Here is a 55135-nt window from a genome sequence, read left to right as displayed (position 1 = left end):
TCGCCAATCCGCGCTTCCTCAAGCAGGCGCAGAAGAACCTCAAGCGCAAACAGCAGGCATTGTCACGCACGAAGAAGGGCAGCGCCCGCCGGGCCAAGGCACGGTTACTCGTCGCCAAGGCGTATGAGCGGGTCGCCAATGCCCGCAACGACTTCCAGCACAAGCTCTCTCGACAGATCGTTGACGATAATCAAGCGGTGATCGTCGAGACGCTGAAGGTCCGCAACATGATGAAAAACACCTGCCTCGCCAAGCACATCGGCGATGCGTCCTGGCATGCCTTGATGACCAAGCTGGACTACAAGGCCAGGGAGCAGGGCAAGCATCTGGTCAAGATTGACCCGTGGTTTGCCAGCTCCAAGACCTGCCATGTCTGCCAGCACAAGATGGACGCCATGCCGTTGAACGTCCGGTCGTGGGAGTGCCCCGCCTGCCACACACAGCACGACCGGGACATCAACGCGGCGCTGAACATCAAGCATCAAGGCATTATCGAGCTGAAGGCGGAAGGGCTGTCCGTCTCTGCCCATGGAGGCTTGCGTAAGTCCGGCACATCGTCGGCAGCTGCCTGAGAAGTGGGAAGCCTCGCCCGTGGCGCGTCAGCGCTTAGGGCGGGGAGCAGTCACCTCACTGTCCTCACTCGACCTAACTGGTTTTTCTGATGATTGAGTATACCCGTGGTAACCTCCTCGAGGCCGACGTCGAGGCTTTGGTCAACACAGTCAACACCGTCGGCGTTATGGGCAAAGGCATTGCTCTGATGTTCAAGGAGGCGTTTCCCGAGAATTTCGCCGCCTACGAGGCCGCCTGTAAGCGTCAAGAAGTGTTAACCGGCCGAATGTTCGTCACCGAAAGGGATGCTTTGCTGGGGCCGCGCTGGATCATTAATTTCCCAACCAAGCAACATTGGCGAGCCAGGACACGCATGGAATGGATCGAGTCCGGTCTGGTGAGTCTCAAGCAGGTTATACTCGAAAAAGGCATTCGCTCCATCGCGCTGCCACCGCTGGGCTGCGGCAACGGGGGACTCGATTGGAACAAGATCCGCCCGCGCATCGAAGCCGTTCTCGGCAATCTGGATGATATACGAGTGCTAATTTTCGAGCCCATTGCCGAATACCAAAATGTCGCCAAGCGCTCGGGCGTGGAGAAGCTTACGCCAGCGCGAGCATTGATCGCCGAGCTGGTGCGCCGCTACTGGGTACTGGGGATCGAGTGTTCGCTGCTAGAGGTACAGAAGCTCGCCTGGTTGATGGAGCGACGGATCGTCGCCCATGGCCTAGATAACCCCCTCAGGCTCGAGTTCCAGTCTCACCGTTATGGGCCCTACTCCGACCGATTGAGGCATTTACTTAATGGCCTGGACGGCAGCTATCTCCATAGCGAGAAGCGCATCAACGACGCCACACCAGAGGAAGTCGTATGGTTCGATGAGACGCGCCGTGATCGCCTCAACACTTACCTACGCCGCGCCGAGGCCATGCTATATGCCCAAGCACTCGAAGAAGTCGATGAGCTGATAGACGGCTTCCAGTCGCCGTTGGGTATGGAAGTGCTCACCACGTTGGATTGGCTGATCAGCCAAGAAAAGATCGAGCCAAACGTGGAAGCCATCAAGGAGGGCCTGCGACATTGGCCGAATGATATTGCTGGTCAGCGCAAGTTGCGGCTCTTCTCCGACCGACTGATCGCACTAGCCTTGGAACGCCTTACCGGTGAAGCCGCCCCCTCGACACTACTAGCCGCCGAAAGATAGAGGCATCTCTTCTACAAGTTATGATGCGGGAGAGGCCCTTGGTCGAGCAGCTGCACTCGAGGATGCCCTTACACAATCGCGGCCTAGACGACGTGCAGCCACGCCCCGAGGGCTCGAGCTCGTCAACGATGCCAAGCGGCCTGCTTATATCCACACGCTGGCCCATAACCACTAAAAGGATACCTCGGCGCTCGGCCGCGACATCGGCAACAAGGTGCGCAAGCTGATTGATGACTAAGTGATTTCGCTCGAATTCGACCTGCGCATCCCTCCGATGCGCCCCCCCCCGAGATGCCGGCTGGTGGCCAGCAGCAGTCTTTACATAACGGATCTGGACGAATCCAGCGCCCAGAAGCTGTGCGAGGACACCGGGGAGCTGGTGGGCTGATTCAGCAAGAGATCGCCACCCCCCGACTTCTGGCACCTCCTCACGCACGCCATGCCGGACTATGCGCAGCGCAAGAGCTGGCTTACCCAGCATGGAATAGAAGCAGAGGGAGTTTAATACTCTGACATGTGACCAAGCGTGTGACCCATAAGCGGCCAATGGTCATCGAGAAGCAAGCCAGATAAGAAGATAGTTTTAAAATTGTGGCCACGATTTGGTCACAGGATGGTCACAGGCAAAACAAAAGGGCCTACGCGTTAACGTAAGCCCTTGATATGTTTGGCGCGCCCGGTAGGAATTGAACCTACGACCTTCGGCTTCGGAGGCCGACACTCTATCCAACTGAGCTACGGGCGCTTTGGGTGCGTATCGTACCCGGGTGGGCGGGCTGTGTCTAGCGGCGGGGCGGTTTTAGGCCGCCTTGTGATTGACCGTTTTCCCTGCGGTGGTGCATGCTCTGGGGGCACTTTTGCACCTCTTACCCCCCCCTTGGTCATATTGGGAACATAATAAATGGAAACATTTGCACGTAGTACGCTGGCACTGGGCATCTCACTGGCGCTGGTTAGCGCCTCGAACGCCGCTGATTTTGCAGATATGGACCCCGTTACGTTACGTTGCGTTTAGCCCACGTGGTCAACGAGCAGGATGGCTTCCATATTGCCGCCACCAAGTTCGAAGAGCTGGTGGAAGAACGCACCGAAGGCAAGGTGAATATTGAGATCTTCCCCAACGCCTCGCTGGGCGATGAGCGCACGCTGCTGGAAGGCATGCAAATCGGCACCGTGGATATGGGCGTGATTACCAACGGGCCGGTGGCCAACTTTGTCGAAGAGATGGCGGTGTTTGAACTGCCGTTCCTGTTCCCCTCCCCGGAAGCCGCTTATAGCGTGTTGGATGGCCCCATCGGCCAGGAGCTTTTGGATAAGCTAGCAGACGTGAACCTGAAAGGCTTGGCTTACGCCGAACGCGGTTTCCGTAACCTGACCAACAGCGAGCGGGCGGTGAATTCCCCGGAAGATCTGGATGGCCTACGCATTCGCGTGATGGAAAACCCGGTGTACACCGATACCTTCCGCGAGCTGGGTGCCAACGCGATTCCCATGGCGTGGACCGAAGCGCTCACCGCCATGCAGCAGGGCACCATCGACGGCCAGGAAAACCCGGTGAACGTGATTCACTCGTTCAAGCTGGATGAAACCCAGAACTATATGACGCTCTCTCGCCACACCTATGCGCCGGCGATTTTTGTGATGGGTATGCCCGCCTGGAACCAGCTCCCCGAGGCTGCCCAAGCAGTATTGGAAGAAGCCGCCCAGGCAGCCGCCGAGCATGAGCGCCAAGTGAACGCGAATATGGAAGCCGAGCAGCTGGCAGCACTGCGCGAAGCAGGCATGGAAATTAATGATGCTCCGGATATGGAAGCCTTCCAAGCCGCCGTTGTGCCGGTATACGAGAAGTACGGCGAGCAGTTTGGTGATTACCTGCCGCGTATCCAGGAGGCGCTGCAACAGTGATGTCGTTTGCACAGCCTCTGTTGACGCTGCTGCAACGCATTGAACGCGGGCTGGATGCCATCATCCAGCCCGTGGTGTTTGCAGGCATGGCGGCGTTGATTGGCGTCATCACGCTACAGATCGTCTCACGGGTGCTGTTCAGCGCCGTGGGCTGGACCGAAGAGGTCGCGCGGTTTCTACTGGTGTGGATCACCTTTTTAGCGGGTACGCTGGCGTTTCAGCGCGGGCGGCATATTGCCGTCACCTTTGCAGTAGATGCCCTACCACTGCCGCTGCGTAAGCTAGCCAGGCTCGCGGCGCTGGCAATTATGGTGGCGTTTATGATCACGCTGATCGTGATTGGCTACCGCTATATGCAGGTGCAGAGCTTCCAGAAATCCGCCTCGCTGCGGCTCTCGATGACCTATGTGTATGCGGTGATGCCGCTCGCGGCGGGCATCATGGCATGGTACGCCCTGGTGGATATGATCGAGGTACTGGTGAACGGTGAGCCCACCGCCGCCGACCAGGAGGAGCCGCTATGACGCTGGTACTCTTTGGGCTGTTCTTCCTATTTATGCTGCTGGGCGTGCCGATTGCCTTCGCGATTGGAGCCAGCTCGCTCTACGCGCTGTACCAATCCGGCGTGCCGCTGATGGTAGTCACCCAGCAGATGTTCCAGGGCATTAACTCCTTTGCTCTGGTGGCTATTCCGATGTTTATCCTGGCCGGGGATTTAATGGCCCAGGGCAAGGTGAGCGAGCGTCTGGTGGGCTTTGCCGACTCGCTGGTGGGCTTTATGCGCGGCGGGCTCTCGGTGGTCTCGGTGATGGCGGGCATGTTCTTCGCGGCTATTTCCGGCTCGGGGGCGGCCACCACGGCGGCGGTGGGGTCTAGCCTGGTGCCGGAGCTGAAGCGCAAGGGCTACGACCCCGCCTCGGCGGCCAGCCTGATCGCCGCCAGCGGTACCATTGGCGTGGTGATTCCCCCGTCGGTGCCAATGATCATCTACGCGGTCATCGCCCAGCAGTCGGTTTCCGAACTGTTCTTGAACGGCTTTTTGCCGGGGCTGGCAATGGGCGTAGCGCTCATGGCCATCGCCATTACCCAGGCGTACAAACGCCAGTACCCGAAAGGAACCCCGCTGTCGCTGGCCACCATGTGGCACACGTTCAAGGCCGCAAGTTGGGGCTTGATGACGCCGGTGATCATTCTGGGGGGTATTTTCTCGGGGATTTTCACGCCGTCGGAAGCGGCGGTGGTGGCGGTGAACTACGCGCTGCTGGTGTCGCTGTTCGTGTATCGGGACTTGACCCTGCCCCAGGTGTACAAGCTGTTGATTCGCTCGGCGATGACCACGGCGGTGATCATGCTGGTGATTGCCATGTCGGCGGTGCTGAGCTGGACGCTCTCAAGCTGGCAGGTGCCCGGCGCGATTGCCCAGGCGGTGCTGTCGCTCTCCACCAACCCTTACGTGATTATGCTGCTGGTGGTGGCGGTGATCCTGCTAACCGGGGTGTTTATCGAAACCGCCAGCGCTTTGATCATTCTGACCCCGGTGCTGCTGCCGCTGGTGCTGCAGCTGGGCATCGACCCGATCCACTTCGGGCTGATCATCGTAGTGGGGCTATCGATTGGCATGATTACCCCACCCGTGGCGATCAACTTGTACGTGGCGTCGTCCGTCACCCAACTGCCGCTAGAGCGCATTACCCGCGCTATTATCCCTTACCTGCTAGGGCTGATTGGCGTGCTGCTGCTGGTGGTTTACGTGCCCATACTGCTGGGCTGGTCGGGCCACTGAACCGACACCTCGGCCTCTATCACCTCGCGGGCGGTGACCTTTCACCGCTCGCGGAGTGTGCGGCAGAGGCTTAGCCCTCTTCTGCCAGATTACGCCCTGGCGTGCCTGCTTCGAACGCCAGCACGTTCTCAAACGCATCGCCAAAGTAGAGCTCGTAGCTGTCTTTCTCCACATAACCCAGGTGCGGCGTGGCCAGGAAGTTGGGCAGCGCCAGCAGTGTATGCTCTACCACTGGTTCTTCATCAAACACGTCCACAGCGGCCGTGCCGGGGCGGCCCGCTTTCAACGCGGCTTCCAAAGCGCCCGCCTCCACTAACGGCGCGCGGCTGGTATTCACCAGCAGCGCCGTGGGCTTCATGCTGGCCAAATTCGCGGCCGTCACGATGCCGCGAGTTTCCGGGTTCAAGCGCAGGTGCAGGCTCAGCACGTCGCTACGCTGGAAGAAATCCTCTTGCGAGGCCGCGACCTCAAGCCCTGCCGCAGCGGCCCGCTGGCGAGTGCCTTCACGTCCCCATACCAGCACGTTCATTTCAAACGCTTGGCCGTAGCGGGCCACTAACTGGCCTATTTTTCCATAGCCAAATACGCCCAGCGTGCGCCCTTTCAGGCCGGTGCCCAGGGTGCGCTGCCAGCGGCCTGCCTTGAGGTTTTCCACCTCTTCAGGAATACGCCGCATGGCAGAGAGCACCAGCCCCCAGGTCAGCTCGGCCGCCGCATAGGGCGAGCCGGTACCGGCCAGTACCACCACGCCGTGCTCGCGGCAGGCCGTCATATCCACATGCGCCGCGCCGCCGCCGGTTTGGCTGATCAGCTTAAGCTTGGGCAGCCGCGCCAGCAGGGACTCGGTGATCGGCGTGCGCTCGCGAATCAACACCAGCGCATCGGCGTCTTTGAAGCGTTCAACCAACTCGTCTTCATCGCTCACGGTGTCGTTATAGATCGTGACGCGATGGCCTGACAGTTTAGCGAAGGCGTCTAAGTCACGAGCACAATCCTGATAATCATCGGGGATGACAATGTGCATTAAAGCGGCTCCTTGCTCGGTGAGCGCGCTAAAGGGCGGCCCCCTTTAGCAGCGTGGCTGAAAAACCGCTGCCAGGCGAAGACCCCTACGATCACGGCAATGCCCACCACGTCCGTAATGGCTTGGCCGTTAATCAGCATTAACGCGGCAAACAGCAGCAGGCCGCGCTCTACCCAGGAACAGGGGCGGGCAAAGTAGCCTATCGTAGAGGCTGCCAAGGCAATAATACCCAGCACGCCCGAGCCCACCGCCAGGGCAATCTCCAGCGCCGTGCCGTTGCCAAGCAGCGGCGGATGATAGACAAACATAAACGGAATCAGGAAGCCGCCCAAGGAAATTTTCGTCGCCGTCAGTGCGGTGCGGAACCAGTGGGAGCCCGCAATCGCGCCGCCAATATAGGCCGCCAGCGCCACGGGAGGCGTTACTCCCGAAAGGATCGCAAAGTAGAGAATAAACAGGTGGGCAGAAAGATTGGGCAAACCTGCCTCAACAAACGCCGCTGCCACCACCGATGCCGCCAGCATGTACGCCGCTACAGTAGGTAAGCCCATGCCCAGAATAATCGCCACCACCATCGCTAACAGCAGTGTGACCATTACATCACCACCGCTCACCATCAGAATCAGCGAGGATACTTTTAGGCCCAGCCCGGTGATGCTGATCACCGCTGCGATAATCGCCACGCTGCCGATAATCACCGCAATCATCGCAGCGGTCATTGCCCCTGCTTCAAGCGCTGCCGGTAGCGATTTCACCCGCTCCCAGAGCGTGCCTTGACTGCGCGGCGACACCAAGTACAGCACCATCGCGGTAAAGTACGCAGCCACCGCCGCAGTGGTCGGCGTGTAACGCAGAACCAGCATGGTAATCAGCACCACCAGCGGCAGCAGCAGGGTTTCGACATTGAAGAGCCCCTCGCGCAGCGTCGGGCGCTGGTCTTTCGGGATAGGGTTTAACCCCAGACGTTTGGCTTCAAAGTGAACGCTCATCCAAATGGCAAGGTAGAACAGCAGCGCAGGAATCAGCGCGGCGCTGATGATATCCAGGTAACTTGTGGAGATAACATCGGCCATGACAAATGCCGCGGCGCCCATGATCGGCGGCAGGATTTGCCCACCCGTCGAGGCAGAGGCCTCGGTGGCCGCAGCAAAGCGCGCGCTGTAGCCGTTTTTCTTCATCAACGGAATGGTAAAGACGCCCGTGGTAGCAACGTTGGCGGCGGTGCTGCCGCTAATGCTGCCAAACATGGCGCTACACAGCGTGGCCGCTTTGGCCGGGCCTCCCGCCATACCGCCCGTCGCGGCATTGGAGAGGCGCATAAAGGTGTCGCCACCGCCAGTGGTGACTAAAAGCGCGCCAAACATGATGAACACGACAATGACGGTGGATGAGGTGCGCATTAGGCTGCCGAAAATACCGGTCGGCCCTAAATAGAAGGTAGCGACGAGATCATCCCAACGGAAACCGCCGTGCCCCCAAACGCCGGGCAGGTGCTGCCCAAAGGCCGCATACGCCAGGGCAATCAGCACCAGAATAGGAAACGCTAAGCCAATCGCTCGGCGGCAGGCTTCCAGCAGCAGTAGAACCGCGCTAACGCCAAACACTAGGTCTAGCGTGGTGGGCATTAAGTAGCCCAACTGATAAATGATGCGGTCGAAGTGATAAACGTAATAGGCGCTGATTACCACGCTTAATAGAATCGGGATGACATCGAACCACGGAATGCGCTGGGTATCCCGCACTCGGCAATGGTAAGCAAGGAAAATCAATGGCAGGGCAAACAGCAGATGCACCGCATTTTGGGTATTCACTGGCCCAGTGACGGCGGTATAGAGGTGGAAAATGGCCATTGCCACCGCTGCCGTGCGGGCCACCATAAACCAGAAGCCGGTAAGCTGCCGCTTGCCTGCATCCTCCTGGTATTTTTCAACAACTGACTCTTTTGCGGTTTCCATGGGGGAACTCCCGCGCCGCCTATCAAGGGGAGGCTAGGCGGCGCGTCAGGCTAGTAGCAAACCACCCCGCCCGTAGAGGAGCGGGGTGCATGGGCGGGTTACTGCGCTTCAGGTGGAATGATGTCGGCGGGGATCTCCAGCCCTAATTCCTGGTAGTAGCGCAGCGCGCCAGCATGCAGCGGGAAGGTGGCCGTATCGACCACGGTTTGAGGATCGACGCTGCCCGCAGGTTTGAAGGAAGCAGCCACTTCGTCTTGATTTTCCCAGTAGGCTTTGGTGAGTTCATACACGGTGTCGGCATCGAGGTCGGTGGTGGCCGCAATGCCCATGTAAATGCCCAGCGACTGCGCTTCACTCATGCCGGTGTAGGTGTCGGCCGGCACGATGGCGGGCGACAGGAAGGGCAGCTCAGTGGTCACCGTCGATACTTGCTCATCGGTGAGTGACAGCAGCTGTAGGGGCCGCGAGGAGTGCACTTCGGTGAACAGCGGAATGGGCGGTACGCCGTTATAGCTAAAGCCCACTAAACGACCATCGGTGACCCCTTCCGCCGCATCGTTGACGCGCATGCGCTGGAAATCGGGCTCGATGCCTAGGATGCCGAACACCTGCTCGGTGATGTACTCGCCACCCCCGCCGATGCTGCTGGGGTTGAAGCGCTCACCGTTGAGGTCTTCAAAGGTCTCGAGGCCACTGTCCTGACGAACGGCCCAGTGCATGGTCGAAGGCGCAATCCAGTACACCAAGCGCACATCGGGGTTGGGCATATCGGCAAAACGACCTTCGCCATTGTACTGTTCGTAGCCCACTAACGCCTCGGTGAAGGCCAGATCCAGTTCACCGTTGGTGAGGCGAATGGCGTTTTCGCGGGTGCCGCCGGTTTCCCGCACGGTAATTTCGTAGGGCGTGTTGGCGCTGATCACCCGTGCGCCTTCAGAGATACCGAAAAACCAGCCCGTACCCGTAGGCACCGAGCCCATGTTCAATGCGGTTTGCGCCTGTGCAGTGGCGGCAGTGAGAGCGCTTACAGCTAGAATTGAAGCGGGAAGCAAGTGGCGTAGTGTTAATTTAGTCATTGTTTTTCCTCAACGCGTCGGGAAGCATGTTGTGATGTTGTGTGCTGTGGGAGGCCCTAACTGCACCTCTCCCGATAACCGAGTAAGCAAGGGGAGTCGCTTACGGTGTCTAAAGTGATAACGCCAAACCATAGCGCTGTATATTGGTCATTGATGAACCCGCCTTCTCCAATCGCGAAAGCAGCGTCGTTTACCCCAGGCTATCGCGCTGAAGAAGCGCCGCTGGCGGCCTGAATAAAATGCTCCACCAGCACCCTTGCCGCCATAGAAAGCCGGTCTAAATCTCTGACATAAATACTCAGTTTGCGCCGCGCCCAGTCGTCTTGTATCGACAGCACATTCACATTGAGCCCATCCACGTACTGACGAATCGCCCCACGGGGCAGCACCAGCACTAGATCATCCACGTGGTAGAAAGCTGCCGCGCCAAGTCGAGGAAGTCTTCTGCAACGAAATCAAAGCAGGGGTCGATACTTAAATCCGGCGTGGCATCTGGCCCAAACTCCAGCGGGCGCTTCACAAAGGCGGTGCGCATGCCTTCCCGGTGGGCAGCCTGTAAATCATCTTGATGAGCGGCCACCATCAGGATTTGCGACGGCTTCAGGCTCAGGAGATTGGCCGCCATGTGGTACACCTCCGGGTCGCGCTTGTAGTGCCCGGCAAGCTCTGAGGAGAGCACGCAGTCCCAGGGCAGCCCGGCGTGGCGCGCCATATTCACCAGCAGCGAGACGTTGCCATTGGAGAGTGTTGCTAATATAAAGCGCTTTTTTAGCTGCAATAGGCCTTCCACGCTGTCTGACCAGGGCGTTAAGCGGTGCCACACACGGTTAAGATGCATCTTTTCGGCTTCATCCAACCGATCCGAAATGCCAAAGGCGACCAGTAGCCGGTCGAGGGTCATCCGGTGCAGGTCATCCAGCTTGGTCCAGGGCAGTTCCCCCCGGCGCACACGGTTCATCGCAGGGGCATAGCCTGCCCGCCACTCGTCGGCAAACCTTGTCCAATCGACGTTCAGCCCTTTGGCCTGGTTCAGTTGTTCGCCTTCGCGAATAACGCTGCTGCGCCAGTCTACTACCGTGCCAAACACATCAAAGGTGAGCGCTTTTATTTCGTGGGCGATGCCTGTTGTCATGGAGTCTCTCCTGTGGAGTCGGTGAGGGTTAGCAAGTGGTCGACCAAGTGACGGGCCACCACGGGCAGGGCCGCGTAGTGGCGCATACCAATCACCAGTTCGCGGGTGGCCCACTCGTCAGCGAGCGGAATCATGCGCAGCTTGAGGTCGTTTAAGTCGCGATAGAGCGTGCGCTGCGGCAATACCCCGATGCCCATACCGCAATGAATCATGCGGCAAATGCCATCGAAGCTGCGCACTTGAATGCGCATACGTAGGGTTCGGCCCGCCTGGCTTGCCTGCTCGTGAAGCAGGGATTGCAGCGAGGCATCCTGCTGTAAACCGACAAAGTCGTACTCGGCTGCCTGATGCAGATAGAGTTTGTCATGCACCGCCAGCGGATGGTCGTGGGGAGTCACCAGCACCAGCTGGTCGCGCCGGTAGGGGCGTACTTCTAAATCATCGGCGGCAACGTGGCTGGCAAAGATGCCGATATCTGCCACGCCATCGCGCACGGCGGTGATCGCTTCGCTGCTGGTGCGCTCCTGCAAATCAATTTTGATTTGCGGGTACTCGACGGCAAAGGCGCTTAAATCCTGGGGCAAAAACGCAATAATGGCCGAGGTATTGGAGTGAATTCGCACATGCCCTCGAACCCCTTCGCCATACTCGCTGAGTTCCGCCTGTAGCCGCGCCACATCTTCCAGAATGCGCCGGGCATGGTGCAAAAAAGCGCGGCCCGCTGGGGTTAGCTCTACGCCGCGCGGCCGCCGATACAAAAGCTCGGTGCCCACCAGTGTTTCTAAATCGCTCACCCGTTTGCTCACCGCTGCTAGCGCTAAATGCTCACGCTCGGCAGCCGCGGTTAAACGCCCTTCATCGGCAATCGCCACAAACAGTTTCAGCGTTACAAAATCAAATCGCAGCATCACGTTTACCACGTTGTTATTAAATGGGCCGCATTGGTCGCCGGTTGTAGGGTTCGTCGCTGGCGAACGCCTGGTTCCTGATTGCCTAATTGTGATGCTCAGCAGGCTCACAGATGCTTAACCGACAACAAGACTCGCTACTTCAGCACGCGCTTGGCTGCTAAGCGTTACCAGGAGCTTTTATTATGACCACCCGCCAGCTTCCCCTCGATGGACTTAAAGTCGTAGAGCTTGGCCAACTGATTGCCGGCCCCTTTGCCACCAAACTGCTGGGTGAATTTGGTGCCGACGTGATTAAGGTGGAGCCACCCGGAGCCGGTGACCCGCTTCGCAAATGGCGTATTCTCGAAGAGGGCACCTCGCTTTGGTGGCATGTACAAAGTCGCACAAAACGCTCGGTGACGCTTGATCTTCGCAGCCAAGAGGGTCAAGACGTGGTGCGCCGCTTGGCCGCCGAAGCCGATGTGGTGGTCGAAAATTTCCGCCCTGGCACGCTGGAAAACTGGGGGCTGGGCTATGAGACGCTGGCGGCGATTAACCCCAAGCTGATCATGGTGCACGTTTCAGGCTTTGGCCAAACCGGCCCCTATCGCAACAAACCCGGCTTTGGGGTGATTGGTGAAGCCATGGGTGGGCTGCGCTATTTAACTGGCCACGCGGGCGAGCCTTCCGTACGCGTAGGGGTCAGCATTGGCGATTCGCTCTCGGCACTCTACGCGGTGATCGGCACGCTGCTGGCCCTGCAAGAGCGCCAGCGCAGCGGCTTAGGGCAAGAGATTGATGTCGCGTTATACGAATCCGTGTTCGCCATGATGGAGAGCCTGCTGCCGGAGTTTGATGCTACCGGCCACGTGCGCGAGCCCAGCGGCAGCGCCCTGCCGGGCATCACGCCCTCTAACGCTTACCGCACCCGAGAGGGCGAGTACGTGTTGATTGCCGGTAACGGCGACAGCATCTTCAAGCGCTTAATGGGCGTGATTGGCCGGGAGGATTTAGCCAACCACCCCGCCATGGCCCACAACGATGGCCGCAGCCAACACGCCAGTGAGATCGACGCTGCCATTGAGGCCTGGACCCAAACCCGCCACCGGGACGATATTCTTAACGCTTTAGATGATGCCCGCGTACCGGCAGGTTACCCCTACACCGCCGCCGATATTGCCAACGACCCCCACTACCTCGCCCGCGAGATGATTCAAACCGTTACCCGCGCCGATGGTCGCCCGCTCAAGGTGCCGGGCGTGCTGCCCAAACTGAGCGCCACCCCCGGCAGGCTGGGGCAAGGCGGGCCACAGCTGGGCGCGCACACCGATGACGTGCTCGAGGAGCTGGGCATTGATGCCGCCACGCGGGACAAGCTGCGACAGGCAGGCATTATTTAAGTGGAGAACCCCATGACGACGTTACAAATTAACGAAGTAGCACCACGCGATGGCTTTCAGAGCGAGGAGCGCTTTATCCCCACCGAGCAGAAAATCGCGCTGATTGATGCGTTAACGACCACTGGCATTGCCCGTATCGAAGCGACCTCGTTTGTCTCTCCCAAAGCCATTCCCAACCTGCGCGACGCCGCCGATGTGGTGAGTGCTATTCAGCGCCGCGAAGGTGTGGACGTCACGGTGCTAGTACCCAACCTAAAAGGTGCCGAGCGGGCGCTGGCCTGCGGCGTGGATGAGATCAATCTGGTAATGTCGGCCAGCAACGCCCACGGCCGCGCAAACCTGCGCATGACGCCGGAGGAGTCGCTGACACAGTTTGCCGCCATTATTCAGGCGGTGCGCGGTAGCGGTGTCTTCATCAATGCCTCACTCTCCACCGCCTTTGGCTGCCCGTTTGAAGGGCAGGTGCCGGAGGCGCGCGTGTTCACTCTTATTGAGCAGCAACTGGCGCTGGGGGTGGAAGGCATCACGCTGTGCGATACCACCGGCGTGGCGAACCCCGCCCAGGTAGCGGCACTGTGCCGCCAAGTGCTGGAACGCTTTCCCGGCGTGCCGTTTACGCTTCACTTCCACAATACCCGAGGCATGGGCTTGGCAAATGCCCTAGCGGCTTGGCAAGCGGGCATTACTCGGTTTGATGCTTCGCTAGGTGGCTTAGGCGGCTGCCCGTTTGCCCCCGGTGCCACGGGGAATGTATGCACCGAAGACTTAGTGCATATGTTCGAGCAGATGGGCGTTGCCACCGGCGTGAACTTGCCCGCTCTACTGGATATTTCCGCCACTCTGCCCGAGCTGATCGGCCATGAGACGCCGGGGCAAGTGGTGAAAGCGGGCAGTGCTGATCGCTGTTACCCCATTCCCTGACCGCGTTTCTTCCTTGCATCCCTGCATAATTGATAACAACGACAATTTGGTGAAAAACAATGTCCGACTCCTCCCCTGTTCAGCCGTTAAACCTTGCCCAGCAGTTGATTCAGCGCCATTTAATCAGCGGTGAGCTAACCCCCGGCAGTGAAATCGCCCTGCACATTAACCAAGCCCTGCTGCAAGATGTGTTAGGCACTCTCGTGATGCTAGAGCTAGAAGCCATGGGGCTTGACCGGGTACATACTGAGCCCAGCGTGCAGTACATCGACCACGGCCTGGTGCAGGCCGATAACCTAAATGCCGAAACCTACCTGTTTTTAAAGAGCGCCTGCGAGCGCTTTGGGGTGTGGTACTCCGGCCCCGGCAACGGCATTAGCCACCCGGTGCATATGGAAAATTTTGGCGTGCCCGGTGAATCCATTGTGGGTTGCGATAGCCACACCACGGCAGCAGGCGCGCTCGGCATGCTGGCGATTGGCGCAGGTGGTATTGAAGTGGCGATGGCGATGGCGGGCGAGCCGCTGTATATCACCATGCCGAAAATCTGGGGCATTAAGCTCGAAGGGCAACTGCCTGACTGGGTCTCAGCGAAAGATATTGTGCTGGAACTTTTGCGCCGCCACGGCGTGGCAGGCGGCAAAAACACCATGATTGAGTATTACGGGCCGGGGCTAAAGCACCTGTCCGCCATGGACCGCCATGTGCTCGCCAACATGGGCACCGAAATGGGGGCAACGGCCACGGTGTTCCCCAGTGATGACGAGACCCGGCGCTTTCTAGCCTCCCGAGGGCGAGAAAACGATTGGGTCGCGCTGGCCGCCGAACCCGGCTGCCACTACGACCTGAACGAAACGCTTGACCTTAGCAAGCTGGAGCCCATGATTGCGCTACCTTCCAGCCCCGATAACGTGGTCACCGTGCGGGAAGCAGCGGGCAAACCGCTGCATCAGGCTTACATCGGCTCGTCAGGCAACCCAGGCTTTCGTGACTTTGCCGTGGTGGCCGAGATAGTGCGGGGCAAGCAGGTGGCCGATGGGGTCTCACTGGACATCAACCCCTCTTCCCGCCAGGTACTGACCACGCTGATTGAGCAGGGCTATTTAGCCGACTTAGTCGCCAGCGGCGCCCGTCTGCACCAGGCAGGCTGCAATGGCTGTATTGGTATGGGCCAGGCCCCGGCGGTGGGGCTTAATAGCCTGCGCACCGTGCCGCGTAATTTCCCAGGGCGCTCCGGCACGCGGGAAGACAGCGTGTTTTTGTGCAGCCCAGAAACCGCGGCAGCTTCAGCGCTGGCGGGGGTGATTACCGACCCCCGCACTCTCGATATGCCCTACCCACGTCCCCAAGAGCCCACCAAAATCGAAGTAAACCGCGCGCTGTTTAATGCGCCGCTGCCACCCCATGAGGCAAAGCTTAAAGCACTGCAAAAAACCGAGAACACCCCGGCCCTGCCAGAGCTTAGCCCTCTGCCTAATCGTTTGGATGTACCCGTGCTGCTGGTGGCGGGCGACAACATCTCCACCGATGACATTATGCCTGCCGGGCAGCGGGTGCTGCCGTATTGGAGCAGCGTGTATGCTTCGGCACCGTTCACGTTTGAAGCGGTCGACCCAGATTATGCCGAGCGCGCAGAAAGCACCCGTACTCAGGGCGGGCACGTGATTATTGGGGGTGCCAACTATGGGCAAGGCTCCAGCCGAGAAAATGCCGCGCTGGTGCCGCGTTACTTAGGGCTACAGGTGGTGGTGGCGAAGAGTTTTGCGCGTATTCACTGGCAAAATTTGATCTGCTTTGGTGCGCTGCCGCTAACCTTTACCCGCGAGGAGGATGTCGCCCAGCTAGCGCAAGGTGACCGCTTAGTGATCGAGGATCTCTACGCGCAGTTGGAAAGTGGAGCGACGCTAACGGCGCATATCCCCGGTAAAGGTGAGATGACGCTGCATCATGGGCTCAGCCCCCGCCAGCGAGAACTGATTACCCAGGGGGGCGTCATCAACCACCTTCGCAAACGTAACGCTTAAAACTCTTCCCAGTCGTCTCCACCCGCTTTAGTGGGTGCAGGCTTAGAGGAGAGTGCCGGGCGTTTGAGCTCTTGGCTGGCCCCGGACCGGCTGGCAGGCAGCGCTTGGCGTGGCTGGCCTTTCAACTGGGGTGTTGTCTGGCTTTGTGAGTCGTCTTCCCCTAATACGAAGGAGTTGACTAGCTCATTAAGGTGCTCAGCGTGGCGGCGCATATCCGCAGCGGCCGTGGTGGACTCTTGCACCATGGCCGCGTTCTGCTGGGTCATGGTATCCATTTCGGCTACGGCGGTGTTGATCTGGCCAATACCACTGCTCTGCTCTTTGGCGCCGGCGCTGATTTCACCGATCACATCGGTAACTTTTGATACGCTCTCAACGATCTCGCGCATGGTGGCACCGGCATTACGCACCAGCTCGGCGCCAGTGTGGGTGTGCTGAACGGAGGTATCGATCAGCGCGCGGATCTCTTTAGAGGCATTACTGGAGCGGCTGGCCAGGGTGCGTACTTCTTGAGCAACCACCGCAAAGCCACGGCCATGCTCACCCGCACGGGCAGCTTCCACCGAGGCGTTTAGCGCCAGAATGTTGGTCTGGAAGGCAATCGCATCAATCATGGTGATGATTTCACTGATGCGCGTAGCCGAGTCGTTGATATCGCGCATCGTGTTTTCTACCTGCCCCATGGCCTCTTCACCCTGGTGGGCCACTTCCGCAGTGGACTGCACCAGCTTGTTGGCCTGTTGGGCATTGTCAGCACTGTGGTTCACGGTGGAGGTAATCTCCTCCATGGAGGCCGATGTCTCTTGAAGATTGGCCGCCGCCTGCTCGGTGCGAGTAGACAGCTCCTCGGAGCTACGCGAGATTTCGCCAGCAGAGTGATAAACGCTGACCGTGCTGCGGCGTACGTCGCGCAGGGTATCCTGCATGCGGCCAGCAAAGGCGTTGAACTGGACAGCGAGGTTCCCCACTTCATCGTTGCTCTCTATGGTAAGACGACGGGTTAGGTCACCACGACCTTGCGCAATATCCCCCATCGCATCAGCGGTGCGCTTTATCGGCCCGACGATACGACGCACAAAGCCAAAGGCCAGCAGAGCAATAGCTGCAAATAGTGCAGCGCCTAGCAGCGTCGCAGATATAATCGCATTTCGTAGGTCGGCAGCGGCAGCAGCCTCTAACTCGGCCATTGCTTCATCAACATCTGTTACATACACACCAGCGCCTACAATCCAGCCCCATTTTTCTAAACGATCAATGTAGGAGTGCTTGGGCTTAGACTCATTGGTGCCGGGGTATTCCCACGGGTATTCGTAAAAACCACCGCCATCTTGGCCAACTCGAATGAAATCCCGCACGATATAGGTGCCATCAGGTGCTTGCAGGTCTCTCAGGTTTTGACCTTCACGCTCCGGAGAGTGAGGCAGTACGATGTTAGTACCATCGTACTCATATACGAAAATATAGTTTTCGCCTTCAAAGCGCATGGAGCGCAGCATTTCAGCAGCGCGCTCCTTAGCTTCACGGTCATTGGCACCGGCGTTTTCATAAATCGGGGCGATAGCCGTTGTTGCCATCTGCACGATATCGCGCACTGCGGCACGACGCCCTTCAATCAACAACTCACGCTGTTCCGCTAATGCTTCGCGGGTGTCCTTGGCGTTGCTATAGGCTTCAAAGCAGACCAAGACAACGGTGACCAACAGTAAGGGGAGTAATACCAGCATCAGCACCTTGGTCTGCAAACCCAAGGCCCAACGACTTCTCTTCTCAGAAGTAGCCATCATGTTCGAGTTCTATCCTCATCAAGTGGGGGATATGCGTTGTAATCGGTGCTTTGTTATCGGCAAAAAGTGTGTCAGCTTTAGTCACTTCTCATGATTTTTTGCTTTATGAACAATAAATTCAAGCTACAAAACACCTTTACATAACATGAGTTAAGGATATCAACAGCCTATCAGTTCATTGTAGAAATGTGGTGGCCAGGGATGGCCCGTTTTGGCAGGATCTCACCTAAACAACTGCAACTGCCCAGCCTTTCATACCATCAAAGCTGGGCAGTTTTTTTATATCTGCTAATTATACCTATACCCACTTCCGTTTAATGTGTTACAGCGGCCCTTGGGCGACGCTCGTCCAGCATGCCTTTATCGAGAATGAAGCGGATGATCTCTTCAAGCCCCACGCCATCGTAGAGGTTGGTGAACACGAACGGGCGCTCGCCGCGCATTTTTTTCGAGTCGCGCTCCATCACTTCCAGTGAGGCGTGGACCTGCTCGGCAATATCGATTTTGTTGATAATCAGCAGGTCGGATTTGGTGATGCCGGGACCGCCTTTACGGGGAATTTTGTCGCCTGCCGACACGTCGATCACGTAGAGCGTCAGATCAGAAAGCTCGGGGCTGAAGGTGGCGGAGAGGTTATCGCCGCCGGATTCCACCAGCACCAGCTCTAGCTTTGGATGACGGGCGTGTAACTCATCGATGGCCGCCAAGTTCATGGAAGCATCTTCCCGAATCGCCGTGTGCGGGCAGCCGCCGGTTTCTACGCCGAGAATACGGTCGGCGGGCAGCGCATCGTGCTTGAGCAGGAAATCGGCGTCTTCGCGGGTATAGATATCGTTGGTGACAACGGCAATGTCATAGTGGTCTCGCAGCGCGGTGCAGAGCTGCTTGAGCAGGGCGGTTTTACCTGAACCGACCGGGCCACCCACGCCAACGCGTAAACAGTGAGTCATGGTTTTCTCCTAAATAACAACGCTCGTTAGCTTCTAAACAAACGGGAATATTGGGTTTCGTGTAGGGCGCTGGCCAGCGCCAAGCCGGGCAGCGCAGGGCCAAGCTCGTCATCGTCTAGCCGCTGGGCCTTCTCGACGGCATTCACCAGTTCGCCACGTAACTGCTCGATAATGCGCTGAGCAGCGGTGTGCCCCAGCGGCAGCGCTTTACAGGCCACCGCGAGTTGATTTTCCAGCCACGCCCAGCCAAAGCCGAGCTGCGCTTGACGCACAGGGATGCCGCGCTGGTAGGCCGCCCAGGCAAATAGGGTCACATAGCCTGCCTGGACCGGTAGCAAGGGCGTAAGTGAGTCTTCACTAGGCAGCCCTTCATTTTTGGGTAATAGGTCGAGGCTGCCCAGCAGCCGCTTCAGCGAGGCGCCCAGGCGGCTGTCTTCAGCAGCCAGTTCAGCGGTTTCACGGGTGGCAGCCAGCCAGTCGTCCCACTTTGACACCGCAGTGCCATCCTGCTGCTCGAAAGCGCGATATAGCCGCTCGATCAGCGGCAGCTCACAGCAGCTTATGCCATCTTCCAGCACGCCGGAGAGCCACTGAGACAGGCTTGGCTCATCACTCACCCAGCCTAGTTCAAAAGCGCTCTCTAGCCCTTGGGAAAAGGCGAAGGCCCCAATGGGCAGTGCGGGGCTGACGAGCTGCATCAGCCCTAGCAGGGCGAGGTCTGAGGGCTGCTCAGTGGGCATGGTGGTGCTCATGCGCGTGGTCGTGATCGTGGTCATGGGAATGACTATGCGAATGGCTGTGCGAATGCCCACCGCCCACTTGGTTGTAAGCGCCCGGTTCGGGGTCGAAGGTGGCGTTGTGGTGCTCGAGCGTCGCGCCCAGCAGCTCGGCCAGCTCCTCGAGAACGTGGTCGGGCGGGAAGCGTACCCAGCCACCTTTAGCATCTTCACCCAGCGCGAGCTGCACATGGCGGTTGCCGAGGTGGTAAGCAAGCCGTGCCAGGGGTAAGCCAGTACTCACTCGCGCGGTCACCACGGGCTCAATGGCGGCGCAAATGCGCACGATCTCGCCATTTTCGGCTTTCAGGCCTTCGCCATCGCGCAGCACGGGGCCGCGATCCAGAAACAGCCCCAGCGGCTGGCCGCTGTCGCTCTCAGCTTTTAAGCGGCCGCGAATGCGTAGTTCAAAGGGCAGTGTCAGCGTGTCGCTGGCGGTGCCCTCATCTATGGGGCCAAGGCGTTCAATCAGTTTCAACATTACTACCGTCCCGTTGAAAGAGTTGTTCGTCATATTCTATATCTCACTCTCCAGCTTGAAGCCATGGAGCCAGCAACCTCTGTGGGAGGCCGCTTCAGCGGGCGAAGGGTACCGAAGGCACGCCGGCTTGTTAGGCCTGAATGGTCGCGAGCTAAAGCTACCTCCCACTGTGCCACTCTCAGGCTGGCAGAAGTGGGTTCATATCGATGAACGAACTTTCGAAAAAGCTCCCTAGCGTCTATCGCTATGGGCAGTGTATTCCAATCAAAACAAGTGATACCGCTGCGCCAGCGGTAGCTCGGTCGCGGGTTCGCAGGTGAGCAGCTCGCCGTCACAGCGTACTTCGTAGGTTTGCGGGTCGACGGTGAGTTCTGGGCAGGCATCGTTGAGCTTCATGTCTTTTTTACGCACGCCGCGCACGTTTTTACAGGCAGAAAGCGTGCTTTGTAGTCCCAGGCGCTCTTTGATGCCCGCGTCAATCGCCGCTTGGCTGACAAAGTTGAGCCGTGTCTGGCTGGCGGCGCGGCCAAAGGTGCCGAACATGGGGCGGTAGTGCACCGGCTGCGGCGTGGGGATGGAGGCGTTGGGATCGCCCATGGGCGCACCGGCAATCATGCCGCCTTTCAAAACCAGCGCCGGTTTGACGCCGAAGAAGGCCGGCTTCCACAGCACCAAATCGGCCAGTTTGCCCACTTCAATGGAGCCTACTTCATGGGCGATGCCGTGGGTAATGGCGGGGTTGATGGTGTACTTGGCGATATAGCGTTTAGCACGCAGGTTATCGGCCCCCAGCGCTTCATCTTCCGGCAACAGGCCGCGCTGCACTTTCATCTTATGGGCGGTTTGCCAAGTGCGGCAGACCACTTCGCCCACGCGGCCCATGGCCTGGGAGTCAGAGGCGATCATCGAGATCACGCCCAGGTCGTGCAAAATATCCTCGGCGGCGATGGTTTCACGACGAATACGCGAATCGGCAAAGGCCACGTCTTCGGGAATATTGGGATCCAGGTGGTGGCAGACCATGAGCATGTCGAGATGCTCGTCGATGGTGTTCACCGTGTAGGGCCGCGTGGGGTTGGTGGAGGACGGCAGCACGTACTCTTTGGAGCAGGCGGTGAGGATATCCGGGGCGTGGCCGCCGCCTGCGCCTTCGGTGTGGTAGGTGTGAATGCCGCGCTCTTTAAACGCCGCCAGGGTGTCTTCCACGAAGCCGGATTCGTTGAGCGTGTCGGTGTGAATGGCGATCTGCACATCGTACTTTTCCGCCACGCTTAAGCAGGTATCAATCGAGGCGGGGGTGGTGCCCCAGTCCTCATGCAGTTTGAGACCCATCGCGCCCGCTTCCAGCTGTGCTTCGAGCCCTTCTGGCAGGCTGGCGTTGCCTTTGCCGAGCAGACCGATGTTCATGGGCAGGTCGTCCACCGCTTGAAGCATCTTGCCAATGTGCCACTCGCCGGGGGTGCAGGTGGTGGCGTTGGAGCCGGTAGCAGGGCCGGTGCCGCCGCCCAGCATGGTGGTAACACCGCTCATCAGCGCTTCTTCCACCTGCTGGGGGCAGATAAAGTGGATGTGGGCGTCGATGCCGCCTGCGGTGAGGATTTTGCCTTCGCCAGCAATCACTTCGGTGCCGGGGCCAATAACGATCTCCACATCCGGCTGGGTATCGGGGTTGCCTGCTTTACCAATGGCGGCGATGCGGCCGTTTTGCAGACCTACATCGGCTTTGACGATGCCCCACCAGTCGAGAATCAGCGCATTGGTGATCACGGTGTCCATCACCGTGGCATCTTGGCGCTGGCTTTGGCCCATGCCATCGCGGATAACTTTACCGCCGCCGAACTTCACTTCTTCACCGTAGTGGGTGGCGTCTTTTTCGACTTGAATCCACAGCTCGGTGTCGCCCAGGCGCACGCGGTCGCCTACGGTGGGGCCGTACATATCGGCGTAGGCGCGCCGACTGATCTTGTTTACCGGTTTCATGTATTGCCTCTCCTAAAAGATGAAGCTTGGCACTGGGGAGCCTAGTCGCCTTACGCCATTAGTTTTTTAGAGGACGATCCAGCGGCCCCATCACATCGCCACGGAAGCCGTAGATTTCCCGCTTGCCGACGAACGGAATCAGCGTGACCGCGCGGGTTTGGCCGGGTTCGAAGCGAATGGCGGTGCCGGCGGCGACGTCCAGCCGGTAGCCACGGGTTTTATCGCGGTCAAACACCAGCGCGGGGTTGGCTTCAGCAAAGTGGTAGTGGGAGCCAAGCTGAATGGGCCGGTCGCCGGTGTTGGCCACCTCCACGGTGATACGCTCGCGACCCGCGCACAGCTCGATATCACCCTCTTGTAACTGATACTGTCCTGGAATCATGGCGCTCTCCTAACGGTGGATGATTAGTTGATCGGCGTGTGAACGGTGACCAGCTTGGTGCCGTCGGGGAAGGTGGCTTCCACCTGTACTTCATCGACCATCTCCGCCACGCCTTCCATCACGTCGTCTCGGGTGAGGATTTCGCGGCCGTAGCTCATTAAATCCGCCACGCTGCGGCCATCTCGCGCGCCTTCCATAATCTCAAAGCTGATCAGCGCTACCGCTTCGGGGTAGTTCAGTTTTAAACCACGCGCTTTGCGGCGCTCGGCAAGCTGGGCGGCGGTAAACAGCATCAGCTTGTCTTTGTCTCGTGGGGTCAGTTCCATGGAGTGTCTCCAGCGTTATCAGCGTGTTGCCAATTAAGTTAGCCAAATGCGCGGCGTATGCGCTTCGCGCCCGATCCAGCGCGGCCGTAGTAGCTGCCAGGCGTGTTCACACAGGGCCCAGGCTTCGTTACGGGATGTGCCTAGATAGCGCATCAGCAGTACGCCGTGGCGCACGGTTACCGCCCAGCGGGGGTTATCCGGCAGCGCTTCGCGCAGTGCTTCAATAGCCACAGCGGCATCGTCAATACCCACCGCCCAGAGCGTGGCCTGCACCGTGGCGCCGCCCTGCCCCCAGCGGCCCGCAAAGCGTGGGTGTGCGGGGTCCAGCGGCTGGCGTTCAAGCCACAGCGGCTTGCCATCCAGGGTTAAGCGAAAGTGCTGTTCGATGCGCCCCGTGACATAGGGCAGATCGCTGGCCGGGCGTCCGAGCGCCATCACTTCCCAGCCTAGGCAGCGGGCATTACCCTGCAGCGCAATATGGGTGCCCTGAGTACCCTTTGAGCCGTTAAACGCGATGGTTTCCTGGGGTAGCCACTCTAAGGTGCCGCCCTCTTCTACCGTCAGCTCGGTGTGCTGTGTCCAGGCCACGCCTTGGCTGTCGGCTTTGTAGAGCTTATTGGCAGCGGGCGTAGTGAGCAGCGCATGGGCACCGCGCTCGATATGGGCGCGGATGGTCAGCGCATCACCGCTCACGAGCCGCCGGGCGGGTGCAATACGTAAACGTGGCACGCTTCCTGGCTGCCTTCCGGGTAGAAGGGGCGCTGTACCCGTAACGGCCCTTGGTGGCGCGCCTGAATTAGCCTTGTCACGTCGTCGCGGTTGGCAAAGCGCAAGGCCAGCGAGGCGGCCCAGCGGCGCTCGGCGTCAAAGCGGTGGCCGGAACCAGCAGCGGGTGGGGCAAGTTCGCTCAACATCATGGGGCGCTGTCGCTTCCTTGTGGATTCATCATTGCCTTATAAATGCAAAGAATGCGCCAAAATGGTGAAGGCGCTTTTTTACCGTCATAAAGATCTTTTTTTGAGCCTCAACCCTCTTGCCCAGCCCTCCAATGCACCAAATATGTGCATATAGCCATCACATTGCACCTAACCGGCGAACGGCTGGCCGTGTACGTCAATCCCTATACGGCTGAGGTGCTTGGTTCGCTGGATGACCGGGGAACGGTGATGTGGACCGTTCGCTACCTGCATAGCTTCAAGTTCTTCGGGCAAACCCCGCGCAAGCTGATTGAGATTGCCGCGGGCTGGTCGATTTTGTTAGTCGCCACCGGCATTTATCTCTGGTGGCCGCGCAACGGCAGGGGCGGCGTGGTGAGCCGCTGCTCGATATGAGCTACGCCGACTATGGCCCGCTAGGCCGCTGGCTGGAGTTTGGGATTAACGTTCACTTGGGGCAGGAGTTTGGGCTTACCAATCAGCTCTTCCTGCTGGCGGTATGCATCGCCATCATCGTGATGTGCGTGGCCGCAGGCGTGATATGGTGGAAGCGTCGCCCCGCTCGCCAAGGCTAACAGGACGGTAGGCCGACTTAGTGCGCCGCGTGCCCATGATCATGGGCACCTTTAGGGTGACCACCTTCATGGTGGCTCCCTTCCGGAGAGGCACCCACTGGCAGCACCTGAAGTTCGATCTCCATCGGCTCGGCGTGCTGGAACTCCAGCGTCACAGAGACGGGTGCACCCTCCACGATGGGTGAGCCCAGTTCCATCAACATCAAGTGTAAACCGCCCGGCGCTAGCGTCACGCTCTCGCCCGCCGGTAGCTCGATGCCACCGGGCAGGGGTACCATGCGCATCACATCGCCGTCCATCTCCATAATATGAATCTCGACACGCTCGGTGATCGGGCTGGTCGCCCCCAGCAGCATGTCATCGCCATCGCCGTGATTGGTGAGAGTAACAAAGCCACCGCCCGCTCCGGCCCCCGGCGGAGTGGCGCGTGCCCAGGGGTGGGCAACCTCAATAGAGGATGCCTGCCCGCCATACCTTCCTGGCGGGCACCACCATGATGGGCGGCCGATAGCGGTGCGCTTATTAACAGCATCGTTAGTAGCCACACAACCTTTGACGGCATTATGCGCTGCGGAAACATGATTCTCTCCCCAATCAATCCGTTACTAGCAGACAACCACTCGGTCGCGACCACTGCGTTTCGCCTGGTACAGCGCTTGGTCGGCGCGCTGCATCGAGCGTTGGTAGTCTGGGTGGCCATCATGAAGCGTAACCCCGACGCTCACCGTGACGTTCAATAGCGTATCGGCAGCGGCTAACATCGGCTCTTTGGCCACCGCGTGGCGCAGCCGTTCGGCAAACAGTCGGCTGCCGTCTTGATCCGTATCCACCAGCACAATCAGAAACTCTTCACCGCCCATACGAAACACGTAGTCGCCACCTCGGGTCGAGCGGTCAAGAATTCTGGCCACCTGCTGCAGTACGTTATCGCCAGCATCATGGCCATGGGTGTCATTAATTGATTTGAAGTGATCAATATCCACCATGAGCAGCGCAAAACACTTTTCCGAATGCCGGGCGATCTCTATTTCACGGCTCAGCACCACCGAGAGGAACTTGCGATTGAGCAGACGCGTCAGGCTATCGCGGCCTGCTTCGAGCCCCGAGGCGCGATCCAGAACGTCATCCAACAGCATCAAGATCGTGCGAGCCGCATCGCGAATGCTGCTCAACGCAGTCAGGCGACGCTGGCTGTCTGAGTCGCCTAGCTGGGCGAGCCACTCCTCGTCCACGCGACGAACATGCTGTGAAATGGTGGTAATTTCCGGCGCGCCCTCAAAGGCGTGGCACGCTTTATGGTGATACCAAAGCCCAAACTCGGAGCTGGCTAATCGGGGTAAAGCCGTCGTTGCCTGCTGCGCAGCCACGGCAAACATCAGTGCGTTCTCCCAATCGAGCAGTGCGGAGCGCTGTCGCTCGCGCTCATCGCCGATGCTCTGGGTTAAAGAGAACAGCTTATAGGCTTCTTCCATACGGGTATTACGATTATTCGCCACTGAATAGGCATGGCTCATTATTTCCATGGCCATATCAATATGATCAGACACGTAAACCGCTGCATCACCGGAAGAGAGTTCAGCGCTAAAGGTGCTGTTAATGTGCTCATAAAGCGCCTGCTTTAGCTGCCGTGCGCCATTAAGTACCAAGTTCACCGGGATATCGATACGCGCATGCACCTGGCCGACTTTTTCCTGCTGCTCGACCAGGGATTCGAAATCGGCGTGCTCGACGGCAAACATAGCGCTGAGCCAGCGCTGCATGGAGGGGTGAAGCCGGTTTTTCACCTGCTCATTGGAGAGAAACAGCGACGCGTGGAGGTCTTCCAGCATCACTTGATAGAAATGATCGGCAAAGATATCGCGGCGGGATTCCACCAGTGTCTCCACCGCTTGGCGTAGCGCCAAAGGCGTGCGCTCCAGGAGTGACTGCCACTCGGCAGCGAGCTGATGTTTGTCTTTATAACGCATATCCCACCCGATGGTTATTGTTGAAACCCGCCATATTACACATAAAACGCAGCGCCAAAACCTACTCAGCGCGGGTTTTAAGCAAAAAGCCCCCTCTTTTCTACATGAAACGAGAGGGCTATTAGAGTGTGCTCTGTAAAAAGAAAGGTTAAAGTGGTTGTGGATAACTCAAACCGTCAAATGCTGCTTAATCAGCTCGTTGGAGAGTTCGCTGATATCGCCTTTGGCCACTGGGCGGCCGCGGTCCATGATCACGAAGCGGTCGGCGTATTTGCGGGCGAAGGGCAGCTTTTGCTCGACCAGCAGCACCGTTAAACCATCCTCTTTGATCAGTTGGCGAATCACCTGGCCGATTTGGGCGACGATATTGGGCTGAATGCCCTCTCCTGGCTCATCGAGAATCAGCAGTTTCGGTTCGATCACCAGCGCGCGGCCGATGGCGAGCTGCTGCTGTTGCCCGCCGGATAAATCGCCGCCACGGCGGTGCTTCATCTCTTTGAGCACCGGAAACAGCTCGTAGATACGCTCGGGGATTTTTTTCAGCCCGTCGCCTCGCGCAGCAAGCCCGGTACGCAGGTTCTCCTCCACCGTCAGCAGCGGGAAGATCTGCCGCCCCTGGGGCACAAAACCGATGCCCAGTCGCGAACGCGCTTCCACGGCTTTTTTGGTGAGCTCGACCTCACTGCCATCGCCCTGGTAGCGCAACTGACCGCTTTTCACTGCGACTTCGCCCATGATGGCTTTCATCAGGGTGGTTTTACCCACCCCGTTGCGGCCCATCACGCAGGTGCACTGCCCGGCGGGCACGTCTAGGTCTAAGTCCCACAGCGTATGGCTCTCGCCGTAGAACTGGTTGAGCTTTTCAATCGCCAGCATCAGGCGCTCTCCTCTTCATCCGACCCTAGATACACCTCGACCACTTTGGGGTCGTTGGAGACCTGATCCATGCTGCCTTCGGCCAGCACGCTGCCCTGGTGCAGCACGGTTACTTTGCGCGCAATCGAGCGCACAAAGCCCATGTCGTGCTCCACCACCACCACCGACTGCTTGCCCGCCAAACCGGTGAGCAGCTCGGCGGTGCGCTCCATCTCCTGCTCGGTCATCCCGGCCACCGGCTCATCCACCAGCAGCAGGCGCGGGCGCTGCATCAGCAGCATGCCGATCTCCAGCCACTGCTTCTGGCCGTGGGAGAGAACCCCGGCGGGCTGGAAGCGCAGCGCGGTCAGGCCGATGGTATCCAGCACGTCGTCGATGCGGTCGCTGATCTCGCTGGTCATGCGGGCGGTCAGCGTGGGGAAGATGCGCTTGTCGGCGGCCATGGCGAGCTCCAAGTTGTCGAACACGCTGAGCGCTTCGAACACCGTGGGCTTCTGGAACTTGCGGCCAATGCCGAGGCTGGCGATTTCCGGCTCGTTCATCTGCAGCAGGTTATGGCGGCTGCCGAACCACACGCTGCCTTCGGTGGGGCGGGTTTTGCCGGTGATGATATCCATCATGGTGGTTTTACCGGCCCCGTTAGGGCCGATAATGCAGCGCAGCTCGCCGTCGTCGATGGTCAGGTTCAGGTTATTGATGGCTTTAAAACCGTCGAAGCTGACGGTGACATCTTCCATATACAGAATCGGGCCGTGGCGAACATCGACCGGCGAGGCCTCTGGCGCCATAAAATCAAACACCCGATCCCGCGCTTTTAGCGATTGTAATAGGCTCATGCAGCGGCCTCCTTGGATGGGTGGCTATCCTCTTTACGGCGCTTTAGGTGGCCTAACAGCCCCGCTACGCCTTTAGGCAGTAGCACCGTGACCAGTACGAACAGCGCACCCAGAGCGAACAACCAAGCATCGGGCATAATGCCGGTGAAGATGGTTTTGGCGTAGTTGACCAAAATCGCGCCAATTACCGCACCGTACAGCGTGGCCCGGCCACCCAGCGCCACCCAAAGCACGATTTCAATCGAGAGCAGCGGAGAGAATTCGCTGGGGTTGATAATACCCACTTGCGGCACATAAAGCGCCCCCGCCAGGCCCGCCAGCATGGCCGAGACCACAAACACAAACAGCTGGAAGCGCTCGACGCGGTAGCCAATAAAGCGCGTGCGCGCCTCGGCGTCCCGCGTGGCCACACATACCCGGCCCAGTTTGCTGGTCACGATTGCCCGGCAGAGGATATAGCCCAGCGCCAGCGCCACGCCGGTGGCGATAAACAGCCCCAAGCGCGTGGCATCGCTACGCAGGTTAAAGCCCAGCAGCTCGCGGAAGTCGGTCAGGCCGTTATTGCCACCAAAACCCATCTCGTTACGGAAGAAGGCCAGCATCAGGGCAAACGTGAGCGCCTGGGTAATGATCGAGAGATACACCCCCGTTACCCGTGAGCGGAAGGCCAAAAAGCCGAACACCAGCGCTAGCATCCCCGGTGCCAGTAGCACCATGGCAAAGGCGAACCAGGCCATATCGAAACCGTGCCAGTACCAGGGCAGGCTGTCCCAGTTCAGGAACACCATAAAGTCCGGCAGTATCGGGTGGCCGTAGGTGCCACGGTCACCGATTTGGCGCATCAGGTACATGCCCATGGCGTAGCCGCCAATGGCGAAAAACGCTCCGTGCCCCAGGCTCAAGATGCCCAGGTAACCCCATACTAAATCGACCGCAACGGCGAGCAGCGCGTAGCTTAGGTACTTGCCGAACAGGTTAACGGTGTAAGCGTTCACATGCAGCGGATGCCCCTGGGGCACCGCCAAATGCAGCACGGTGACCAGCAGCAGCGCGGCAAACAGCACGCCGAGGAAGGTCTGAGTGGCCCGCTCACCGAACGGGCGGGTGAGCCAAAACTGGCTGGATGTTGCTTGCGTCATCATGGGTTAGCCCTCCGCAGCCCGGCCCTTCTGCGGGAAGAGTCCACGCGGGCGTTTTTGAATAAACAGAATAATGAAGACCAGCACGATAATCTTGGCCAGCACCGCGCCCGCCCAGGGCTCCAGTACCTGGTTGATCACCCCCAGCGAGAGCCCCGCCACTAGCGTGCCCCACAGGTTACCCACGCCGCCGAACACCACCACCATGAACGAGTCGATGATGTAGTTCTGGCCCAGGTTGGGGCCGACGTTGGTGAGCTGGGAGAGCGCCACGCCCGCCAAGCCCGCCACGCCGGAGCCCAGCGCAAACGTCATGATATCCACGCGGGTGGCGCGGATGCCCATGGAGCGCGCCATGGCGCGGTTTTGGGTCACGGCACGCACTTCTAGCCCTAAGCGGGTGCGGCGCATAATCAGCATCAGCGCGGCAAACACCACCAGCGCAAAGCCAAGCACGTACATACGGTTGAGGGTCAGCGAGAGCGCGTCGTTGATCACCAGCGAGCCGCTCATCCACTCTGGCGTCACCACGGTGCGGTTGAGCGGTGAAATCACCGTGCGCACCAGCTGCTGCAGAATCAGGCTGATACCGAAGGTTGCCAGCAGGGTTTCCAGCGGGCGGCCTTTGAGGAACTGGATCACACCCCGCTCAATGGCAATGCCCACCAGGGCGGCCACCATAAAGCCTGCGGGGATAGACAGAATCAGCGCCAGCCCGGGCTGGCCCGGCAGCAGCTGCTGCATCATCCAGGTGGTGTAGGCGCCCAGCATCATCAGCTCGCCATGGGCCATGTTGATCACGCCCATCACGCCAAAGGTAATCGCCAGGCCAATCGCTGCCAGCACCAGCACCGAGCCCAAGCTCAAGCCGAAGTAGAGCGTTTCCAGGCCCCGGTTAATCTTGAGCTGCTGTTCAATACCGGCCAGCGCCGTGGCTGCTGCCTCGGCAACAACAGGGTCGTCGCTATTAGCCGCACGGCCTAACGCCACGCGAGCACGCGGGTGAAGGCTGCCGGTGAGCGCCTCGACACCCGCCATCTCGCCCTGCTCGGCGCGGTAAATCGCCACCGCCTGAGCTAAGCGCGTGCGAACGTACTCATCTTCCGCGTCAGCAATCACCGGTTCCAGCGTCTCGGCCAGCTCGCCGTCCACTTCACCCAACAGGCGCTCGGCGGAGGTACGGCGGCGTTCCACGTTGGGGGAGTAGAGGTCGACCACGGCGATGGCGCTGCGCAGTTGGTTGCGCAGCGCATTGTTGATGCCGATACGGTCCAGGTCGCGGCGGGACATCTCTCCCAGCGGCTCGTTAGTCAGCGCATCGGCCACCGACCAGTCACGGCCGCGATTATCCAGCACCAGCACGAAGCGGCCATCGTCAGTGCGCTGCAGGCGGCCATCCAGCAGTGCCTGCAGCCAGTCGCGGGCGCGCTCATCGTCGCTTTGTAGAATAGCGGTAATGGCTTCGCCTTTATCGCGGTAGGAGTCCACATCCAGCGCGGTCAACAGCGCGAGTGCGGCTTGGTCATCGGGAGTCGAGGAGCTGCTTTGTGCCTGCGCCGACACGGCGGTGCCGAGCAGCATCAGGCACAGTAGCCCCAAGGAAAGGAAACGCCTCATGGGGTTCTTCCTTTGGTGATCAAATGGGAGAGGTAGCGTGCTCCCCTACTGCGCCATTGCGCTGGCGCAGTAGGGGACGAAAGTTACTCGGCGAGTGCCGCTTCGGCTTCTTCTGCTGCGGTGCTGCCACCACAGGAACCGTTCACAACGTTAAAGTTGCCGCACTCCATGGGCTTGCGCCAATCAGAGATCAGGTCACGGGAGCCCGGCAGGTAATCCGACCACGCATCACCGGCCACGGTAGAGGGCGTTTGCCAGACGATATCGAACTGACCATTATCCTGAACTTCACCGATCAACACCGGCTTGGTGATGTGGTGGTTGGGCATCATGGCGGCATAGCCACCGGAAAGGTTAGGCACGGTCACGCCGATAATCGCGTCTTTCACCGTATCCACGTCGATGGTACCCGCTTTACGCACCGCTTCGGCCCACATGTTGAAGCCGATGTAGTGCGCTTCCATGGGGTCGTTGGTCACCGCCATCTCGTCACCGGTGTGCTCGATCCAAGCGTCGATGAAGTCGTAGTTGGCGTCGGTGTCCACGCTCATGAAGTAGTTCCAGGCGGCCAGGTGGCCCACTAGCGGCGCGGTGTCGATACCGGAAAGCTCCTGCTCACCCACCGAGAAGGCAATCACCGGAATGTCGGCGGCATCGATGCCTTGGTTAGCCAGCTCGCGGTAGAACGGCACGTTGGCATCGCCGTTAATGGTGGAGACCACCGCCGTGGGCTTGCCCTCTTCGCCAAAGCGGCGGATTTCGGAGACGATGTTCTGCCAGTCCGAGTGACCAAACGGCGTGTAGTTGACCATGATGTCTTCTTCGGCCACACCGTGCTCATCTTTCAGGAACGCTTCCAAGATGCGGTTGGTGGTGCGCGGGTAGACGTAGTCGGTGCCGATCAGCGCGAAGCGTTCGATACCGACTTCGTTGATCAAATACTCAACGGCAGGAATGGCCTGCTGGTTGGGGGCGGCACCGGTGTAGAAGACGTTTTCAGACGACTCTTCGCCTTCGTACTGCACCGGGTAGAAAAGCAGGCCATTCAGCTCTTCCACCACCGGCAGCACCGCTTTACGGGAGACGGAGGTCCAGTTGCCGAAGATCACATCCACTTCTTCCTGGGCCAGCAGCTCGCGGGCGCGCTCGGCAAACAGCGGCCAGTTAGACGCGGGGTCAACCACCACGGCTTCTAGCTGACGGCCAAGCAGGCCACCGGCTTCGTTCTGCTGCTCGATGAGCATTTCCACGGTGTCTTTCAGGGTCGATTCACTGATGGCCATGGTGCCGGAGAGCGAGTGCAGAATACCGACTTTGATGGGGTCGTCGTCTTGGGCAACCGCTTGCACGCTGGCGCCCATCACAGCGGCGGTGACCAGGGCAGTGGCGAAACGGCTAAGGGTACGTGGGTGTGTCTTGCGCTGCAGTGTGGTCACTTGAACCTCCTTGCGCCCCTTATGGTTAGGGCTCGTGTTTGGGGTACCGCGACCAAGCGTTGTCGTTATTGAGGCGACGGGGCACTTGGTGCGTCCACTCGTGGGTCGCGAGCCATGGCTCGTTATTCACACGTCGCTATTCATTCTGCAAGGGGTGCGCCAGATTAAAGCAAAGACTATTAATAAAAATAGAATCAAATACTTAGCAGTTTTCAAAAAACACTGTTTTATGCCGCGTGCACAAATATGACGCAATTAGTAAGCCGTCATGCACGCTTGTTATGCACCAATAGGATGCCTTGCACCACAAGAGGGTATTGTCACCGCCAATAAAAAAGCGCCCTAGGAGACCTAGAGCGCCAAGGAGTAAAGCGTTGGCGTTTACTTAGCCGCCGCAGCCGCCTTGCTACGCCGCTTTTTCAGCAGCGGCAGGCCCAGGGAGAGCACCGCGATGACCAGTAGCGCCAGCGAGATCGGCTTATCGATAAAGGTGGTCCAGTCGCCACCAGAGATCTGCAGCGCCCGGCGCATGGACTCTTCCATAATGTTACCCAGGATCAGCGCAAGGATCAGCGGCGCAGTGGGGAAGCCAAACAGGCGCATGCCCAAGCCCAACAGGCCAAAGCCCAACAGCAGCAGCAGGTCGAAGACGCTAAAGCTCATGCCGTAAACGCCGATCATGCAGAAGATCAGAATCATCGACAGCAGCAGCGGGCGCGGCAGGTCGAGGATTTTAGCGATCAGCGGGATCAGCGGCAGGTTCAGTACCAGCAGGAAGATGTTGCCGATGTACATACTGGCAATCACGCCCCAGAACACATCCGGACGTTGCTCCAGCATCATCGGGCCAGGGGTGACGCCCATTACCAGCAGCGCGCCCAGCAGTACCGCCGTAGTGCCGGAACCCGGTACACCCAGGGTTAACAGCGGCACGAAAGAGCCGGTACAGGCGGCGTTGTTCGCCGCTTCCGGAGCGGCCACGCCCTTAATGTTGCCCTGGCCAAAGGTGTCGCCATCTTTCGCCAGGCGCTTCTCCATGCTATAGCCCAGGAAAGAGCCAATGGTGGCGCCCGCCCCCGGCAATACGCCGGTAAAGAAGCCCAGTACGGAGCTGCGGCTGATGGGGCCAGCAATTTTCTTCACTTCACTACCGCTCAGCTTGAGCGAGCCGATGGCATTGCGCGGAGCTTCCTTGCCACCGCCCCCACGCAGCAGCATGTAGAACACTTCCGCCAGGGCGAAGATACCCAGCGCCACTACCAGAAAGTCGATACCGTCGAGCAGTTGAATCGAGTTGAAGGTAAAGCGCTCGGTACCGGTTTGCGTGTCGATCCCCACAATCGAGATCATCACACCCACTACCGCCGCAATCAGGCCTTTTACCAAGGATTTATCCGACAGTGACACCACCGCCGTTAAGCCCAGCACCATCAGTGCAAAGTACTCAGCAGGGCCAAAGCTCACCGCCACTTTGGAGAGCAGCGGTGCCACCAGCATCAAAAAGATCACCGATACCGTACCGCCGATAAAGGAGGCATACGCCGCAATGGCCAGTGCCTTACCCGCCATGCCCTGCTTGGCCATCGGGTAGCCGTCAAAGGAGGTTGCCACCGTGCCCGCCACGCCGGGGGCGTTGAGCAGAATGGATGAGGTCGAGCCGCCGAAAATAGCGCCGTAATAGACCCCTGCCATCAGAATCAAACCGGAGGAGGGCTCCATGGCAAAGGTAATCGGAATCATCAGCGCCAGCGCGCTGATCGGCCCCAGGCCTGGCAGCATACCGATAATGGTACCGGCAAACACACCGGCGAAAACGTAAGCGATATTGATTGGCTCAAGCGCGATGCCAAAGCCATACATCAGATTGTTTAAGGCATCCATGGGAGTGTCTCGCGTTAAAACCCGCTAAGCGTGCGTCAGCACGCCCTGCTTAGAACGGCAGTACGCCGGTGGGTAGGTAAACATCCATTACCCGTGTCATGGTCAGGTAAAGGGCCAGCACCACACCCAGCGATGCCGCCAGGTTGACGCCGTGGCGGCGATAGCCGTAGTAGGCGGTTAAACCAACGCTTAAGAGCGTGGAAGCCAAGACAAAGCCCAGCGGCACCAGCAAAAACGCATAGGCGGCGATGGCTAACGAGGTCACAATGACACGCGCCCAGGGGGTGAACAGCAGCGGGCCGTTGGTGGCCTCATGGTCGATCTCATCGGCCCCGGCAATAGCGCTCGGCTTTTCAAAAAACAGCAGCGCCGCCAGCAGCAGCAGAGACACGCCCAATACTTTGGGGAACAGGTCGGAATCCACCGGACGCGGTAAGGGGAACGTCGGGATTTGCCAAGCCATGGCTAAATAAGCAGCCGCCACCAGCGCCAGTACAAGCGCTAGCCACTGGTTAGTATTCAATCGGGTCATTGGGATTTCTCCGAAGGAGCCAACGCGGATGCGCTGGCCCTCGCGGTAACAGACAGAAGATCCCAGCGGCGTGGCGCCACCGGGGAATCTCTAACGGGCGCTGGCGCTTACTGGCGCAGCAGGCCCAGATCGGTCAGCACGCTGCTGAACTGCGCTTGCTGCTCATCCAGGAAGGCACCAAACGTTTCGCTATCCTGGTAGGCATCGATCCAGCCCAGCTGGTCGCTGGCTTCGCGCCATGCGTCGGTTTCGAGCATTTCAGCGAATAGCGTTTCGTAGTACTCCACCGCTTCTTCCGGCATTTCCGGCGCGCCCATCACGCCACGCCAGATATCGAAGGTGTAGTCGTAGCCCTGCTCTTGGTAGGTGGGCACTTCGGCCAAACCGCCGCCCAGACGCTCTTCAGAAGAGACGCCCAGCGCGCGCAGCTGGCTACCTTCGCCAAGCTGGCCCACGGCTTCACCAGCACCACCGATCACCGCTTCAATGTGGCCGCCCATCAGGTTGGTCATGGCATCGCCACCGCCGGAGAACGGAATGTAGTTCACTGCAGACGCTTCCATTCCCGCTGCCGAGGCCAAGCCCGCTATTGAAATGTGATCCATGGAGCCTGGCGCACTGCCGCCGCCCACACTCAGGCCGGGATTGGCTTTGAGCGCTTCGAACAGGTCTTCCAGGGTTTGGTATTCGGAATCCGCCGCGACCAGAATAATCGAGTAGTCGGTGTTGATACGCGCAATCGGCGTGAAGTCAGTGTGGTCGTAGCGGGAAGCGCCTGCCAGCGGCACCAGAATCATCGGCGGGCTGGTGGCAAACAGTTTGTGGGGGTTGCCGCTATCGCGGGCGACCTGGGCCCACGCCACGGCACCGCCGCCGCCAGGTACGTTGATGGCCGCGAAGCTTTCGTCTGCCAGAGACTCCTGCTGAATCACGCGGGACATGGTGCGTACCAGCGTATCCCAACCGCCGCCGGGGTTGGCGGGGGCGATGAATTCGATGGACTTGCTCGGCGTCCACTCCTGCGCTTGGGCAGATGTCGTCATGGCCAGGGCCGCCATCGGCAGGGCCAGCACGGCGATGCGCTTCAAGGAAAGCGTAGTCATTGGCGTTCTCCACGTTTTTGTTCAGGCGTTATTGTTCAAACGGTGTTTTGGTGGGCGCGGTTTGTTGTGTGCGCCGAACAAACCAAAAGCACGGCTAACCAGCAGCGCTTAGCACTCGATGATTAGCTTTGTGTGGTTACGCCGTGAACGTTAGAAGAGTGCTACCCCCGACGACAAGCTTATGACCATAAACGACAAACTGTTCTTTTTGTGCGTTTTGTTCATTTTGTTCACGCCGAGGCACTTAGAGACTGTCCAACCACCCCTTAGCGGCGCCTAGCAGCCGATAGCGCCGTTCGGGGCGGCCAACATCGCCATACCCTAGCTCGGCGCTCACCGCCTGTTCAGCGACTAAAAACTCCAAATAGCGCCGCGCGGTTGAGCGGCTGGCGCCCATAGTGCGTGCTACCTGCATCGCGGTGAGCGAGTCGGGCGCGGCAGCCAGCGCATCCACCACCCGGCGCAGCGTTAAGCGGTCGATGCCCTTGGGTAGCGCTCGGCTGTCGGAGCGTGTGGGTTCGCTCGGGGTAACCCGGGCCAACACGTGATCCAACTCGTCCTGGCTCATCTCGGCACGGTTCGCCAGCACTTCACGCTCGCGGCGGAAGCGAGTCAACATCTGGTTCATGCGGGCCGCTTCAATGGGTTTGATCAGATAATCGAATACGCCGCCGCGCAGCGCCTCGCTAATGGTCTCCACCTCCTTGGCGGCGGTCACCATCACAATATCCACATGCACATAGTCCCGGCGGATGGACCAGAGTAGCTCCAGCCCTTCAACATCCGGCAGGTAGGCATCCAGCAAAATCAGTTGAATTTCGGCGGCGTGCAGGGCCATCAGCGCCTTGGCTTCACTGCCGTTGCGCGCCATGCCGACCACATAAAAGCCCTCGCTCTGCTCAATAAAGGCGCGGTGGATATCGGCGATGCGAAAATCGTCTTCGACGACCAAAATGCCGTATTGCGTCGCAGACATGGTGTTTCCTCTTATTTATTAGCGTCGTCATTATTCGTGTCGTTATGAGGGCGCAGGCTCGGTGGCGGCCTCGGCGCATAGCGAGCGGTCCAGCACGGCAATAAAGCACGCGCCGCCCAGTTCGCTCTCTTCCAGCGTCACTGCGCCCCCGTGCTGGCGGCACAGCCGCGCCACCAGGGCCAGCCCTATGCCCCGATGCTTGCCGGTTTTGGTGGAAAATCCTTCGGCAAAAATCGACTCCGCATGCTCGGCGGGCACCCCGGCACCGTTATCTTCCACTTCAATAAGTAGCTGCTCGCCCAGGTCGGTGAAAAACAGCCGCACAGTGGGCTGGTCGCCGTGAGGGCCGTTGAGCGCGGCGTGGCAGGCGTTATCCAGTAAGTTACCCACCACGCTCATCATGACCTCTTGGCCGGTGGGCGTTAGCGGGCAGGAGAGCGAGCTCTGCTCGTCGATTTCTAACGTAACGCCCAGCTCGCGGGCGCGGGTGAGTTTGCCCAGCAGCGTGCCGCTCAATACCGCATCCGCCACGTGGCGCATTAAAAAGCTCATTTGCGCCTGGGCGCGCTCGGTTTCCTGATGAATCAGCGCCAGCGCTTCGTCGATACGCTGCAACTGCAACAGGCCGGAGATGGTGTAGAGCTTGTTGGAGAACTCGTGGGCCTGGGCGCGCAGCATATCCACATCGCGACTGGCTTGGGTGAGTGCTTGGGAGAGGTCGATAATTTCTCGGCGGCTACGAAAAGTGGCCACAGCCCCTTCTATTTCCCCTTCATGCAGAATCGGCACGCGGTTGACCACCACCGGGTGATCCCCCAGCCACATCTCCTGGTCAAACTCCTGCTCGCCATGCTTCAAGACTTCCAGCAGCCGCGAGTTGGGCACCACCTCGCGGATCGGCTGGCCGAGCAGCACATGCTCGTCGGGCAGCTCTAAAAAGCGCCGCGCCTGCTGGTTCACCAAGGTGATATGGCCATCCCGGTTCACCGCGAGAATGCCTTCGTGAATCGATTGCAGGATGGCCTCTTTCTCCATCGCCAAGCGGGCGATTTCGTAAGGCTCCAGCCCTAAAATGATCTTTTTCAAGTGCTGCGACAGCCAGTAAGCACCGGCGAACCCCAGCATAATCATCAGCGCCACCAGCGCCCAGCCGAGGCTGGTGTAGCGGGCCACATCCATATCGACGCGATCGAGCATAAAGCCCACCGAGACCACCCCGATGATATTGCCCTCCTCATCCCACACCGGCGTTTTGCCGCGCATGGCCGTACCCAGCGTGCCGGTGGCTTCGGAAACATACGACTGGCCATAGATAAGCGCCTGGTCGTTATCGCCGCCCACCATGGGCTGGCCGATACGCTCGGGCACAGGGTGGGAGTAGCGGATCGATTGGGCATTACCCACCACCACGTAGCGCGCGCCGGTCTCCTGACGCACTCGTTCGGCAAGGGGCTGAATAATGGCGGAGGGGTCAGGAGAGGAAAAAGCGTTTACAATCTGCGGCATCCCGGCCACGGTTTTGGCCACAGCCAGTGCCCGCTCGCCCATTTGGTGGGTGATGATCTCGGCTTTGCGGTGGTTCAAATAGGTGCCCTGGGCCAGCAACATACCCGCCAGCAGCAGCCCCACCAGCATCATGACTTGCAGGCGAAAACTGCGTTTGTACCAACGGCGCTTGGCGCGGGTACGGCGCCAGCGCTGTAATTCGGCCAGTGTTCTAGGGCGGGGGGCGGTCATAACGGAACTCATGGTGCGCGACCGCGTCATTATGGCACGCAGTGCCAAGCGGCGTTAGTCGTTGCGCTTTCACCTCACTTTGCTTATATAGCAGCCACTTACTGAACCCAGACTCAAGGAGGAGTGTCGTGCGACATTTGCTACGCTCACTGGTATTCACTAGCAGCGCACTTTGGGCGACCGGCGTTGCTGCCTCGCCGTTCTATGCGCCGCCGCCTCCGAAAGAGGACACCCCCGAATTTAGCGGCGATGCGGAGCTTGGTTTTACCCGTCTTTCTGGCAACACCGATAGCCAAACACTGATCGGCAAATCGCGTCTGACCTGGCTGACCGGTCAGTTGACCCATTCGCTGCGAGGGGAAGTGCGTAACGTCAGCAAGGATGGCGAAACCAGCGCGGAGCAATATCTGCTCGCAGGGCGTGAACGCTACGACTTTAGCGGGCCGCACTACCTGTTTGGCTTTGCCCGCTGGGAGAAGGACCGTTTTGCCGGGTACGACCAACAGCTTTCGGTAATTGGTGGCTATGGACGGCAGTTGTTAGAGAATAAGCAGCACACGCTCTCGCTGGAAGCAGGCCCGGGTTACCGCAATGATCGCCCGCGAAAAGAAGATAACCAGCAGTTGGCCGTGGCCTATACCGCGCTGGACTACCGCTACCGACTCTCTGATTACGCTGATATTGCCCAGGAGATGTCGGTAGAGTACACCGATGCAAACACCACCGGCCGTTCGCTAACGGCGCTTACCGCCCGTCTTAACGCTAGGCTGTCGCTGCGCCTCTCTTATGAAGTGAAGCACAACTCACAACCCCCGGAGGATGCCAGCGAGCGCACTGATACCACGACCAGCGCCTCGCTGCTGTATAGCTGGTAGCACCATCATGGTGCTACCCACGCCGATTAGAAGTGAAATTTAACCAGTGCACTCACCGCGCTTTCCGTATCCATAACGCTGTCGGAAAGGCCATATTTATTGTGCCAGTAGGAGTACTCAATCCCTGCGTAGAGCACCCCTGGACGGCCACGGTAGTGCCCTAAGTCTAATTTTAGCTGTGGGTTGAAATGAAACTCTGCGTCATGGTCCGATGCCGACGTTGAGTAGTCGATATAGCCATCAAACAGAAAACGCGATGCTCCCACCTCAAACGGCGCACCCCAGGTGAGCGTCATTTGCAGATCATCGGCGATTTCACTGTTATTGACGTAGTAGAACGTGCTGTTGAAGTACGTTGTGCCTGGCACGTCCCAGGCGAAGCTCACGCCTGTCAGAATGTTGGTAGCATTGGTGCCGCCGCCAAATTCATAGGTTCCTGCTAGCGACACATCTTTCAGCGCGCCCCGCTGCAAATCGACGCCACTTAGCCAGCCAAGGCTGAGCGTTGGGGAGAATTCGCCATACAGATCGTCGTCACCATCGGCTTTACCTCGCCCTTGGTTACGATCCACAAACAAAAAAAGTGCCGCCCCAGTCGTGTGCCGTCACGTTTTCAAAGGTGACATAGGTATCGGTGCGCTCATTACGCCCAAACGCTTGGTACTGATCGCTATATAGCAGCGAGATACTTGAGTCTGAAAATAGTTTTTCAGCCGAGGCAAGCGGTGATATCAACATGGCAGCGGCTAAACTAGCGATGGGTAAATATTTCATTGGGTCCCCTTATTGTTCAACACTGGCTATGCCAGCAAATTCAGTTAAACCGCAGCGGTACTTCGCCGCTACGGCGTTTCTTTTCTCAACTACGGTGTGCCCAGGCAGTCATACGCTTTTCTAATTGGGCAAACAGTTCGTACATCACCATGGCCATCGCGCTGATCACCAGCAGCCCGGCGAATACCAGCCCCATACGCATTTGCGAACCAGCGCTCATCATCAGGTAGCCGATGCCCTGGTTAGAGGCGACGGTTTCCGATACGACGGTGCCCACAAACGCTAGGGTGATGGCGATTTTCAACGAGGCAAAAAAGTACGGCAGCGAACGCGGCAGCCCTACTTTCAAAAGCACATCCATGCGCCGCGCACCCAGTACTCGCAGCACGTCTTCCATTTCTGGCTCCAGGGTTGCCAGCCCTGTGGCCACATTCACGACAATGGGAAAAAAGCAGATTAAAAAGGCAGTGAGAATCGCAGGTACCGAACCGATACCAAACCAGACCACCAGAATTGGCACAAAGGCCACTTTAGGAATGGCATTAAACCCCACCAGCAGCGGGTAGCAGGCGTTATACAAAAAGCGCGACGAGCCGATGATAAAGCCCAGCACTAACCCGACCGCCACTCCCAACCCAAAACCGATCAGCGTGGTCCAGAAGGTTTGCCAAGAGTGCTGACCAATGGGGCCTGCATAGGTAATCAACGCCTGCGCGGTTTCCAAGGCGCCGGGGAAGATAAAGCTCGGTACGTTAAATAGCCGCACCGTGACTTCCCAGATCATCACCAGCACCACCACCGCGATCCAGGGCGCCAGACGTTCAATCAGTTTGCTATTTACGGTCATAAAAAATGCCTTAATGGTGCCGACGCAGAGAGTCATCGATCAGGTGCTACGCACTTCGCCAATCTGGGCGCGTAGTTCCTGCACCAGATCAATAAAGGGTTTTTCGTAGGTGGTCTCCAACGCTCGGGGGCGAGGCAGCTCAATGGAGCGACGCTCAATCACGCGACCTGGGCGGCGGCTCATCACATACACCGTATCGGCTAAGAAGGCCGCTTCACGAAGGTCATGGGTCACCAGCACAACGGTAAATCGCTGGGCTTCCCATAAATCCCGCAGTACGCACCACAGCTCTTCGCGTGTAAACGCATCCAGCGCGCCAAACGGTTCATCCAACATCAGCAGACGCGGCTGGTGGATCAGCGCCCGGCAAATGGACGCCCGCTGCTGCATACCGCCTGATAGCTGCCAAGGGTATTTATTCTCATGCTCGGCGAGCCCGACGGTTTTCAGCAGTGAGCGCGCCCAGCCCACAAACTCCTCGCGGCGCTTACGAAACTGCCGACGGTAGGGCTCAACAATTTCCAGCGGCAGCAGCACGTTATCCAGCGTGGTACGCCAGGGCAGCAGGTTGGCATTCTGAAACGCCATACCGGAGATTTTCAGTGGTCCGGTGACCGGCGCGCCATCCACGCTGACACTCCCTTGGGTAGGTGCGTGCAGGCCCGTGCATAACTTCATAAAGGTGGATTTGCCACACCCTGACGGCCCCACGAAGGCGACGAACTCGCCTTCGTGGATCGACAGGTCGATATCTTCGATGGCGTTGCCCGCGCCGTCGTACGCCAGGCTGACGTCATCGAAGCGGACGAACGCTGCCGACATCACTCCGCCTCCGGCAGCAGCATGCGCTCTTCTACCGGCGGCAGGTAGCGGGAGTCAAAGACCTGATCGGGGGATGGCAACGTGGGCAGATCGTAAGCATCCGCCACCAGTTGAATCGCCTGGCTCAGCCGCTCGTCATCCACACCGCCCACACCATATTCACGGGCATCGGGGGTATCCACCACGCTCTCCAACGCCAGCTTCAGGCGACGCGTTTCCATCTCGACATCGATCAGGCCGTCGCGGTTACGCACGTACTCGATGGCTGCTTCGGGGTCTGCCAGGGTCTCTCCCAGCGCACGGTTGAAGGCGCGCAGGAAGCCCTTCACGGCCTCGGGGTTGGCATCGGCAAAGGCATCACTGACCAGAATCGCGTTGCCGTACAGCGGGACGCCGTAGTCGGGGAACGGCATGATGGTCAGCTCGTCTTCGCTCATGCCGCGCTCTTCCAGGTTGAGCAGGCTGGTGAAGTAGAAGCCGGTGATGGCATCGACATCGCCCCGGGTCAGCAGGGTTTCGCGTAGCGCAGGGTCGACGTTTTGCCACGCCACCGCGTCGGCCTCCAGCCCATTGGCAGCGGCAAAGATGCCCCAGGCGCGATAGCCGGTGTCGAAGGCCGGGGCGGCGATGGTCTTGCCTGCCAGGTCAGCGGGGCTCTCGATGCCGCTCTCCTTGCGCGCAAACACCGCCGCGGGCGTGCCGTCATAAACGATATAGACGCCCTTGATGCCGGGGCCTTCCGGGTTTTCCGCAAGGAATTCGACCAGCGCGTTGAGATCGCCAAAGCCCATCTCATAGGCGCCCGAGGCCACCCGGTTCACCGCCCCTGCAGAGCCGCTTCCCGAATCGATCTGAACCTGCAGACCTTCTTCGGCGAAGTAGCCTTTTTCGGCTGCCATCAGAAACGGCGCTGCCGGGCCTTCGAAGCGCCAGTCCAGCTGGAAGCGAATCGAGGTCGTCTCGGCAGCAGCGCCGAGCGGCATCATCAGCACCGCGCCAAATAGCGCTAGCGGAAACAAAGAGGAACGGGCAGTACGGGAGCGAGTCGGCATGGCAGTGAACACCTTGTATACAAAATTTGCAGAGGCTATGCAGAAACGCCGCCATCTTTTGCTTTTTACTTTTTATTCATGAGCTTAGGCCCGAAAATGGATCATTCACCGCCCTCGAAAGCGCCAAAATGGTGCGCCACGCATTGGCCGCGCACCATTAGAAAACATTTTTGATCAAGCCGTTAGACTTTGGTCTAGGTCGGCGGTATACTGTGCTCAGTTTCCTGTCCTCGCGCCATTCATTGAATGGCGCTTTTTTTTGCTTTGAAAACCTGGGGCCAGCGGCGTTAAGTCGGCTCCCTCTTGGGTTTATTAAGCTAAAGGTTCTGCTCCCGCTCTTTCCTGCAACCTCCCATTCCAAATAGGTGCTCTTCATGAACCAACCTGCCCAACGCGCCGAGGGGCCCTCGCGGTTTTCCCTCGGCGATCCTATCGTGCTGGTGCTTAGCATCGGCTTCATCGTGGCGTTTCTGGCGCTTTCGTTTTACGACATTGACCTAGTCGCCAATTCCATCAGCGCAGGCTTTGCCTGGACCGCGCTGGTGCTGGGCAGCTATTTCCAGCTGCTGCTTCTGCTGACGTTTTTTATCGCCATTGGCGTGGCGTTAACGCCTGCGGCAAAAGCTAAGATCGGCAATCTCGATGCACCAGAAATGAGCACCTTTAAGTGGCTCTCGATCATTCTATGTACGCTGTTAGCCGGTGGTGGGGTGTTTTTTGCCGCAGGCGAGCCGGTGTACCACTTTGTGGTTACCCCACCCGCCTTTGATACCGAAGCGGGCACCGCTGAAGCGGTATCCGGCGCGCTGGCGCAGTCGTTTATGCACTGGGGCTTTATGGCCTGGGCGGTGCTGGGCTCGCTCACTGCCGTGGTGCTGGCACATGCGCACTACGTGAAAGGCCAACCGCTGCAGCCGCGAACGCTGCTCTACCCTGTTTTGGGAGAGCGCTTGATGCGTGGCCCGCTGGGCGGCTTAGTGGATGCCTGCTGCGTGATTGCGCTGGTGGCGGGCACAGTCGGCCCCATCGGCTTTTTGGCCACTCAGGTAAGCTTTGGCCTGCATGAGCTGTTTGGCCTGCCGGAAGGCTACACCGGGCAGCTGATGATTCTGGCCGTACTGGGCACTGTTTATGTGCTCTCTTCGATGAGCGGGGTGCATAAAGGCATCCAACTGCTGAGCCGTTTCAACGTACTGCTGGCCTTAGCGATCGGTGCCGTGATTATCGTGTTCGGCCCCACGCTGTTTTTGGTGAACACCTACGTTTCCAGCATGGGCGCGTATGTCAGCGAGTTTTTCACCATGGCCACGATGACCGCTGAAACCGCCCCGGCGTGGTGGATGCAGTGGTGGACGGTGTTCTTCTTTGCTTGGTTTATCGGCTATGCACCGCTGATGGCGATTTTCGTGGCGCGCATTTCACGGGGCCGCAGCATTCGTGAAATGATTCTGGCGGTTGCCGTACTCGCCCCGATTGCCACCACCGTATGGTTTACGCTACTGGGCGGCTCCGGCATTTACTATCAGTTGACCGGGGTAATTGACCTGACCGAAGCGCTCAACAATTTCCAGTTTGACGTGGCGACTCTCACGGTGGCTCAAGCGCTGCCCGGCGGCACCTGGATGGCACTGGCGATTCTGCTGCTGACCACGATTTTTGTGGCCACCACCGGCGACTCCATGAGCTACGCGATTGCCGTTGTCGGTGCGGGACACGATGCCCCCAGCCCCTGCATGCGCGCTTTCTGGGGCATTGCGATGGCCCTGATGGCGGCCGTGCTGCTGTATATGGGTGCAGGTCAAATTGGCGCGCTGCAGCAGTTTATCGTGATTACCGCGATCCCGGTGTCGCTGATTCTGCTGCCCTCGCTGTGGAACGGCCCGCAGGCGGCTTACGCCATGGCGCGTGAACAGGGCATCATCGAGTGACGATGATCGGCCAATTCTAACTACAGCCCTTCCAACAGCCGCAGAATCATCTGCGGCTGTTGGTTCACCTGGGTCAGCATCGCGATACCCACCTGCTGAAGCAGTTGGGCGCGAATAAGGTTGGAGACTTCTTGCGCGTAGTCGGCGTCTTGAATACGCGACTGGGCAGCGGAGGTGTTAATGATGTTGGTGTTAAGCCCGTCAATGACGCTCTCGAAGCGGTTCTGCACCGCGCCTAAATAGCTGCGCTGGCGGTCGACCTGCTTCATGGCTTCATCCACGACATCCATCGGCTTGGGCGTGGCCGAACCATTATCTAATACGCTGAAGTTATCCAACCCCAGCGCCTGACGCCCCATCGCCGAAAAGCTCACGCCAATCACATCCCCGGCGTTGGCCCCTACCTGAATATTGAGCGTTTTATCGCGCTCGATCAGCTTAATGCCGTTAAAGTTGCTCTGCTCAGCGACGCGGTCAATCTCTTCCAGCCGTTGGTCGATCTCTAACTGAATAGACGCCCGATCTTCTGAGGAATTGGTGCCGTTGAGCGCCTGAACGCTGAGTTCGCGGATGCGCTGAAGGCTGTCGTTGATCAGGTCCAACGAGCCTTCTGCGGTTTGCACCATAGAGATACCGTCGTTGGTATTGCGGATCGCCTGGTTCATACCGCGAATTTGTGCGCCCATGCGATTGGCAATCGCCTGGCCTGCCGGATCATCCTTGGCGCTATTAATACGCAGCCCAGACGACAGACGCTCCATGGAGGTCTGCATTGCTTGCTGGCTACTGCGTAGATTATTCATCACCAGTAGCGACGTGATATTAGTCGCAAGGCTGATCACGGGCTTGACCTCGGAAGTGAACGCAAACAGTGCGGAAGTAGCGTGATTATCGGCCTATCTTTAGAAAACGTGAGCCCTGCCCCGTAAAACTTTCCCAGTCGCTACTATTTTTTTCAGTTCGGTTTTTTCAGTTCGGTCTCTTCAGTACGGCTAGCACTTCGTCCACCGGCCCCCGAACATAGTCGTGATGAAAGTAGCCATCGTCGACCACTTCGCCATCCCAGACCACAATGTCCAAGTCCATGGTCCGGGGGCCAGATTTGATCGGCCCGCGAACACGGCCTAAGCGATGCTCAACCTCTTTTAGGTAGGCTTTAAAGTCGCCCAGCTCAAGCGTAGTGCGCACCACCAGGGCGGCATTTAAGAAGTCTGGCTGCTGCTGAAAGCCTACCGGGGCAGTGCGCACCGCTTCGGAGCGGGCCAGCAGTTCGCACTCACTGCTCAAAATCTCAAGGGCTTTGGCAAAGTGATGCTCTGGCTCAATATTGGTTCCTAGCGAGATAACGCACTCGTGTTGAGCCGACGCGGGCGAGGGAGTTGACGTTACGGGTGACGACCTTAATGACATAACTATATCCCAATATAAGAGGCTGGATGACTAACGGCTGGTGAGCCGATGACCTAGCCCACACCGTTTTAGCGTATAGGCATCAATCGGCGCTCCAACAGAGTAGACGGTTAACCATCCCGTTCAAGCTCTGTACAAGTTATTGACAAACGCTGCGCTCACGCAGAGAGTCTTTTTGATTACCATGACAACGTTAGTTAACAAACACTACCTGCTGCGAGGGATAAAGCAATGGAGACACCTGCTGCACTTGTAACCGGCGGCGCCACGCGCCTGGGCCGCTATTTTGCTGAAGCGCTAGCCGATAAGGGCTTTGATATCGCGTTACACGTGAATAGCTCCCGGGGGGAAGCAGAGGAAGTGGCAGACGCAATTCGCGGCAAGGGTCGTGAGTGCGAGATTCTGCCCTGCAACTTTTTAGAGGATTCGCTAGAAGGATTAATCACCCAAGCTAAAACGCGTTTTCCTGGGTTGAACGTGCTGCTCAATAGCGCCTCAGCTTATGAACCAGCGCCGATTGCCCGTACCGATATGGCCATGCTGGAGACCCAGTTTCGGGTCAATATGTTCACCCCGCTGCTACTCACACGCCATTTTGCCGAGGCGGTAGAGCACGGTCAGGTGATCAACATCATCGACAACAAAGTGGCCTATCACCAATATCCGTATGCGGCGTACCTGCTCTCCAAGAAAAGCCTAGCTGAGATGACCCGTATGGCAGCGCTGGAGTTTGCTCCGCGCCTACGGATTAACGGTATCGCCCCTGGTGTCGTGCTGCCTGCCTCCCAGCGTACCAGCGACTATATCCAGTGGCGCATCGAAGGCATTCCGGTCAATCACCAAGGCAACCCAGCACACCTTGTACAAGCCTTGCACTATTTGCTGGATAATGCCTTTGTGGCCGGGCAAGTGCTATTTGTAGACGGCGGCGAATCGATCAACCTAGAGGGTCGCCACTCCGAAAACTACCCTGGCGAGCGGCGCGACTGACCCAACGCAATGAGGCCGCCCGAAGGCGGCCTCATTGGCTTACCTAAGCGTACGCTTAGGTTTCATCCACATCATCATGGTCCGGCTTATGGTGATCCGGTTCATGCTCAAGCGAGGCTTCGCTACGCTCTGCAAGCGGTACCGTCTCGGTGCGCTTTCTTTCCGCTTTCGCATCCAGAATGCGCACGTTGGCGGGCGGAGTCTTGCCGCCTTTGGTTTCGCCAAAGTAGAGCGTGGTATGCGGGAACGGAATCTCGATACCCGCCGCATCAAAGCGCAGTTTCACTAGGCGGTTGTAGGCACGGCCTACAGCCCACTGATCGCCTGGCGTGGTCTTGATCACGACACGGATATTGACCGAGCTGTCGGCCAGCGCGGTGACACCCGCCACGGTCATATCTGCCAATAGTTTATGACCATGCTCTTCGCTGGCTTTAAGATCTTCGAAGGCCAGCTGTAGCTGCTCGATCGCCTCGTCGATACTTTCGTTGTAACCAATACCGTACTCGCCCACATGGTTGCCGTACTCACGCATGTAGTTGGAGACGGTATCCACACTGGAGAACGGCACGATATGGTAGGTACCGGACAGGTCACGAATGCCCACCGAGCGGATACTCAAACGCTCGGCCGTGCCGGTCACGCCGCCCACGGTCACCACGTCGCCGGTGTTCATGGCGTTCTCTACCTGAATGAACACCCCGGTGATCACATCCTGCACCAGCTTCTGGGCACCAAAACCAATCGCCAGACCCAGCACACCGGCACCAGCAATTAGCGGTCCAATATTGATGCCGATTTCCGAGAGCACGATCATGCCGGTGATGGTCACCATGGCAATGGCCAGCGCATTACGGAACAGGCTCAGCAGCGTTTTGGCACGGGCAGAGGGTTCGCCGTGACCGGTTTCCGGGTTGAGCTTGTGCTCGATCAGGCTTGCCAAGCCCAGCCATATGCCCAGCGACACAATCAGGATCACTGCTACGCTGATCAGGTTACCCACCAGATTGGCACCGCGCTCGGAGGCGTACCAGGCGGCCAGGTCAAAGGCGCCCCAAGCATCCAGCACCACCATGATCACCGCAACGACGATCACCGTGCGCAGCACGCGCAGCGCGTTGGGCACGTAGCTGTTCAACCGGACTTCCAGCAGCGGCAGCTTACGGCGCAGGTCATCGGAGAGTTGAATACGACGACCAATGGTCTGTGTCAGGAACGCAGACAGCAGCAGGCCCACGACCACGGCGCCGAGCGTCTTCAACGTCGCAAAGAGGACAAAGGGCAGCGCATCACCCGGACGGGTAAGCGTCAGCACAAACACCATTAAGAAATAGATCAGCGCGAACAGGTGCCACGTGCGGGCAAACAGCTGCAGCGATACACGGCTCGCCGTCAGCGTCGAGCGCGCGCTCATTTGATTTAGATTATCGCGCAGCCGCACGCGGTTTTTGAGCACCACGCCCACCGCATAAATAAACGCCAGCAGCATAATCAGCGTGCCGACCGCTTGCCCCAGAGAGGCCGCGATATAGAAGTTGACCAGCGGCACGACGACCATCAAGCCATACCCCACCATACCAATCAGGCGTGCCAGCCAGCGGTTCCAGTAGGAGGCTTCTTGGGCCGAGATCGGCAGCAGGCGCAGGCCTTCATAGCGCGAAGAGAACAGCATCCGCACGCTAGCTTTCAATAGCTCAATGACCAGGAAAGCATTTAAAAACAGCGATGCGCGGGTGGATAGCTCACCGGTCTCTCCCACCGCAAAGGTCGCAATCAGGTTACCGCCGACGTACGCCAGCGCCACCAGCAGCACATCCAGCACCGCGGCAATCGCCACGCAGAGCACTAAACGCAGCACCGGCGTTAAGCCACTGCCCTGCTGCGACCAGCTGCTAATCTTGGTAAACAGCGACTTCGCCAAGCGGCGGAACACCATAAAGAGCGCAAAGGTGGCCACAATCACGATACCAAGATTAATGGCAGCACTGATAAACGCTGCCATATCAAAGCTACTGCCTGTGCCCTGGCCAGTGAACATGTTGCCGACAATCGCCGCTGCCTGCTCGATCTGACCGCCCACATCACCTACTACACGGCTGGTCAACTCTGCCAACTGGCGGGGTAGTGAGACGTCCTCGGGCGCTACGTTGCCCCCCGCGGCAGCGGCTTCCGGCGACAGCTCGGCCGCAACGCCAGCAGGCAACTCAGACGCTTGATTACGCAGCAGTTCAATCAGCTCCTGGCGGGCCTGCTCGTCTTCCAGCAGGTCGGCCAGCGCCGCATAAGAGGGCTGCTCTTCAGCGACGGACGCATCGCTCTCGGCGCCTAACGTGGTTTGCGCCATGGCTGGCCCGGCCAGCATGGCGAACAGCGCCAGCATCCAGACGCTGAGCCAGGGGAGTAAACGTAGTGACGTCACACCATAACCTCCTTTTGGGTGAGTATTTGCCATCCTGCCCTCGTTAAAATTCAACCTAAGAATGTTAAACACAGGATAGTGCATCCAATGGAAATGCAAGCTTTGTATAACGCTCGATCCAAAGTGACTAGCGTAACATGACTCGATGTAAGAGACGTTAACGCGGCTGTTTTTGGTACACCAATGAAACCGAGTGAAGGTAATTGCCGTTTATTGGCAGTAAGGCGCCAACCATTGATGGGCCAGCGCAATCAGCAGCCCATAGCGGGCACCTTTTGCTAGCACAATCCAGAGCAGCGCCCGCCACCAGGCAAGGCGCATCACCCCAGCCAGCACGGTGAGCGGGTCGCCAATCACAGGTAACCAGGAGAGTAATAGGCTCGCCTCGCCAAAGCGGTGATACCAGCGCTCGGCACGGGCAAGTCCTTGGGGAGATGCAGGAAACCAGCGGCGATGTTGAAATTGGCGAGCGTAGCGACCAAGAGCCACGTTGATCAAACTGCCCAGCGTGTTGCCAGCCGTCGCCACAACCCACAGCACCAGCGCTGGCTCACCAACACACCATAGCCGCGCCAGCCACACTTCCGAGCCACCAGGCAGCAGGGTGGCGCTGGCTAGCGCCACCCAAAACAGGCTGAACACGATACGCGCCCTCTAACGTTTAACGGGGCAACTGGCCACCGAGCTGCTGGGTAATTTCGTCGGCTATTTGACGCACCAGCGCCCCCAGTACCAGCAGGCGCTCTTCGGGAATACGCGCCATGGGGCCCGAGACGGAAATAGCCGCCAACGGCGTGGCGTGCTCATCGAAAATGCAGGCCGCCACGCAGTGCAGGCCAATCGCATGCTCTTCCCGGTCGCAGGCAAAGCCTTGGGCGCGAATGGCGGCCATTTCCGCCTGCAGTGAATCCGTTTGATACAGGGTATTTTCAGTCACACGGGCCAGCTCGTAGCCGCCTTCTAACAGCGCGCTGCGCTCCTCCTCACTCATCCACGCCAGCAGCGCCTTGCCCACGCCGGAGGCGTGAAGCGGTGCACGGGACCCCAGCCGCGTGATCATGCGCATCATCTGCGGGGATTCGTTTTGAGCCAGGAAGACCGCCGTGGCACCATCACGGATACCCAGGTTCGCCGTTTCGCCGGTTTCTGCGGTTAAGCGGCGCAAAAACGGGCGGCTTTTGGCCACCACGTCGCGTGCTTCTAAAAAGCTGTTACCAATTCGGAAGGTTTTGACGTCGATGCGCCACAGGCCCTGCTCGCTCTCTTGGGTGACAAAGCCCTGGCTTTGCAGCGCCTGAAGCAGGCGATGAGTGGTGGAAGGGGCAAGGTCAGCCATTTCCGCCAGCTCTGAAAGCGCAAGGCCCAGCGGGCTAGCGGATAGATATTCGAGCAGCGTGAGGCCACGCACCAACGATTGGCTATGCCCTCCGCTCGCTTTCGTGGCTCCCGCCGGACGTCCGACTGATCTGCGCTTGGCTTCACTCACCTGACTACTCTCCTGACGGCGCTCAATACGTAAAAAGCCAGCAGGATAACGCGCCGCAGGGGGCGCTGTCGCGTTTACGGAAACAAATTCCACCAATGGCTAGCAGCGTGTACTAGCGATGCTGCCAGCGAGGCGCGCTTTTCGATAAACGCATCGATGCCTTCTGCCACATCGTCGACCAGGATGATTACGCTTTCTCGCGAGTGCCTTGGCGATGGTTATAGCCCAGCGGATGAGGCTCACCACGGGCTTTGGCCAGCTCAATCTGGCGCTGACGCTCGCGGGCGGCGGCGCGGGTTTTCTCAGGCAGTGAGTCGATACAGTGCGGGCAGCTGATGCCGGGCTCGTAGGCCGACGACTGCATATCTTCCTGAGAGATAGGCATCCGGCAGGCGTGGCACTGCTCGTGCTCGCCTTCAGTGAGGTCGTGGCGAACGGTGACCCGGTTATCGAACACGAAGCATTCGCCGCGCCACAGCGACTGCTCTTCCGGCACTTTTTCCAGGTAGTTCAGCACGCCGCCTTTCAGGTGGTAGACCTCTTCGAAGCCCTCTTTCAGCATAAAGCTGGAGGCTTTCTCGCAGCGGATGCCGCCGGTGCAGAACATGGCGACCTTTTTATGCTGCTCCGGGTTGTAGTGCTGGCGCACGTACTCGGGAAACTCGCGGAAAGTAGTCGTTTTCGGGTCCACCGCGCCTTCAAAGCTGCCAATCGCGACTTCGTAGTCGTTACGGGTATCGATCACCAGCACTTCCGGGTCGGAGATCACGTCGTTCCAGTTCTCTGGCTCGACGTAAGTGCCCACGGTGTCGTTGGGGTCGATGCCCGGCACGCCCAGCGTGACGATCTCTTTTTTCAGTTTGACCTTGGTGCGGTAGAACGGCGGCTCGTCGCAAAATGACTCTTTGTGGTCGATATCACTTAAACGTGGGTCGGCGGTGAGCCAAGCCAGCAGCGCGTCGATGCCTTCGCGGCTACCGGCCACGGTGCCGTTGATGCCCTCTTTGGCCAGCAACAGCGTGCCTTTCACGCCGTTATCGACCATGGTTTGGCGCAGCGGCTCGCGCAGTGCTTCAAAGTCGTTCAGGGTGACAAATTTATACAGCGCTGCTACCACAACGGGCGCAGTGGGAGTTGGGGTCGTCATGGAGTGCTCCTGGTAGTCGCCCTCGCAAAGGGCGGACCGGGTCAATAAAGGCGCGCATGATAACAAAAAGCCCGCCGTGGGTGCATCTCGGCGTGTTTGACTCAGATCAACGACACCGCCAATCGTCGATTATTTCGACAACATCATTGAGAAAGCTTCACCCCACGTCACACGCACTCGGTCGTATAGTGGGCGCCAACATAACTCAGTGATGGAGTGCTTTTCATGCAGATTCGTCGTTCCAACGAGCGGGGCTACGCAGACCACGGCTGGCTGCGCTCTTACCACACGTTTTCGTTCGCCAATTACATGGACCCCAACCACATGGGCTTCCGCGCGCTGCGGGTGATCAACGAAGACCGAGTGGCCCCCGGCCACGGCTTTGGCGCCCACCCCCACCGGGATATGGAGATCATCTCCTACGTGCTGGAAGGTGAAATGGAGCACAAGGACAACATGGGCAATGGCGAAGTGATGCGCCCCGGCGATGTGCAGCGCATGACCGCAGGCACGGGCGTACTGCACAGCGAGTTCAACCACTCTCAAGAAAACGGGCTGCACTTTCTGCAAATCTGGATCGAAACCGCCCAGCGTGGCATTCAGCCCAGCTACGAGCAGAAGCACTTCCCCACCGCCGAGCGCCAGGGCCAGTGGCGCTTGGTGCTCTCCCCAGATGGTCGCGATGGCTCAGTGAGCGTGAATCAGGATGTCAACCTGTACGCCAGCCTGCTGAGCGCCGGGGAGCAAGTCACGCCCCCGTCCTCACGCTACGCATGGCTACACGTGGTAAAAGGGGCCGTCGAAGTGAACGGCGAGCGGCTCACCACCGGCGATGCCGCCGCTTTTACGCCGGATGAGCACGTCGAGCTCACCAGCAGCGACGCCAGCGAAGTACTGCTGTTCGACCTGGCCTGATAGGCAAAACGGCCCTTTCGGGCCGTTTTGTGACGCTGCGCGGGTCGGTAATATCAGCTATTCTGCGCCGAATAGAGCACGCGAATCTTCAGCGTGTGCTCTACCTGCCTCAATGCCTCCAGCGCCTGCGGGCCGTAGGCCTTGTCGACATCAATCACCACGTAACCGACCTTATCGTTGGTCTGCAGATACTGGCCAGAAATGTTGATGCCGTTTTCTGACAGCACGCGGTTGATCTGGGAAAGCACGCCGGGCACGTTGTCGTGAATATGCAGCAAACGGTGCTTGTCCGGGTGTGCGGGCAGTGCCACTTCAGGGAAGTTGACCGAGGTGACCGTGGTACCGTTGTCCGAGTACGTGATCAGTTTTTCGGAGACCTCGATACCGATGTTCTCCTGGGCTTCCAGGGTAGAACCACCGATATGCGGCGTCAGAATCACGTTATCCAGGCCGCGCAGCGGGCTTTGGAACTCTTCATCGTTGCCTTTCGGCTCAACCGGGAAGACGTCGATGGCCGCCCCATTGAGTTTTCCTGCTTTAATGGCATCCGCCAGCGGCTCGATTTCCACCACGCTGCCACGGGCGGCATTGATCAGGATAGCGCCATCCTTCATGGCGGCGATCTCTTTCGCGCCAATCATCCAGCGGGTAGAGGGCAGGTCCGGCACGTGCAGGCTGACCACGTCCGAACGATCCAGCAACTCCTCCAGGCTGGCGACCTGGCTGGCATTACCCATACCCAGCTTAGTGATCACATCGTAGTAAATCACGTTGAAGCCGAGCGACTCTGCCAATACAGAGAGCTGTGCGCCGATACTGCCGTAACCCACGATACCGAGGGTTTTACCGCGCGCTTCGTGGGAGTTTTTCGCCGACTTCAGCCAGCCGCCCTGGTGCGCGCGAGCATTCTTCTCGGGAATACCGCGCAGCAGCATAATGGCTTCTGCCAGTACCAGCTCCGCCACTGAGCGGGTGTTGGAGTAAGGCGCATTAAATACCGCGATACCGCGCTTGAGCGCCGCATCCAGGTCAACTTGGTTGGTACCGATACAGAAACAGCCAACGCTTACTAACTTCTCGGCCGCCTCAAACACGCGCTCGGTTAGCTGAGTGCGGGAGCGGATGCCGATAAAGTGAACATCACGAATCTTCTCGATCAGCGACTCTTCATCCAGCGAAGTCGGCAGATGCTCGATGTTCTCGTAACCTGCGTTGTGAAAATTGTCCACCGCGCTTTGGTGGACGCCCTCGAGTAGCAGGATCTTGATCTTGCTCTTTTCCAGGGACGTTTTGGCCATGGCTGAATCAACCTCTATGGTCGGCGGCATGCGCCGTGTATCGGTTCACGGGAGGCCCGTATAGTAGCACAGCCGCTTGCGCTCCCGGTGTCTTGGCGTGATGAAAAGTGTGCGCTTTCAAGATGAACAGAGTACAAGTCGAACAATCAACCCATAGGGAGGGCAGACGCCACCCCCTCGCCTCGGTGTATACTGTGCGTTTATTTAACAGCATCCGCAGCCACACTCGTCGCCCTTGCTGATACCAGGGCGCCCGGAAAACGGTAGGCATTGCCCAATGAGCGACACCACACCCCCACAAGATTTTGCCGCAACGGTTGCCCAGCTAGAGACCATTGTGGAACGCCTGGAGTCCGGCGAACTCTCATTGGAAGATGCGCTGACCGCTTTTGAGCAGGGCGTTCGCCTGACCCGCGACGCCCAGCAGCGCCTCGATAGCGCTGAGCTAAAAGTACGGGCCCTGAGCGAAGACCCCGACGGCAAACTGGCAGTTGCCCCGTTCGCAGGAGCCCAGGATGCTGGCAACGACAGCGAGGAGACGCCGCCATGGTGACCGCCCACGCCTCCCGACTAGCCACGCTGCGCCATGCCAGCAGCACCCGAGTGGATGCCACGCTGGCCGCGCTATTCGATGCACGCCCAGCGGTAGATGAGCGTTTAGAGGCGGCCATGCGCCACGGGCTTTTGGTCGGCGGCAAACGTTTGCGCCCGCTGCTGGTCTATTTAGCAGGTCAAGCCCTTGGGGCAAGTGACGACGCCCTGGATGCTCCCGCGGCGGCCATCGAGCTGATTCACGCCTACTCGCTGATTCACGACGACCTGCCCGCCATGGATGATGACGACCTGCGCCGCGGCCAGCCCACGGTGCATAAAGCCTTTGATGAGGCGACGGCTATTTTAGCGGGCGATGCCTTGCAAGCCCTGGCGTTTGAAGTGCTGGCCAGCCGCCCGCACCCGCGCCTGGGCCAGCTAGTCACCACGCTGGCGGTCGCCTCTGGCCGCGATGGCATGGTGGCT

General features: G+C 58.9%; 52 protein-coding genes, 1 tRNA gene and 2 pseudogenes. 16 read left to right on the top strand and 39 right to left on the bottom strand.

Features of this window, described 5'->3' with window-relative positions; genetic code table 11:
* Nucleotides 1-572: RNA-guided endonuclease TnpB family protein (locus A3220_RS14905; RefSeq protein ID WP_164834396.1), on the top strand; the 572-nt coding region annotated here is incomplete at its 5' end.
* An 89-nt stretch (nucleotides 573-661) separates the two neighbouring features.
* Nucleotides 662-1756: a macro domain-containing protein gene (locus tag A3220_RS14900; protein ID WP_062375574.1), complete on the top strand. Its 1095-nt coding sequence runs from the start codon at nucleotides 662-664 to the stop codon at nucleotides 1754-1756.
* 668 nt (nucleotides 1757-2424) lie between these two features.
* Here the strand turns inward: A3220_RS14900 and A3220_RS14895 are convergent.
* Nucleotides 2425-2501, bottom strand: a tRNA-Arg gene (locus tag A3220_RS14895).
* 156 nt (nucleotides 2502-2657) lie between these two features.
* Between A3220_RS14895 and A3220_RS14890 the strand changes: the two are divergent.
* From A3220_RS14890 to A3220_RS14880, 3 genes and pseudogenes are all read left to right on the top strand, one after another.
* Nucleotides 2658-3661 (top strand): annotated as a pseudogene (locus tag A3220_RS14890) (TRAP transporter substrate-binding protein).
* Nucleotides 3661-4185 (top strand): TRAP transporter small permease, encoded by a 525-nt coding sequence (locus tag A3220_RS14885; protein ID WP_062375573.1) that lies wholly within the window; start codon nucleotides 3661-3663, stop codon nucleotides 4183-4185. The pseudogene A3220_RS14890 and the gene A3220_RS14885 overlap by 1 nt, the downstream one beginning before the upstream one ends.
* Nucleotides 4182-5444 (top strand): TRAP transporter large permease, encoded by a 1263-nt coding sequence (locus A3220_RS14880; protein WP_062375572.1) that lies wholly within the window; start codon nucleotides 4182-4184, stop codon nucleotides 5442-5444. The genes A3220_RS14885 and A3220_RS14880 overlap by 4 nt, the downstream gene beginning before the upstream one ends.
* A gap of 70 nt (nucleotides 5445-5514) precedes the next feature.
* On the opposite strand, the gene A3220_RS14875 is transcribed toward A3220_RS14880, so the two are convergent.
* From A3220_RS14875 to A3220_RS14850, 6 genes are all read right to left on the bottom strand, one after another.
* Entirely contained in the window at nucleotides 5515-6468 is a 954-nt protein-coding gene (locus tag A3220_RS14875) for a D-2-hydroxyacid dehydrogenase family protein (RefSeq protein ID WP_062375571.1), read from the bottom strand.
* Nucleotides 6468-8423, bottom strand: coding sequence for a TRAP transporter fused permease subunit (locus A3220_RS14870; RefSeq protein WP_062375570.1), 1956 nt, complete (start codon nucleotides 8421-8423; stop codon nucleotides 6468-6470). Before A3220_RS14870 ends, A3220_RS14875 begins: the two co-directional genes overlap by 1 nt.
* 98 nt (nucleotides 8424-8521) lie before the next feature.
* On the bottom strand, nucleotides 8522-9499 hold the full coding sequence (locus tag A3220_RS14865) for a TAXI family TRAP transporter solute-binding subunit (RefSeq protein ID WP_062375569.1): 978 nt from the start codon (nucleotides 9497-9499) through the stop codon (nucleotides 8522-8524).
* A gap of 200 nt (nucleotides 9500-9699) precedes the next feature.
* Nucleotides 9700-9894 carry a hypothetical protein gene (locus A3220_RS14860; RefSeq protein ID WP_062375568.1) on the bottom strand — a complete coding sequence of 65 codons (195 nt, stop codon included), beginning with the start codon at nucleotides 9892-9894 and terminating at the stop codon, nucleotides 9700-9702.
* Entirely contained in the window at nucleotides 9894-10631 is a 738-nt protein-coding gene (locus tag A3220_RS14855; protein WP_062375567.1) for a haloacid dehalogenase type II, read from the bottom strand. The genes A3220_RS14860 and A3220_RS14855 overlap by 1 nt, the downstream gene beginning before the upstream one ends.
* Nucleotides 10628-11539: a LysR substrate-binding domain-containing protein gene (locus tag A3220_RS14850; RefSeq protein WP_062375565.1), complete on the bottom strand. Its 912-nt coding sequence runs from the start codon at nucleotides 11537-11539 to the stop codon at nucleotides 10628-10630. Before A3220_RS14850 ends, A3220_RS14855 begins: the two co-directional genes overlap by 4 nt.
* Nucleotides 11540-11724: 185 nt before the next feature.
* On the opposite strand from A3220_RS14850, the gene A3220_RS14845 reads away from it, so the two are divergent.
* The 3 genes from A3220_RS14845 to A3220_RS14835 are packed head-to-tail and all read left to right on the top strand — an operon-like array spanning nucleotide 11725 to nucleotide 15866.
* Nucleotides 11725-12921, top strand: coding sequence for a CoA transferase (locus A3220_RS14845; RefSeq protein WP_062375561.1), 1197 nt, complete (start codon nucleotides 11725-11727; stop codon nucleotides 12919-12921).
* Nucleotides 12922-12933: 12 nt separating this feature from the next.
* Complete coding sequence (locus tag A3220_RS14840) at nucleotides 12934-13842, top strand: hydroxymethylglutaryl-CoA lyase (RefSeq protein ID WP_062375550.1); 909 nt, start codon at nucleotides 12934-12936, stop codon at nucleotides 13840-13842.
* Nucleotides 13843-13901: 59 nt separating this feature from the next.
* Nucleotides 13902-15866, top strand: a complete 1965-nt coding sequence (locus tag A3220_RS14835) for an aconitate hydratase (protein ID WP_062375548.1) — start codon at nucleotides 13902-13904, stop codon at nucleotides 15864-15866.
* Here A3220_RS14835 and A3220_RS14830 read toward each other — a convergent pair.
* From A3220_RS14830 to A3220_RS14795, 8 genes and pseudogenes are all read right to left on the bottom strand, one after another.
* Nucleotides 15863-17647 (bottom strand): methyl-accepting chemotaxis protein, encoded by a 1785-nt coding sequence (locus A3220_RS14830; RefSeq protein WP_062375575.1) that lies wholly within the window; start codon nucleotides 17645-17647, stop codon nucleotides 15863-15865. The two genes, A3220_RS14835 and A3220_RS14830, sit on opposite strands and share 4 nt — an antisense overlap.
* A gap of 317 nt (nucleotides 17648-17964) precedes the next feature.
* Nucleotides 17965-18600 (bottom strand): urease accessory protein UreG, encoded by a 636-nt coding sequence (ureG, locus tag A3220_RS14825; RefSeq protein WP_044630219.1) that lies wholly within the window; start codon nucleotides 18598-18600, stop codon nucleotides 17965-17967.
* Nucleotides 18601-18626: 26 nt separating this feature from the next.
* Nucleotides 18627-19340 carry an urease accessory protein UreF gene (locus A3220_RS14820; RefSeq protein WP_089674739.1) on the bottom strand — a complete coding sequence of 238 codons (714 nt, stop codon included), beginning with the start codon at nucleotides 19338-19340 and terminating at the stop codon, nucleotides 18627-18629.
* A complete protein-coding gene (ureE, locus tag A3220_RS14815; protein ID WP_062375545.1) occupies nucleotides 19330-19857 on the bottom strand; it encodes an urease accessory protein UreE in 528 nt (175 codons plus the stop codon). Before ureE ends, A3220_RS14820 begins: the two co-directional genes overlap by 11 nt.
* Before the next feature lie 264 nt (nucleotides 19858-20121).
* The gene (gene ureC, locus A3220_RS14810) at nucleotides 20122-21837 is read right to left on the bottom strand and encodes an urease subunit alpha (RefSeq protein ID WP_062375538.1); all 1716 of its coding nucleotides are present in this window, start codon (nucleotides 21835-21837) and stop codon (nucleotides 20122-20124) included.
* 58 nt (nucleotides 21838-21895) lie between these two features.
* Nucleotides 21896-22219, bottom strand: a complete 324-nt coding sequence (locus A3220_RS14805; RefSeq protein WP_044630215.1) for an urease subunit beta — start codon at nucleotides 22217-22219, stop codon at nucleotides 21896-21898.
* A 23-nt stretch (nucleotides 22220-22242) separates the two neighbouring features.
* On the bottom strand, nucleotides 22243-22545 hold the full coding sequence (ureA, locus tag A3220_RS14800; RefSeq protein ID WP_016915359.1) for an urease subunit gamma: 303 nt from the start codon (nucleotides 22543-22545) through the stop codon (nucleotides 22243-22245).
* Nucleotides 22546-22578: 33 nt separating this feature from the next.
* A pseudogene (locus A3220_RS14795) lies at nucleotides 22579-23462 on the bottom strand (urease accessory protein UreD).
* Nucleotides 23463-23606: 144 nt separating this feature from the next.
* On the opposite strand from A3220_RS14795, the gene A3220_RS18045 reads away from it, so the two are divergent.
* On the top strand, nucleotides 23607-23876 hold the full coding sequence (locus tag A3220_RS18045) for a PepSY domain-containing protein (RefSeq protein ID WP_062375536.1): 270 nt from the start codon (nucleotides 23607-23609) through the stop codon (nucleotides 23874-23876).
* The gene (locus A3220_RS18040; RefSeq protein WP_062375534.1) at nucleotides 23873-24055 is read left to right on the top strand and encodes a PepSY domain-containing protein; all 183 of its coding nucleotides are present in this window, start codon (nucleotides 23873-23875) and stop codon (nucleotides 24053-24055) included. The genes A3220_RS18045 and A3220_RS18040 overlap by 4 nt, the downstream gene beginning before the upstream one ends.
* 17 nt (nucleotides 24056-24072) lie before the next feature.
* Here A3220_RS18040 and A3220_RS17020 read toward each other — a convergent pair whose 3' ends face one another.
* The 12 genes from A3220_RS17020 to A3220_RS14725 all read right to left on the bottom strand — a co-directional run bounded on the left by A3220_RS17020 (nucleotide 24073) and on the right by A3220_RS14725 (nucleotide 38155).
* Complete coding sequence (locus A3220_RS17020; protein ID WP_252860490.1) at nucleotides 24073-24600, bottom strand: copper chaperone PCu(A)C; 528 nt, start codon at nucleotides 24598-24600, stop codon at nucleotides 24073-24075.
* A 60-nt stretch (nucleotides 24601-24660) separates the two neighbouring features.
* On the bottom strand, nucleotides 24661-26022 hold the full coding sequence (locus A3220_RS14775; protein WP_062375531.1) for a diguanylate cyclase: 1362 nt from the start codon (nucleotides 26020-26022) through the stop codon (nucleotides 24661-24663).
* Nucleotides 26023-26190: 168 nt separating this feature from the next.
* Nucleotides 26191-26898: an urea ABC transporter ATP-binding subunit UrtE gene (gene urtE, locus A3220_RS14770; RefSeq protein WP_062375529.1), complete on the bottom strand. Its 708-nt coding sequence runs from the start codon at nucleotides 26896-26898 to the stop codon at nucleotides 26191-26193.
* Nucleotides 26898-27734: an urea ABC transporter ATP-binding protein UrtD gene (gene urtD, locus A3220_RS14765; protein WP_062375528.1), complete on the bottom strand. Its 837-nt coding sequence runs from the start codon at nucleotides 27732-27734 to the stop codon at nucleotides 26898-26900. Before urtD ends, urtE begins: the two co-directional genes overlap by 1 nt.
* Nucleotides 27731-28876 (bottom strand): urea ABC transporter permease subunit UrtC, encoded by a 1146-nt coding sequence (gene urtC, locus A3220_RS14760; protein ID WP_044630208.1) that lies wholly within the window; start codon nucleotides 28874-28876, stop codon nucleotides 27731-27733. Before urtC ends, urtD begins: the two co-directional genes overlap by 4 nt.
* Nucleotides 28877-28879: 3 nt before the next feature.
* Nucleotides 28880-30490, bottom strand: a complete 1611-nt coding sequence (urtB, locus tag A3220_RS14755; RefSeq protein WP_062375526.1) for an urea ABC transporter permease subunit UrtB — start codon at nucleotides 30488-30490, stop codon at nucleotides 28880-28882.
* 83 nt (nucleotides 30491-30573) lie between these two features.
* Nucleotides 30574-31926 (bottom strand): urea ABC transporter substrate-binding protein, encoded by a 1353-nt coding sequence (gene urtA, locus A3220_RS14750; protein WP_062375525.1) that lies wholly within the window; start codon nucleotides 31924-31926, stop codon nucleotides 30574-30576.
* A gap of 381 nt (nucleotides 31927-32307) precedes the next feature.
* A complete protein-coding gene (locus A3220_RS14745) occupies nucleotides 32308-33807 on the bottom strand; it encodes a tripartite tricarboxylate transporter permease (protein WP_062375523.1) in 1500 nt (499 codons plus the stop codon).
* A 49-nt stretch (nucleotides 33808-33856) separates the two neighbouring features.
* A complete protein-coding gene (locus tag A3220_RS14740) occupies nucleotides 33857-34339 on the bottom strand; it encodes a tripartite tricarboxylate transporter TctB family protein (RefSeq protein WP_054644893.1) in 483 nt (160 codons plus the stop codon).
* Between the two features lie 107 nt (nucleotides 34340-34446).
* Nucleotides 34447-35442: a tripartite tricarboxylate transporter substrate binding protein gene (locus A3220_RS14735; RefSeq protein WP_062375521.1), complete on the bottom strand. Its 996-nt coding sequence runs from the start codon at nucleotides 35440-35442 to the stop codon at nucleotides 34447-34449.
* 244 nt (nucleotides 35443-35686) lie between these two features.
* Entirely contained in the window at nucleotides 35687-36418 is a 732-nt protein-coding gene (locus A3220_RS14730; protein ID WP_054640777.1) for a response regulator, read from the bottom strand.
* A gap of 42 nt (nucleotides 36419-36460) precedes the next feature.
* Nucleotides 36461-38155: a sensor histidine kinase gene (locus A3220_RS14725; protein ID WP_062375519.1), complete on the bottom strand. Its 1695-nt coding sequence runs from the start codon at nucleotides 38153-38155 to the stop codon at nucleotides 36461-36463.
* Between the two features lie 137 nt (nucleotides 38156-38292).
* Between A3220_RS14725 and A3220_RS14720 the strand changes: the two genes are divergently transcribed.
* On the top strand, nucleotides 38293-39030 hold the full coding sequence (locus tag A3220_RS14720) for a DUF481 domain-containing protein (protein WP_044629928.1): 738 nt from the start codon (nucleotides 38293-38295) through the stop codon (nucleotides 39028-39030).
* 26 nt (nucleotides 39031-39056) lie between these two features.
* Here the strand turns inward: A3220_RS14720 and A3220_RS14715 are convergent, their stop codons facing one another.
* The 5 genes from A3220_RS14715 to A3220_RS14700 form a co-directional block, all read right to left on the bottom strand.
* Nucleotides 39057-39602, bottom strand: a complete 546-nt coding sequence (locus A3220_RS14715; RefSeq protein ID WP_252860492.1) for an outer membrane protein OmpK — start codon at nucleotides 39600-39602, stop codon at nucleotides 39057-39059.
* Nucleotides 39592-39804 carry a hypothetical protein gene (locus A3220_RS17590; RefSeq protein ID WP_217284294.1) on the bottom strand — a complete coding sequence of 71 codons (213 nt, stop codon included), beginning with the start codon at nucleotides 39802-39804 and terminating at the stop codon, nucleotides 39592-39594. Before A3220_RS17590 ends, A3220_RS14715 begins: the two co-directional genes overlap by 11 nt.
* A gap of 85 nt (nucleotides 39805-39889) precedes the next feature.
* Nucleotides 39890-40651 carry an ABC transporter permease gene (locus A3220_RS14710; RefSeq protein WP_044629920.1) on the bottom strand — a complete coding sequence of 254 codons (762 nt, stop codon included), beginning with the start codon at nucleotides 40649-40651 and terminating at the stop codon, nucleotides 39890-39892.
* A 39-nt stretch (nucleotides 40652-40690) separates the two neighbouring features.
* The gene (locus A3220_RS14705; protein ID WP_062375517.1) at nucleotides 40691-41473 is read right to left on the bottom strand and encodes an ABC transporter ATP-binding protein; all 783 of its coding nucleotides are present in this window, start codon (nucleotides 41471-41473) and stop codon (nucleotides 40691-40693) included.
* Nucleotides 41473-42525: an ABC transporter substrate-binding protein gene (locus tag A3220_RS14700; protein WP_062375516.1), complete on the bottom strand. Its 1053-nt coding sequence runs from the start codon at nucleotides 42523-42525 to the stop codon at nucleotides 41473-41475. The genes A3220_RS14705 and A3220_RS14700 overlap by 1 nt, the downstream gene beginning before the upstream one ends.
* Before the next feature lie 374 nt (nucleotides 42526-42899).
* On the opposite strand from A3220_RS14700, the gene A3220_RS14695 reads away from it, so the two are divergent.
* Nucleotides 42900-44453 (top strand): BCCT family transporter, encoded by a 1554-nt coding sequence (locus A3220_RS14695; protein WP_062375514.1) that lies wholly within the window; start codon nucleotides 42900-42902, stop codon nucleotides 44451-44453.
* Nucleotides 44454-44473: 20 nt separating this feature from the next.
* Here the strand turns inward: A3220_RS14695 and A3220_RS14690 are convergent, their stop codons facing one another.
* Together A3220_RS14690 and folK are read right to left on the bottom strand one after the other, a co-directional pair.
* Entirely contained in the window at nucleotides 44474-45295 is an 822-nt protein-coding gene (locus tag A3220_RS14690; RefSeq protein WP_062375513.1) for a flagellin, read from the bottom strand.
* Between the two features lie 127 nt (nucleotides 45296-45422).
* Complete coding sequence (gene folK / locus A3220_RS14685) at nucleotides 45423-45863, bottom strand: 2-amino-4-hydroxy-6-hydroxymethyldihydropteridine diphosphokinase (RefSeq protein WP_062359198.1); 441 nt, start codon at nucleotides 45861-45863, stop codon at nucleotides 45423-45425.
* Nucleotides 45864-46094: 231 nt separating this feature from the next.
* Here folK and A3220_RS14680 point away from each other — a divergent pair, with 231 nt between their 5' ends.
* Complete coding sequence (locus A3220_RS14680; protein WP_044629914.1) at nucleotides 46095-46853, top strand: SDR family oxidoreductase; 759 nt, start codon at nucleotides 46095-46097, stop codon at nucleotides 46851-46853.
* 55 nt (nucleotides 46854-46908) lie between these two features.
* On the opposite strand, the gene ybiO is transcribed toward A3220_RS14680, so the two are convergent.
* The 4 genes from ybiO to A3220_RS14660 form a co-directional block, all read right to left on the bottom strand.
* Nucleotides 46909-49272, bottom strand: a complete 2364-nt coding sequence (gene ybiO / locus A3220_RS14675; protein WP_062375511.1) for a mechanosensitive channel protein — start codon at nucleotides 49270-49272, stop codon at nucleotides 46909-46911.
* 210 nt (nucleotides 49273-49482) lie between these two features.
* Nucleotides 49483-49914 carry a YqaA family protein gene (locus A3220_RS14670; protein ID WP_058579789.1) on the bottom strand — a complete coding sequence of 144 codons (432 nt, stop codon included), beginning with the start codon at nucleotides 49912-49914 and terminating at the stop codon, nucleotides 49483-49485.
* A 19-nt stretch (nucleotides 49915-49933) separates the two neighbouring features.
* Nucleotides 49934-50758, bottom strand: coding sequence for an IclR family transcriptional regulator C-terminal domain-containing protein (locus tag A3220_RS14665; protein ID WP_058579788.1), 825 nt, complete (start codon nucleotides 50756-50758; stop codon nucleotides 49934-49936).
* A 187-nt stretch (nucleotides 50759-50945) separates the two neighbouring features.
* On the bottom strand, nucleotides 50946-51905 hold the full coding sequence (locus tag A3220_RS14660; RefSeq protein ID WP_062375509.1) for a rhodanese-related sulfurtransferase: 960 nt from the start codon (nucleotides 51903-51905) through the stop codon (nucleotides 50946-50948).
* Nucleotides 51906-52130: 225 nt separating this feature from the next.
* Here A3220_RS14660 and A3220_RS14655 point away from each other — a divergent pair, with 225 nt between their 5' ends.
* Nucleotides 52131-52820: a pirin family protein gene (locus tag A3220_RS14655; RefSeq protein ID WP_062375508.1), complete on the top strand. Its 690-nt coding sequence runs from the start codon at nucleotides 52131-52133 to the stop codon at nucleotides 52818-52820.
* 53 nt (nucleotides 52821-52873) lie between these two features.
* Here the strand turns inward: A3220_RS14655 and serA are convergent, their stop codons facing one another.
* Complete coding sequence (serA, locus tag A3220_RS14650; RefSeq protein WP_062375506.1) at nucleotides 52874-54118, bottom strand: phosphoglycerate dehydrogenase; 1245 nt, start codon at nucleotides 54116-54118, stop codon at nucleotides 52874-52876.
* Between the two features lie 277 nt (nucleotides 54119-54395).
* On the opposite strand from serA, the gene A3220_RS14645 reads away from it, so the two are divergent.
* The gene (locus A3220_RS14645) at nucleotides 54396-54671 is read left to right on the top strand and encodes an exodeoxyribonuclease VII small subunit (protein ID WP_062375504.1); all 276 of its coding nucleotides are present in this window, start codon (nucleotides 54396-54398) and stop codon (nucleotides 54669-54671) included.
* Nucleotides 54665-55135 (top strand): polyprenyl synthetase family protein (locus A3220_RS14640; RefSeq protein WP_174524472.1); only part of this gene is annotated, 471 nt, incomplete at its 3' end. The genes A3220_RS14645 and A3220_RS14640, both read left to right, overlap by 7 nt.

This window comes from Halomonas sp. KX33721 (genome assembly GCF_001596805.1).
Taxonomy (GTDB): Bacteria; Pseudomonadota; Gammaproteobacteria; order Pseudomonadales; family Halomonadaceae; genus Vreelandella; species Vreelandella aquamarina.
Note: the sequence above shows the minus strand (reverse complement) of the source record. Positions and strands in the feature narration are given on the sequence as shown.

Coding starts and splice junctions, on each gene's coding strand:
- urtD (WP_062375528.1), bottom strand. CDS start 27,734: ATGAGCCTATTACAATCGCTAAAAGCGCGGGATCGGGTGTTTGATTTT.
- A3220_RS14740 (WP_054644893.1), bottom strand. CDS start 34,339: ATGACCCGATTGAATACTAACCAGTGGCTAGCGCTTGTACTGGCGCTG.
- A3220_RS14735 (WP_062375521.1), bottom strand. CDS start 35,442: ATGACTACGCTTTCCTTGAAGCGCATCGCCGTGCTGGCCCTGCCGATG.
- A3220_RS14645 (WP_062375504.1), top strand. CDS start 54,396: ATGAGCGACACCACACCCCCACAAGATTTTGCCGCAACGGTTGCCCAG.
- A3220_RS14775 (WP_062375531.1), bottom strand. CDS start 26,022: ATGCGTTATAAAGACAAACATCAGCTCGCTGCCGAGTGGCAGTCACTC.
- A3220_RS14845 (WP_062375561.1), top strand. CDS start 11,725: ATGACCACCCGCCAGCTTCCCCTCGATGGACTTAAAGTCGTAGAGCTT.
- A3220_RS14870 (WP_062375570.1), bottom strand. CDS start 8,423: ATGGAAACCGCAAAAGAGTCAGTTGTTGAAAAATACCAGGAGGATGCA.
- urtC (WP_044630208.1), bottom strand. CDS start 28,876: ATGATGACGCAAGCAACATCCAGCCAGTTTTGGCTCACCCGCCCGTTC.
- ureE (WP_062375545.1), bottom strand. CDS start 19,857: ATGTTGAAACTGATTGAACGCCTTGGCCCCATAGATGAGGGCACCGCC.
- A3220_RS14875 (WP_062375571.1), bottom strand. CDS start 6,468: ATGCACATTGTCATCCCCGATGATTATCAGGATTGTGCTCGTGACTTA.
- A3220_RS14805 (WP_044630215.1), bottom strand. CDS start 22,219: ATGATTCCAGGACAGTATCAGTTACAAGAGGGTGATATCGAGCTGTGC.
- A3220_RS14835 (WP_062375548.1), top strand. CDS start 13,902: ATGTCCGACTCCTCCCCTGTTCAGCCGTTAAACCTTGCCCAGCAGTTG.
- ureC (WP_062375538.1), bottom strand. CDS start 21,837: ATGAAACCGGTAAACAAGATCAGTCGGCGCGCCTACGCCGATATGTAC.
- A3220_RS14840 (WP_062375550.1), top strand. CDS start 12,934: ATGACGACGTTACAAATTAACGAAGTAGCACCACGCGATGGCTTTCAG.
- A3220_RS14885 (WP_062375573.1), top strand. CDS start 3,661: ATGTCGTTTGCACAGCCTCTGTTGACGCTGCTGCAACGCATTGAACGC.
- A3220_RS14680 (WP_044629914.1), top strand. CDS start 46,095: ATGGAGACACCTGCTGCACTTGTAACCGGCGGCGCCACGCGCCTGGGC.
- A3220_RS14820 (WP_089674739.1), bottom strand. CDS start 19,340: ATGCCCACTGAGCAGCCCTCAGACCTCGCCCTGCTAGGGCTGATGCAG.
- A3220_RS14710 (WP_044629920.1), bottom strand. CDS start 40,651: ATGACCGTAAATAGCAAACTGATTGAACGTCTGGCGCCCTGGATCGCG.
- urtE (WP_062375529.1), bottom strand. CDS start 26,898: ATGCTGGCGATTGAAAAGCTCAACCAGTTCTACGGCGAGAGCCATACG.
- A3220_RS14880 (WP_062375572.1), top strand. CDS start 4,182: ATGACGCTGGTACTCTTTGGGCTGTTCTTCCTATTTATGCTGCTGGGC.
- serA (WP_062375506.1), bottom strand. CDS start 54,118: ATGGCCAAAACGTCCCTGGAAAAGAGCAAGATCAAGATCCTGCTACTC.
- A3220_RS14900 (WP_062375574.1), top strand. CDS start 662: ATGATTGAGTATACCCGTGGTAACCTCCTCGAGGCCGACGTCGAGGCT.
- A3220_RS18040 (WP_062375534.1), top strand. CDS start 23,873: ATGAGCTACGCCGACTATGGCCCGCTAGGCCGCTGGCTGGAGTTTGGG.
- A3220_RS14695 (WP_062375514.1), top strand. CDS start 42,900: ATGAACCAACCTGCCCAACGCGCCGAGGGGCCCTCGCGGTTTTCCCTC.
- A3220_RS14865 (WP_062375569.1), bottom strand. CDS start 9,499: ATGACTAAATTAACACTACGCCACTTGCTTCCCGCTTCAATTCTAGCT.
- A3220_RS17590 (WP_217284294.1), bottom strand. CDS start 39,804: ATGAAATATTTACCCATCGCTAGTTTAGCCGCTGCCATGTTGATATCA.
- A3220_RS14855 (WP_062375567.1), bottom strand. CDS start 10,631: ATGACAACAGGCATCGCCCACGAAATAAAAGCGCTCACCTTTGATGTG.
- A3220_RS14730 (WP_054640777.1), bottom strand. CDS start 36,418: ATGTCTGCGACGCAATACGGCATTTTGGTCGTCGAAGACGATTTTCGC.
- folK (WP_062359198.1), bottom strand. CDS start 45,863: ATGTCATTAAGGTCGTCACCCGTAACGTCAACTCCCTCGCCCGCGTCG.
- A3220_RS14725 (WP_062375519.1), bottom strand. CDS start 38,155: ATGACCGCCCCCCGCCCTAGAACACTGGCCGAATTACAGCGCTGGCGC.
- A3220_RS14745 (WP_062375523.1), bottom strand. CDS start 33,807: ATGGATGCCTTAAACAATCTGATGTATGGCTTTGGCATCGCGCTTGAG.
- ureA (WP_016915359.1), bottom strand. CDS start 22,545: ATGGAACTGACCCCACGAGACAAAGACAAGCTGATGCTGTTTACCGCC.
- A3220_RS14830 (WP_062375575.1), bottom strand. CDS start 17,647: ATGGCTACTTCTGAGAAGAGAAGTCGTTGGGCCTTGGGTTTGCAGACC.
- A3220_RS14660 (WP_062375509.1), bottom strand. CDS start 51,905: ATGACGACCCCAACTCCCACTGCGCCCGTTGTGGTAGCAGCGCTGTAT.
- ureG (WP_044630219.1), bottom strand. CDS start 18,600: ATGACTCACTGTTTACGCGTTGGCGTGGGTGGCCCGGTCGGTTCAGGT.
- A3220_RS14850 (WP_062375565.1), bottom strand. CDS start 11,539: ATGCTGCGATTTGATTTTGTAACGCTGAAACTGTTTGTGGCGATTGCC.
- A3220_RS14705 (WP_062375517.1), bottom strand. CDS start 41,473: ATGTCGGCAGCGTTCGTCCGCTTCGATGACGTCAGCCTGGCGTACGAC.
- urtB (WP_062375526.1), bottom strand. CDS start 30,490: ATGAGGCGTTTCCTTTCCTTGGGGCTACTGTGCCTGATGCTGCTCGGC.
- A3220_RS14655 (WP_062375508.1), top strand. CDS start 52,131: ATGCAGATTCGTCGTTCCAACGAGCGGGGCTACGCAGACCACGGCTGG.
- A3220_RS14700 (WP_062375516.1), bottom strand. CDS start 42,525: ATGCCGACTCGCTCCCGTACTGCCCGTTCCTCTTTGTTTCCGCTAGCG.